This window comes from Ruegeria sp. R14_0 (assembly GCF_017743975.1).
Taxonomy (GTDB): domain Bacteria; phylum Pseudomonadota; class Alphaproteobacteria; order Rhodobacterales; family Rhodobacteraceae; genus Ruegeria.
This window is the reverse complement of the sequence record NZ_JAGHRC010000005.1, coordinates 113186-170856: the sequence shown is the minus strand read 5'-3', so window position 1 is coordinate 170856 and position 57671 is coordinate 113186. Positions and strand designations below refer to the sequence as shown.

Genomic DNA, 57671 nt, shown 5'->3' with positions numbered 1-57671 from the left:
AACATGGCTTTGACGTTGAGATCGAAACTGAAGTCCCAGTCTTTTTCGCTGCACTGAAGGATTGAGCCTCCCGCAACATAGCCCGCACAGTTAAATAGAACGTCCAGTTTCGGCAGGTCGGCCGCAGCGGCTGTCACAGCGTCATTGTCTGTTACGTCCAGTTTGAGCGGCTCGATACCCGCGATACCGCCCAATTCGGTTAGCGAAGCATCGTTGATGTCGCTGGCGATTACGCGTGCGCCTTCGGCCGCAAATAATTCGGCGGTTGCGCGGCCAATGCCTTGCCCGGCAGCTGTGATAAGGGCGGTTTTGCCTGCAAGCCGGTTCGATGGTTCGAATGTCGTCATTGGCGGCCTCACAATTTCTCGGGCAGAAGGTCGGTTGGGATGTCCTGATAACAAACCGGCCGCAGAAAGCGCCGGATTACCGCCGCAGTTGCGATGACAAAAGCTGCCATTCCTGCAAATCTCAGCATTGGACACTATGGGCTCAAAGTCTACTCTGCGGACAAAGCTGACTACCGTCACTTAGGGGTTGGCTGGCACAAACAAAATTTCGATTGCGGGAGCGCCTCTTGCATTTAGAAGTTTTAAGGCGGTTGCTCCAAAATGTTAGGGCTTTATGCTTGAACCATGGCCAAACGTATCCTGCTAGTTCTCAATAGGAAGTCCGCAGCAAGACCCGATCTGCGTTCTGCTGTCCGTCCATTAGAAAAAGAGCTTGGCATTAGGGTGTGTATTCCTTGGTCAGGAAAAGACTTGAAGAAGACGCTTCGAGAAGCCGTGGGCGACGGGGTAACTCGGATAATCGCTGGCGGTGGTGACGGCACTTTGAACTCGGTTGCGAGGGCTGTTTTGAAGTTGAAGGCAAAGTCGCCTGTCTCGCTAGGCCTTGTTCCCTTGGGGACAGCGAACGATTTCGCCCGGTCTTTTGGTGATAAGGGTTTGGACTTGGCAACATCTGTTCGAGTTGCTGCATCGGGAGACGCGCGGCCTATCGATGTCGGATACATAAACGGCAGACCGTTTGTAAATGTTGCAAGCGGCGGTTTTGGAGCGATGATCACCGCAACGACACCCAAGGAAATGAAGAAAAGGCTCGGCGGCCTCGCGTACACACTTTTCGGGCTTGCTCGTTTATCTGATGCGAAGTCCGTTCTGGCGAAAATCGCAATCGATAGTGGAGACTCGTACGACGTTTCCATTTCCGCGATCGCGATTGCGAACAGCCGCTATGCAGGTGGCGGTTTTGACGTGGCGCCCGCAGCGGAAGTGTCCGACGGGTTGCTCGATTTAAGCGTGCTTTCCGCAGAGCGTTTAATGCCAGAAAACCTGCCCTTTGGCAGACTGCCGGATATTTCGGATCCAAAGGATGGTGTTGTACAGCGCTCTCGCCTGAGATCTATGGTTCTGGAAACCTCCCAGCCGTTTCATATGAATTTGGACGGCGAGCCGATGATCGATCAACGCTTTGAGGTTTCAATCGAACCAAAAGCACTGAACTTCGTTTTTCCAAACGTTAAGTAGTGAGCGTTTATTCTTGAATCTCAACCTTCGTACGGTTTTTCGAATTTTGCGTGCGAGTCCGACGCGTATGTTAGCCAGTTTGGTCAGAACTAAACCGCCGTCCAGATTAGCGAACGTCTCTCGCGCTTAATTGTTCACGGCGTCAGTGTTGCTTATCTTCCCGTCACCGGACATCAGTATGGCGAATGGCTGAGTAGACGGGATGTTTGAAAGCACAATCATGATGCACACGGTGATCGGAACACTCATTAACGCGCCGGCAATGCCCCAGATCGCTGTCCAAAACGTGAGCGCCAAAATGACCATGAAAGGCGACAAATTCAGGCTTTTCCCAAGCAGCATTGGCTCCAGGATATTGCCGATAGAGAATTGAACTGCGCCACAACCAATCAGAACCACAAGAAAGGGCACGACTTCTTCAAACTGTACCAGTGCGACGATTGAAGGAAGCGCGACGCCGACTATAGAGCCGATTGTCGGGACAAAATTCAACAAAAACGCAAGAACGGCCCAGGTTTCAGAGAAGTCCAGGCCGACGGATGCCATTACGGCATAACTGCCCAAGCCAGTCAGTGCACTCACCAGCGTTTTGATGCCAACATATCTTTGAATGCTGTCCGACGTGCTCTCAAGAACACGACGAACTTTTTCAGCGGCTTCCCTGTCTTTGATTGCGAGCTTGATTTTGGCGCGCATTGGAACGCGTTCAACCAACATGAATGGCACATAGAGCAGCACCAGGAAAAAAGCGCTTAGGAACGCCCCAGCAGACCCGATCACTCCTGTCGCGAACCCAGCCAGGTTGATTTGTTCCAAAGCCTTTACCGCGGCTGCATAGTTGTCTTGCCCAACCAGTGATACCAGCTTTGCGACTATGCTGGAAAACCGTTCCTCATAGCGTGGAAACGCTTCCGAAACCTCGCCTGCTTGACTGGATAGTATCGACAACACAAGCGAAAGGCCGATTAACACAATTGAAATCGCGGCCAAATGCGCAAGCCACTTCGGGACGGTACTTCCAAATATCTTGAATCTGCTAATGCGATCCGCAGTCGCTGTGAGGAGAACGAACAAGAGGGCCGCAAAACACAGGGGGACCAGTACAGACGAAGCGAGGACTAACGACGCTATCGTCAAGAACACCAGCACGACCAACTGATACCAGAACGTGAGCCCTAAGAAGTTTGGAGCAGGATCTTTATGATGCATACCCTTTTTCATTTGTAGGCTCCCTACAGGACTGAGCGTTGTCCAGCCGCCTTCTGAAATGAAGGTATATTAGCTCGCGTTGAAAGTAACTTGGCAAAAGGTTCAGTTACTACTCTCGAGAACGAATAGTAGAGATTTTCCGGTGAAGACTTTCATATTTTTGCCGTGAACTTGCTGTCGATCTGAAATCTCCATCGCAAAGGTTATCAACGAAAGCTTGTTTCTTCAGCCACCCACTTAGATCGGGTATTTGACAGTCCGCTTTGGGCTCGAACCAGACCTTCGATGCGGCTGGCGCAAATGGCTGCTTTGGGTCGGGCGTATAGCCTTAGACTGGAGGTACGGCACGTACGGTGACCAACTGTCTGGCCGCCACCCTTTCGCGATGTATCATGTACAGCCCCGCACTGATGATGATGGCAATGCCAAGCAGGCTAAGCGTGTTCGGGAAATCATTGAAGACAAGATAGCCGAACAAAGTTGCGACCGGCAGCTCAAAATACTGCAGCGGTGCCAGCGTGACGGAAGGTGCAAAAGACAGCGCATAGGTCATCATGATGTGGCTCACCGTCGCGAAAAAGCCAGCGCCCAAAAGCCACAACAACGCGATATCTGTCGGCCAAACGGGATCAAATAAATCAGAGCCGGAATCTTGCGCAACAATTAGAGCTGGAATGCAAAACAGGCTGGCGATCAGGCCGGTGTGGAATTGCAGGGTCACAGGGTGCACCCGACGCGACAATCCCCGGGTCAAAAGAATGTACAAAGCGAAGGCAACTGCCGTGCCAAGTGGAATAATGGCAACCGCGCCGAAAGCTGCGAAACTGGGCTGGATGACGAACAACACCCCGACAAACCCCACAAGCGCCGCGCCAACGCGACGCGGGCCGACGTCTTCACCAAGATAAAACTTGCCGACCAACAAGACGATGAAAGGGGCAACGAATACGATTGCCAGCGCATCGGCAAGGGGCATCACCCGGATCGCGGCAATGAAGCAAAATGTTGCGAACACCAGCAGCAATGAGCGGAAAACCAGCACCATCACCTGACCTTTCGCCACGCGCAACGACAGTCCCATTATCCAGATGAAAGGCGCCATTAGCGCGCATTGCACCACAAACCGAGCAGCCGTAATCTGCCCAACCGGCACACTGGTCGACGCGAGTTTCGCAGACACATCCAGCAAAGGAGCGGTTAGGCAAAACCCCAGCATCAGCGCAACGCCGACAAGGGTGCGATCCGGTGATTGAGGTATGGGTTCAGCAGAGGTCATCGTATCATTTAGGGATGTCGCCAAACGCGTGTCTGTTCTCAATACGACGACAGGCAAAAGTTCCGCAATCCAAGAGTTCGAGTTGAATTGGATATAGCGCTCGCGTCGGATGTCTCCTCCGACGGGCCGCACAGCCGCATCAGGTGGCGTTGGCTGAAAGAAAGACAGAAAGAAGACCTAAGGCGAACCTCTTCATTGAACATGTCGATCCAAATTCAAGAAAAGCATCGTATTTTTGGTGATCCAGCGAACATACAATGGATCAGTACATGTACTGTTATGCCAGTTGGGCAAGGTTACTTCTATTTCCAGTGTAGAGCTTTAAAAGAGGTTGCAAGCCAGGATAACCGGGAACGGTTCGACGTCGGTCCATTGTCTTGTTCTTGCGGCCTGCCGAAGACGGCGGTTTTCTTCCTGCAGTGCTTCGATCCTTCAGTCGACCTCGCCAGCGCTCAAGGCAGTGTCTTGGTTTTGCTCTTGTAGCATGCCCTCAAGTGCTGAGCGTAGCATCTCGGTCAAGACGGCTTTGGCGTTCTCGGCGTTCAGCGAATCTTTAATCAGTGCGTCCACGTGTGTTTTCTCCATCTGCTCGAGGACGGTGAGCAACGCGGCTGCGCGCTTCACGGCGTCGAGCGGGAGGTCGGTTCGCAGCGACAGGCAAAGAAACTGGTTTGATAGTTTTTTTGGCAGGCGTTTTCGGAAATAGAAAATACGGCTGCGGCGCATGAGGTAGGGTCCCGCATGATAACGGGGTTTGCGCAACCGACTGCTGGGTCGATTTTTGGCTGGCTGTGTCATAGCATGTGTCACAGTTTCCGAATGCTGACACACATCGGATTTTCCGGAGGCTCTGTCGCCCCTTATTTTCCTGGATTTTCTGGAAAAGGTGGCTGGGGTGGTAGGATTCGAACCTACGATACACGGTACCAAAAACCGCTGCCTTACCACTTGGCTACACCCCAACGGTGAGGCGCTGTCTACGATTGTTGATCGGCGGGTTCAAGACCTTTCCTACAAAAAATGAGCGCCGTTTGAAAAAAAATACAAGGGGCGCATTTGGTGGTGTTAACGTGGCTTGTCTTCATTGACCTGCAGCCCGATCTTTCAAGGTGGAAGGCGCAGATATCAGGGTTTTTGAAATCGGAATATCAGTCAGGTCGACGGTGATCATTCGGCTCGAATTAGCCTGAGACCTGTCTTTTGTAGCGGCTTGTATCGCCATCAATCGGCCAGAGTGACTCAGGTCGGGAATCATAGGGGGAAAGGTCATGAAGTTTCTTCGCGCGCCGGATGATCGGTTTCAGGGGCTTTCGGATTATCCGTTTGCTCCGAACTATACGCAAGTTGACGACACAGAGGGTGGTCAACTGCGGGTGCATCATGTGGATGAGGGGCCGCAGAACGCAGATCCCATTTTGATGATGCATGGTGAACCCAGCTGGTCGTATCTCTATCGTCACATGATCGCGGGTTTCGTCGCGCAGGGACACCGTGCGGTCGCACCGGATTTGATTGGATTCGGGCGCTCGGACAAACCGACCGAGCGTGACGATTACACCTATGAAAGGCATGTGCGATGGATGGGTGAGTGGTTGCGCAAAACCGATCTGCGCAGGATCACTCTGGTCTGTCAGGACTGGGGTGGGCTGATCGGACTGCGGCTTTGGGCTGAGATGCCGGAACGCTTCGCACGTATCGTCGTGGCCAATACGGCGCTACCGACGGGTGACCAACCCATGGGTGAAGCGTTCGAGAATTGGCGTAAGTTCAGCCAGGAGGTACCCGTTTTCCCGGCTGGAGGTATTTTGAAGGGCGGAACTGTTTCGCCGATGTCCGAAGACGTGATCGCCGCTTATGACGCGCCGTTCCCGGACGAAAGCTACAAGGCAGGAGCGCGACAGTTTCCGATGCTGGTTCCGTCTTCGCCGGATGATCCATCGTCAGCGCCGAACCGCAAAGCGTGGGACGTGATCCGAGGGTTGCAGACCCCTGTCCTGACGGCATTTGGGGCAGATGACAAGGTCATGGCCGGAATTGACAAAGTGTTTCAGAAGTTGTGCCCAGGTGCTGCCGGTCAGCCGCACGTAATACTGCCGAATGCGGCGCATTTTCTTCAGGAAGACGTCGGTCCGCAATTGGTCGAGCGGACCTGCGATTTTATCGCGCGTACGTCCTGATCTGCAGGGCTACTCGCGGATCTCGGCAGGGTCCACGCCCCAAAGGTTGGATTTCTGGGCCCAGCCGCGGTACCCACCGGCTGAAATCTGGCACCAGTCGATCGAGCAGGTGCCAAGGCGTGCAACAACACCAGATTCGAATTGGGCGCTGATTGGCGCCTGCGGGTCGGGGCTGGTGTGGACGGTCAGCAACTCGGGTTCGACCAGCACGGTGCGCACCCCGGACAGAAGAGCGTAGTGCACCCATCCTCCGGCTCCGTCGCGATCCTGAACCCGACGCCAGTTCCCGTATTCGGCTGTGATCTGCAGCGGCATGCCCCGGCGTTTGAATACCCAGTCGATTCGATGTGTCAGGGACGGACCCCGGCGCACGTTGCCCTCGGCTGCCTTCATCGAGACATAGCGCGGCAGGGGCAGGTTGGTCACCGGGCCACGACTGTCCTGCGCGCTGGCGGCTATCGCACCGAACACGGTCAGAAAAAGGGTGAATGCCGCCGGAACAAGGCGAATTACGGGTAGAAAACCACTCACTTACTGTCTGCTCTTGTGCCTGTTGTTCTTGGTGCGAAAAAAGGTCGACTCAATGCCTATGGGGTTCTTGTGCCCCGCCTTATCCTGCGCCACGATGCCATGGCGTGCGAAGGTTTGCAAAGCAGTGGGAGGGCAGAGGTGCCAAGAGAACGTCTGAGTGTTGTCGTTACGCGACGGTTGCCCGAGGCGGTTGAAACCCGGTTGAGCGAATTGTTCGATGTGCAGTTGCGCGACACCGATACCCCTATGACCCGCGAAGAACTGGTTGAGGCGGTCAAGACCGCCGATGTTCTTGTGCCAACCGTGACCGATACGATCGATGGGGGCCTGCTGGGCCAGGCGGGCGAAAACCTGCGGCTGATCGCGAATTACGGGGCGGGTGTCGACAATATCGATGTCGCGACCGCGCGTCAGCGGGGCATTCTGGTGTCGAACACACCGGGTGTTCTGACTGATGACACGGCGGACATGACGATGGCGCTGATCCTGGCCGTGACGCGGCGCATTCCCGAGGGGCTGTCCGTCATGCAGCAGGGCGATTGGGCCGGTTGGGCGCCGAATGCCTTGTTGGGCGGGCGTATCGGCGGTCGGCGCTTGGGTATTCTGGGCATGGGCCGCATCGGTCAGGCCGTGGCGCGTCGCGCCAGCGCGTTTGGGATGCAGGTGCATTACCACAATCGCCGCAGGCTTCGCCCGGAAACGGAACAGGAATTGGAGGCGACCTATTGGGAAAGCCTTGACCAGATGGTGGCCCGGATGGATGTGATCTCGGTCCATTGTCCGTCGACGCCTTCGACCTTCCATCTGATGAATGCGCGGCGGCTCAAGTTGCTTAAGCCAACAGCTGTTATCGTGAATACGTCGCGCGGCGAAGTGATTGACGAGAACGCGCTGACCCGCCAGATCCGCTCGGGTGAGATCGCCGGGGCTGGTTTGGACGTTTACGAAAACGGAACGGATGTGAACCCAAGGTTGCGGCAGTTGCCCAATGTTGTGCTGCTGCCCCATATGGGGTCGGCTACGCTGGAGGGTCGGGTCGAAATGGGCGAGAAGGTCATTATCAATATCAAAACCTTCGAAGACGGCCACCGCCCTCCGGATCAGGTGGTTCCCGCAATGCTCTGATCAGGCTGTGCCCGCGTAGATCAGCGGGCTGTGCCGTTTTTACCCACGCATTTTTTCAGGAGGATACGATGAAACGAAGTCTGATTTCAGGAGTGTTGGTGTCAGCGATGGTTCTGGCCGGGCCGTCGGTTGCTCAGGAAACGGCGGATTCGGTTGCACCCGAAGGCGCGTCCGAAGGGCAGGCGCAAGGTCTGACCGAAGAAGTCGTAGCCGCGCTTGAGGCAAAGATGGCCGGGCAGCCGGTCACGTCTGAGAACTGGATGGTCGCCGCAGCAAACCCATTGGCCGTTGAAGCAGGTGCCAAGGTTTTGCGCGCCGGTGGCTCGGCAGCGGACGCTATGGTCGCTGTTCAGGTCGTGCTGGGGCTGGTTGAGCCTCAATCCTCGGGTCTTGGCGGCGGAGCGTTTCTGGTCTGGTATGACGCCGCAACGGGTGAATTGACCACGTTGGATGGACGCGAAACCGCGCCGCTAGAGGCAAACCACAGACTGTTTCATGACGAAAACGGCGAGCCACTGAAATTCTTTGACGCGGTCGTGGGTGGCTTGTCCGTTGGCACGCCCGGTACGCCCGCCCTGATGGAAGAAGCACATCGGCGTTGGGGGCGCAGCCCTTGGCCAGGCCTGTTTGCAGACGGCATTGCTCTGGCAGACGAGGGGTTCCTTGTTTCGCCGCGGCTGGCCAATCTGGTTCAGAACGATGCCGAAAGGTTATCGCGCTTTCCGGAAACTGCCGCGTATTTCCTGCCGGACGGCAAACCGCTTGAGCAGGGGCAACGCCTGATGAACCCGGCATATGCGGAAACGCTGCGGGTTCTGGCCAGCGAAGGGTCGGCAGGGTTTTACGGTGGAGAGATCGCTGCGGGTATCGTAAGTACCGTCCGCAACGCGCCGGGCAATCCGGGTGTTCTGTCGGGTATCGACCTGGCGCTGTATCAGGTGATTGAGCGTGAGCCGGTCTGCGCCACCTATCGCGCGTATGAGGTTTGTGGAATGGGCCCGCCTTCATCGGGTGCTCTGACCGTCGGCCAGATTCTGGGCATGCTGGACGGCTATGATCTTGCCGCAATGGGACCCGAGGATGCGAATTCTTGGCGTCTGATCGGCGATGCCTCGCGTTTGGCTTTTGCGGATCGCGGTCGCTATATGGCCGATCACGATTTTGTCCCAATGCCGACGCAGGGTCTGGTGGACCCTGCCTACCTGTCCGAGCGTGGCGCACTGCTGAGCGGCGAATCTGCCCTGATAGAAATTGCTCCGGGCAATCCCGAATTCGATCACGCGTCGAACTGGGCCGATGATGTCTCGATCGAGCTGCCCTCGACCTCGCATATCTCGATCGTGGACCAGTATGGCAATGTGCTGTCGATGACGACGACCATCGAAAACGGCTTTGGCTCGCGGCTGATGACCAACGGGTTCCTGCTGAACAACGAGTTGACGGATTTTTCCTTCAAAACTCATAGCAACGGCGTGCCGATTGCCAACAGGCTGGAACCGGGCAAGCGTCCACGCTCGTCCATGAGTCCGACGATCGTGATGCAGGACGGCGCGCCCGTTCTGGCCATCGGGTCACCGGGTGGCAGCCGCATCATCGGCTATGTGGCCAAGTCAATCATCGCCTGGGCGGATTGGGACATGGACGTGCAGCAGGCTCTGTCGTTGCCGCATCTGGTCAACCGTTTTGGAACCTATGACCTGGAACAGGGCACCGCGGCCGAAGGGTTCTCGGACACGCTGATTGGGCTAGGGTTCGAGGTCAATCCGCGGGATCTGACCTCTGGCCTGCATGCGATTGAAATCGGCGACATGCTGGTCGGCGGTGCTGATCCGCGCCGCGAAGGGATTGCGCTGGGCGAATAGTCCAGCGTTTCAAAGGAGAAAAACATGGTGCAGGCCGTCGCTTTGCCGCGAAACGAAGATGGGATTGCGGCGGCTGTCGGCATCCTGAAACAACAATTCGGTGACCGGGTGCAGACCGGGCAGGCCATCCGCGAACAGCACGGCCATACGACGACCTGGATTGAAAACCAGTCCCCTGATGCGGTGGTCTTTCCGAAATCGACAGACGAAGTGTCCGAAATCGTTAAAACCTGCGCGGCGCATAAAGTGCCGGTAATTGCCTTCGGCACGGGTACGTCGCTTGAGGGGCATGTCAACGCGCCCGCGGGTGGTATCTCGGTCGACCTGTCGCAGATGAACAAAGTGCTGGCCGTGAACCCGGGCGATCTGGACTGTGTCGTACAACCCGGCGTGACGCGCGAAGACCTGAACACGTATTTGCGCGATCAGGGTTTGTTCTTCCCGATTGATCCGGGCGCGAATGCCTCATTGGGCGGGATGGCCGCGACGCGGGCGTCCGGCACCAATGCAGTCCGTTATGGGACGATGAAGGACAATATCCTCAGCCTAGAAGCCGTGATGCCGGACGGGCAGATCATCCGAACCGGACAGCGTGCCAAGAAATCCTCGGCCGGGTACGACCTGACCCGTTTGCTGATCGGGGCCGAGGGGACTTTGGGCATAATCACCGAGCTTACCTTGCGCCTTCAGGGTATCCCCGAGGCAATCACCTCGGCCCGCTGTTCCTTTCCCACGGTGGATGCGGCCTGTCAGGCGGTTATGATGACGATCCAATATGGCGTCCCGGTGGCCCGGATCGAGTTGCTGGACGAGATGTCGGTTAGGGCCGCCAACGCCTATTCCGGTCTTAGCCTGCCGGAAACGCCGCTGCTGTTGCTGGAGTTTCACGGTTCGGAAAGCGGCGCGGTCGAACAGGCCGAGACCTTTGGTCAGATCGCCGAAGAGTTCGGCGGCAACGATTTCGCCGCGACCTCAACGACCGAAGAACGCAACAAGCTTTGGCAGGCGCGCCACGATATGTATTGGGCATGCCTGCAGTTGCGTCCGGGCGCGCGGGGTATTTCGACGGATGTCTGTGTCCCGATCTCTCGTCTGGCCGAATGCGTGACGGCAACGCAGGACAAGGCCCGCGAGCTTGGGCTGATGGCGCCGATGGTCGGCCATGTTGGCGATGGCAACTTTCACAGCCTACTGCTGATCGACATGGAAAACGCCGACGAGGTCACCAAAGCCGACGCGTTTGTCGGGTGGCTGAACGATCTTGCGATCTCGATGGAGGGGACCTGCACGGGTGAGCACGGAATCGGGCAAGGCAAGCGGCCTTACCTGTCCAAGGAACTTGGGCCGGCGGTCACCTATATGGCTGCTATCAAAAGGGCGTTGGACCCTGACAACATCATGAACCCAGGAAAGATACTACCGAACGCCTAGTATCGTTGCATTCTCGGGAATTCCGTCTCAAAGCCACAACTGCGCCCAATTCCCCCCGTATCAATCGCACAAAATGCATTGATTGATTTTGGGGTCAAAATGGACGCACTCAGGTTCATTGGTTTTGTATTGATTGTGGGGCTGGTTATCGCTGGCCTTGACTACTATCAGCAGGACAAGAAAACGGACGAAACGCTGTCGCTGAGCGGATATTTCGATACAGTCTCGGCGCGTTTCGCTCAGGGGCAAGAAGAGCGCAAACTGAAGCAGGCCGCGCAAGAGCGGCAAAATCAATGGGATGCAGGATCCAAATCCTATCTGCCCGAGCCTCCAGCCGGGTGGGAACGCTATGCGCTGACCGAGACCGAAAATGCCACTGTTTCCAAGGTTCTTTCCTCTTTCGGACCGACGCCTCTTGTCAGTTCGATCAGTGGTCCGGTCGAATTGGCCCTTCTCAACAAGGCCGGAAAAGAGGGCTTGCTGCGCAAGCTGGACGATACGGGGGCAGTCTATGCAAAAGATGATGAGCTTGTCTGGCTGGACATAACGCTCAAGCCGCAGGCCGCGCGCAACACGCTTGCCGGGCTCGCGCTTGGTGCACAGGACGCGTTTCTGAACGGAACGCAGGTCGAAAAAGGCTATGCCGTGATCGACGGTGTGGCCTTCATTGAGACAGCAGGAAATCTGGTGGATGGCGACGAGACGCCGGGGTTTCGCGCGTTCACCGGCCGCATCGGCTTTGATCAAGAGGTTGTCATCCGCCTGCATGCAGACGCCAGCGATGCCACAATTCGCGAGGTGCTTGAACTGGTCGACTATGCGAGCCTGAACCAGCTTTTACCGCATCCAGCTCTGGTCGTCGGCGCCGGGATCGAAGTCCCGTTGGATCGGCAGCCTGACATAGCAGATGAAATGCACAGCCTTTACGAAACGATGCAGGCCGCGCAATTGAAGCTGGGGCAGGAAAAACTGAAAAATCTGGATACCGTTTCTGTTTTGGCGAACACTCTGGCCAGTTCGGGCTTCCATTCCGAAGGGGTTCTGGACATCACTGACGGTGAGGTCTTCGAAAATCAGGAGCTGTCCCAACTGGCGTACATCCGCACACAGAACCTGCTGCTGACATCTGCGTTACGCGAAAAGGAAAGCGACGCGCTGAGCGCTGGCGGCATCGGTGGTTTTCTGAAGGGGCTTATGGGTAAAGCGTTCCAGACCGCGGGCAGCGCCGAGGCGCCTGCGCCTCAAGCCAAAGCGCCGAGCGCAGTCAAAGTTTCCAAGGGTGGCTTGGGGGCATCGTCCTGTGCGTCATTGGGCAGCAGCAAACGGTGCACAGTCGGAGGCAACTAAAGCCCGTCACAACAAAAACGACGATCTGCACCACGCGCGGGTCGTTTTTCTCATATCACTGGTCGGATGAATGTCGCGCCGGGGCCCTCAAATGCGCCATATGGTGTCAACTGAATTCAAGGGGAGACGCCCGGATATGAAAACCCAAGTCAAAGCACTGGTCGTTGGCGGCGGCGCCGTCGGAACCTCGATTGCCTATCATCTGGCCAAGGCAGGCTGGGATGATGTGATGTTGATCGAACGCGATGAACTGACATCCGGTTCCACATGGCATGCGGCGGGCCTGCTGCCACTGTTCAACATGTCCTATGCGACGACCCACATTCACAAGTACTCGGTCGATTTCTACAAGACGCTTGAGGAAGAAACCGGTCTGAACGCGGGTTTCGCTGTGGTCGGCAACCTGCGTATGGCGCAGACGCAGGAACGTATGGATGAATACATGCTATACGCATCCACAGCAGAAACCTGTGACGTCGCATATGAGTGGCTGACACCCGAGCAAATCAAAGAGCGCTGGCCTCTGATCGAGACCTCGGACCTGAAGGGCGCGATCTATCACACCGAGGACGGTTATATTAACCCCGCCGATGTGACGCAGGCGATGGCCAAGGGCGCGCGTCAACGCGGTGTCGATATTGTACGCAAGCTGCAGGCTGATGCCTTCCACTGGACCGGCACGCATTGGGAAGTCACCTGCACCAAGATGGTCGAAAAGGGCGGCAACCTGGTTGAGAGCGACGAGCAGGTGGTTATCACTGCTGAACACGTCGTCACCGCCTCAGGCAACCATGCGCAGCGAACCGCAAAGATGCTGGGCATCAAAATGCCCGCCATCCCGGTCGAGCACACGTTCATCGTCATGGACAAAGACCCCGAGTTGGTCAAATGGCGTGAGGCGGGTAATCCCGAGCACCCTGTTGTGCGCGATGCCGACAACGAGTCTTATGCGCGCGAAGAACGCGGCGGCTGGATTCTGGGTATCTACGAGCATGGCGCTCCGGCGCGGTTCGAACATGGTGTGCCGGACAGCTTCCGTGCCGACCTGTTCCCGTTGGATCTGGACCGGATCGCGGATCAATACATGGCGATGGCCGAGCGCGTGCCGTCCTGCGCCGAGTCCGGCCTGAAGGACGATTTCAACGGCCCGATCTGCTACACCCCCGATGGCAACCCGCTGGTTGGTCCGGCTCCGGGCCTGCGTAACATGTGGCTGGCTGAGGGATTTAGCTTCGGTATCACCGCCGCAGGCGGCACCGGCTATTATCTGGCGCAGATGATGGTCGATGGCGAAGCCGAGATCGACATGGCCTCGCTTGACCCCAAACGCTACAGCAGCAACTGGATGACCACCGAATTCGCGGCGCGCAAGAACGAAGAGTGCTATGAGCACGTCTACATCCTGCACCACCCGGATGAAGAGCGGGAAGCCTGCCGTCCGCTGCGCACCGTTCCGGCTTATGACCGTCAGAAAGCGCGCGGTGCTCAGTTTGGCTGGGTCAACGGTTGGGAACGTCCGAACTATTTCGGCCCTCTGGACGCGCCGGATAACTTCGACAAGGAAAGCCGTTCATTCCGCCGCGGTGGCTGGTGGCAATATGCTGTCGAAGAAGCCAAAGCGATCCGCGAAGGCGTTGGCCTGATCGACGCGTCGGCCTTTACCAAGCATGTTGTCAAAGGCCCTGGTGCGACCCAGTTCCTGGATTGGTTCACCTGCAACAAGCTGCCCAAGGTTGGGCGCATCAACCTGACCTACGCGCTGACTTCGCACGGCACTACCCGCACCGAATACACCATCGTCCGCAATGGCGAGAACAACTACTACATCGTTTCCGCCGGTGCCTGGACCGAGTACGACGCCGACTATCTGCGTAAGGCGGCCGAGGACAAGATGGAGGAGTTCGGTTACATCGAGATCCAGGACGTGACCACCCAGTGGGGCGTCTTCGCCATCGCCGGACCCAAGTCGCGCGATGTTCTGAAAGAGGTCATCAAGGACGCCGATCCGGAAACCGCGCTGTCCAACAAGCGCTTCCCGTGGCTGTCGGCGCGTCAGATCGAGTTGGGCATGTGCCCGGTCAACGCGATCCGCGTGGCCTATACCGGTGAGCTGGGTTGGGAACTGCACCACCCGATTGAGATGCAGAACTACCTGTTCGACCTGCTGGAAAAAGCCGGTGAGAAACATGGTATGAAGCTGGTCGGTGCCCGCGCGCAGAACTGGCTGCGTCAGGAGAAATCCTATCGCGCGTTTGGCACCGAACTGGGCCGCGACGCGACCCCGCTTGAAGCCGACCTGCCGCGTTTTGTTGACCTGTCCAAGGATTTCTACGGCAAGGCTAAGCTGGAAGAGACAGGCGTACGCGTGAAGTGCTGCACTCTGCTGATCGACGGACCGGACGATGCCGACCCGTGGGGCCGCGAGGCGCTGTACACGCCGGAGGGCGAGCGTGTGGGTCGACTGACCTCGGGCGGATACTCGGTCGCGTTCGAGAAATCCATCGGCATGGGCTATGTGAAGCCCGAACTGGCGGTCGAAGGCACCAAGCTGAAGGTCAAAATTCAGGACCAGCTATGGGATGCGGTCGTCACCTGCGACAGCCCCTACGATCCGAAAAACGAGGTCATCCGCAAGGACGGTTGATCCACCAAAAGCCCCGGAAAACTCCGGGGCTTTTCATTTAATGGGATCCTGTCGATCCTTGATCACGTCACAGGTTTTTGCGCGACAAGAGCAAGATTGTTCGCTGGCATCTCAACCCTCTCGACCACAATCAGGTTGGATCGCTGTAGCAAGGCGAGCATATCGGCATCATTCTTGTATCCGATCTCCGGGTCTTGCTGGGTCAGTGCTGCGTGAAAATTCTGATCACCGGTGCTGGTCAACTCACCTGCGCGTTTGAAAGGCCCGTAAAGAACAAGACGCCCGCCGGAACCCAGCGCCAGCGCGGCTTCTGAAACCAGCGTTTCAACTTCGAGCCAACTGATCAGATGCAGCAGGTTAATCAAGACGATCAGGTCGTAGGCGCCGTACTTTGAATGCCAACCGGGTTGGGTCGCGTTCAATTCAACCGCGGGTGCTATGTTGTCGAAGCCTTCAGCATAGGCGTCTATCGAAGCGCGCCGGTCGGGCTCGATTTCGCTGGGCTGCCAGTGCAGGTCGGGCAGGCGATGCGCAAAGACAGCAACGTGTTGACCCGTGCCGCTGGCCAATTCCAGTGCGCGGCCTGTATGTGGCGCGACGCGTGCCAACAGATCACACAGAACCTCGGCGTTCCTGCTGGCTGCCGGGGCGACCATTTTTTGTCCCTCAGATGCTACGGCAACACTTGCATTCGGAGGTAGCTTACGAGTGGTCATGCGCAAAACCTTACTGGTTTCAGGGCCGCAACGTTGGTTGCATCCAGATCAGACTGAGACCCTGTCACTAGGTCCGCCACCAGTTGCGACGCAGCGGGCGCCGTTTGAAAACCATATCCGCCCTGGGCCGCAGACCAGATGAAACTGGGATCGGCAGGGTCGGGGCCCAGCACCAGGGTTCCGTCCGGTGAAAAACTGCGCAGCCCGGCCCAATTTGTCTCAACCCGCGTGACAGGCTCGGTCACCATCGCTTCGTACCGGGCCAGCCCTTCGGCCAGAACCATATCATCGGCATAGGCGTCGTGGGGAAAGCTGGGATCCGCTTCGCAGGGCGAAACCAGCAGCTTCCCGGCATCTGGTTTTGCGTACCAGCTTTCGCCCGCACCCAATATCAGAGGCCACCCCGTGAGGTCATGTCCGGCAGGGGCAGGAAGTCGTGCCATCGACCGGCGGCGCGGTTCGATACCGATGGGGGTTATCCCCGCCATCGTTGCAACCTTATCCACCCACGCCCCGGCGGCGTTCACCAGATTGTGGGCCTCATGGGTGTCCCCGGCCTGCACGATCCAATGTCCCTCTTTTTCGATAGCAGTTACCTTTCGGCGGGTCCTAACCGCGCCGCCATTCGCCCGGATGACACGTGCGAAATCCTGCAGCATTCGGTCTGTATCAATGTCGAAGGCCGCGGTGCTCACTGCCGCAAACCCCGCCGTATGCGGGTTAAGGATTGGCACCCGTGCCATTGCGTCCTTAAGCGATATTTCCTGCAGCCGAAGGTCTTTCCGGTCCTGTTGAAAGACCTCGCGTTGGTCATGGCCGCCAATCAGCATCAAACCACGAGGGGACAGATATCCGTTCGACACCAAATGGGCTTCGCTTGCTGCGTTCAGCGCCTTAACGGAAGGTGGGCCATAGCCCTTCTCGAACAAGGCTGCCGACCGGCCCGAGGTGTGATAGCCCAGTGCCTCTTCGGCCTCGAGAACAACGACATGGCCATGTTCGGACAGCCGCGCGCCTGTGCTTAACCCGGCGATGCCGCCGCCTATGACGAGGAAATCTATCATACTTTTCTGCGCCTCAGGGTTGAACCACTAGCGGCCGCTGTTTGATGCGCCGTCTTTCACAATTGGACCATTGCACGCGGTACACCGTTGGGAAAGAGGTGCAATTTCCGTAATGTAAACTTGATCCATGGAACTGGGCCTGCTTTTAGTGCGGCCTAATCGGAATCGGAGGCAGTCGTGACACCGGCAGAGTTACACCCATTGGCCACAGGCCATATCCCCTCGTACGTCACGCAGGCAGATGGAAGCGACTTTTTGCTGACCTTCATGTTTGTGTTTACGGTTCTGGTGATTGTGCTGATTGGCGTTGGCTACTTCACCTTGCATTCGATCCCCGAAAAGATCGCGCATGAATCCAATCACCCTCAGTTTCAGCTTGTCGGGATCTTGGCCCTGTTGGCGTTGTTTACTCATAACGGCTTGTTCTGGGTGGCTGCCATTCTGGTGGCCGGGTTCCAGTTCCCGGATGTAGCCGCACCGCTGCGCGCCATAGCTGATGCGATCCGATCATTGGGCAAACAAAGCGATGACGCGCCTGCACCACAACCGCAAGCCACCGCGCAGCAGGAGCAATAAGACATGCTGGAAACACTGATGTGCGCACTGGTCACGGTGCTGCCCGACTACCTGTTCCGGCGTTATGTTCAGGGTAAACGGATTGGGCATGAGATCACGCTGTTCACCATGTGGTACGAGCTGCGTTGGGGACTGACCACCTGCGCCATTCTTGCGCTGACCGTTATCACCACGCTGTTCTACTTCCACCCGGCCAGCAAAACCGCGGCGTCCTATTTCCGCACCGTAACGATCCTGCCGCAATTGGGCGGTCGCGTTTCCGAAGTCTACGTGACCAACAACCAGCAGGTTGTCGCAGGTCAGCCGATGTTCAGGATTGAGGACTTTACCCAAACCGCACAGGTCGAGGCCGCGCATGCTCAGATCGCGCAGGTCCAGGCGTCTTTGAAAGTTGCGGAAACCGATCTGGCCGAAGCTGAGGCCGGTATTGCCGGCGCGCGCGCCGCGCTGGACCAGTCGCTTGAAGATCTGGAGCGGAATACCACCCTGCGCGATGAAGGTTCCAGCGCAGTACGTCTGGCCGAGATCGACCGGCTGGAAAACCTTGTGGCCGAGCGTGAGGCCCAGCTGACTGCCTCACAATCCCGCCGCGCCGCTGTCGTGCAACAGATCGAAGAGTTGATCCCGGCGCAACTGGCCAGTGCGAACGCGCAGCTGGATGCCGCCCTGACCGAGCTGGACAAAACCGTGGTCAGTGCCGGGGTAACCGGGCGGGTCGAGCAGTTTGGCCTGCAGGTGGGTGACTATGTCAGCCCGCTGTTGCGGCCTGCGGGCATTCTGGTTCCGTCAAGTTCGGGCCATAACAGGTTCGAGGCGGCGTTCAATCAGATGGCGGCGCAGGTTATCAAACCGGGCATGATCGGAGAGCTGGGTTGCATGACCAAACCGTTCACCGTGATCCCGATGGTGGTGGTCGAGGTGCAGGACGTCATCCCCTCGGGCCAGATTCGCCCTACGGATGAGTTGCGTGATGTCCAAAGCAACACCAACCCGGGCTCGATACTTGTCTATATGGAACCTCTGTACAAAGGCATGACGGATGACATCCCTCCGGGCAGCAATTGTCTGGCGAATGTCTATACCGACAATCATGAACGGCTTGAGCATGAGGATCTGGGCTTCTGGCACGCAGCAGCCCTGCATGTGATCGACACAATCGGTGTCGTCCACGCGGCAGGCCTGCGTTTGCGTCTGATCCTGATGCCAGTGAATACGCTGGTTCTGACCGGACACTAAAAGATAGCTCAGCCCACAAAAAATGACCCCCAAACGGGGGTCATTCTTATTTTGCGCGGTTTAGTGTGAATCAGCCGAAGAAGTCGTTGACGGTTTCGACAAAGGCGAAGGCGTCTTCGCTATCTTCGAAATGCCAGACCTCTTTGCCGCCCACACCTTTGGGGCCAAGCGTCACTTCGGCTCCGTCCTCATTTACTTTGGTGACACGTGCGCCGCCGCTGTAGCTTTCGCTGACCGCGCCGTCTTTCTTGAGCGTCCCATCGAATTCGTCGCCGATAAACTCAATGAATGCGTCTTTTCCAACAAAGGTGGGTGACCCGCTGATACCTGCACCGCCGGATACCTTGTAGATAAACTCATCCTGAATCGGGCCTTCATGCGCTTCGACGCCTACTAGATCACGTACCGCGTCGATAAACTTCAAAGCCGCGGCTTGATCCTCGAATTCGTAACGTTCCTTACCGCCAACGCCCTTGCTGCCAAGATCGACAATGTTTTTGTCGGCGCCGATCAGTTTGATCTGCGACGCAGTGTAGTTTTGCGAGACCTTTCCATCCTTAAGAATGTCCCCGCCCATATCCATGGCCAGGTTTTCAATAACCTCGTCCAGAATTCCCGAACGATCTCCTCCTGGCCCCAGCGCTTCAAGCACGGCGTCACGAAAATCAATGGCGTCCTGAGGGTCCGTAAAGGCCCAGACCTCTTTTCCGCCTACGCCCTGACTGCCCAAATCCACGGATAGGCCATCCACTGAGATTTTTACCTGAGCAGGGTTCAGTGTGGTCGACCCTTCCCCGACATTTCCGTCTTTCGTCTTTGTGCCGCCAAACTGCTCACCAAGTTGGTCAACAAATGCGTCGGCCCACTTGAGATCTTTTTTCTCACCTGTGGGTTTGAACTTAATTTTCTGAATGTCATCGTCGCGTTGCGAGACAGTTATCGTGCGCAGGTAGTCACCGATTTGAACGCCGGACACTTGTTCCAGTTCGGTGGCCGTTGCTTTGCCCAACAGATCTTCGGCAAATTCCTTGAACTCGGCGGCCTCGGCTTGGGCATTTGCACCTGTGCCAAAATCTACCCGGAAACTTCCACCGACACCGCTTCCGCCAATTTTCACTTCAGTGCCGTCATCCTGAAGGTTAATCGAAGGGGACGTGCCGCCGGTGTCATAGGCGACTTGTCCGTTCTGGAAGTTTTCCAAAGCGTTGTCGCTAATTGTTCCATTGCTCTCGACAACAGTGTCGTCTTGCGCGTTTGGTTTGTTAATAGCTTTGGCTGCCTCAGCCAGGAACTGTGAAACGTTCTCAATGTCATGGCGGATCTCGCCATCAATTACGTATTGAATGAAACCGTCAGTCACCCAAACTTTGTAGAGTTTTCCGTTAATCTCACGTTCGAAAATTTCTGTAGTCGCCATCTTTACCCCCAAATTAGCTCGTGCATAACAAAGCAACTTAAAGAACATGAATTGGGGATGCTCAAGCGTATAAGCATCTAAATATCGGAATGTTCTAGCTATTGGATGACGTTGCCGAGCCGGTTAAATTCTGAGTTGCAAAGTACGCGTCATCTCTGGTGTTTTGGTAAATTTTTGGCGCGGAATCGTTTTCTGAGTGCCGCTTTTTTGAGCGCAACGCCGGAGCTTTGTGAGGTGCGATTCCCTGTCGAATTTTTGATTCGTAGAAAAGAAAAGACCCGCACCTAGGTGCGGGCCAAAAGCCAAAAGACTAGGCGAAAGCTTACTGTGGAATTTCGCCTTCCAGCCCCTCAACATAGAAGTTCATGCCCGCCAGCGTACCGTCATCAGCGGTTTCACCCTCGGCCAGCCAGTCGCTGCCGTCCTGCTTTTTCAGCGGGCCGGTGAAGGGGTGGTATTCACCCGCGGCCATGGCGGCTTTCAGCGCCAGTGCCTCTTCTTTGACATCGGCTGGAACGGCGTCAGTGATCTCGCCGATTGCCACCATGCCTTCGCGGATGCCATCCCATGTGTTGGCGGTTTCCCATGTGCCGTCCATGACAGCCTGGGTGCGGGCGATGTAGTAGGGGGCCCAATCGTCAATGATCGAGGACACGCGCGGGAAAGGCGCGTACTCGCTCATGTCCGAGGCCTGGCCAAAGGTGACAACGTTGCCTGCCTCTTGCGCAGCCGCCTGAGGCGCGGTCGAGTCGGTGTGTTGCAGGATGACGTCTGCGCCCTGTTCGATCAGAACGGTGGCGGCGTCAGCCTCTTTCGCCGGGTCAAACCAGGTGTAGGCCCAGACGATCTTGAATTCGACGTCCGGGTTCACCTTCTTGGCGTGGATATATGCGGAGTTGATGCCGCGGATCACTTCGGGGATCGGGTAGGACCCGATATAGCCGATGATGTTCGACTTGGTCATGTTGCCAGCGATATGGCCCTGCACAGCGCGGCCTTCGTAGAAACGCGCTGAATAAACCGACACGTTAGGAGCGGTCTTGTAGCCAGTTGCATGCTCGAACTTCACGTCCGGGAACTTCTTGGCCACGTTAATGGTCGGGTCCATGTAGCCAAACGAGGTGGTAAAGATCAGATCGGCCCCTTCCAGCGCCATCTGGGTCATCACGCGCTCGGCGTCCGGGCCTTCGGGAACGGATTCAACGAACACGGTTTCGACCTTGTCGCCAAAGTGTTCTTCCACGGCCAGGCGGCCTTTGTTGTGCTCATAGGTCCAGCCGCCGTCGCCCACGGGGCCGACATAGACGAACCCGACCTTGGTCTTGTCTTCGGCCATGGCCCCCGAGGCCAGACCCAACGCCATGGCGGCGCTTGCCAGAAGTGTTGTGAATTTCATGTGTTACTCCCCAAGTTGGTTCAATTGGCCCCTAGTGCGAGGCATGGAAGGTCCGGCCCAGTGAGGCAGGTGCGCTGCTCTTGTCGGCCGAAAGGATCACAAGCACAAGGATCGTGATGATGTAGGGCGACATTGCCAGATACTCGACTGGAATGGCAACGCCCGCTGCCTGCAAATTAAGCTGCAACACGGTGATACCGCCGAACAAATAGGCACCCAGCAGGGCTCGCCACGGTTTCCAGCTGGCGAACACCACCAGTGCCAGTGCGATCCAACCGACGCCGGCGGTCATCCCCTCGGTCCACTGCGGGACGCGGATCAGGCTGATATAAGCTCCGCCCAGTCCCGCGCAGGCACCGCCAAACAGGATCGCCATGATGCGGATTTTGATGACCTTGTAGCCAAGCGCGTGCGCCGCATCGTGGTTCTCGCCCACCGCGCGCAGGATCAGGCCAACCCGTGTGTATTTCAGTGTCGCCCAGACGGCGGCCGTCAGCGCGATCCCGACATAGAGGATCGGATCATGCTGGAACAGGATCGGCCCGATGACAGGAATGTCGCTGATCAGGGGGATGTGGATGTCGCCCATGCTGGGCGGTTTGACCCCGACATAGCTTTGGCCAAGCAAGGCGCTGAAGCCCAGGCCGAACAACGTCAAAGCAAGACCGCTGGCGACCTGGTTGGCCAGCGCCACCTGCGTCAGCAGCACGAAAAGCAGGGACAGCACCGCGCCGCCAATGGCCGCTGCGATAAAGCCCAGCCAGGGCGATCCGGTCTCGACCGAGATCGCAAAGCCGCTGATGGCGCCCACGATCATCATGCCCTCGACGCCGAGGTTCAGAACGCCTGCTTTCTCGACGACCAGCTCGCCGATCGCTGCCAGCAGCAGGGGGGTTGCAGCCACCATCAGCGAGGCGACCAGAAGGACGGGGTTAATCTCACCAAGGTCCATGTCACGCTACCTCGCTACGGGCCGCACGGATGCGGTAGTTTGTCAGAAGATCGAAAGCCAGCAGGAAGAACAGGAGCATGCCCTGAAACACCTGAATGGCAGCGGCGGGCAGACCCAGTTGCGACTGCGCGATTTCACCGCCGATATAGGTCAGCGCCATCAAGCCACCGGCAAGCAGGATGCCCACCGGGTGCAAGCGGCCCAGAAAGGCCACGATAATCGCTGTAAACCCATAGCCCACGTTGAAATCGATGCTGACCACGCCCGACGGTCCGGAAACCTCGAACATCCCCGCCAGACCGGCCAGAGCGCCGGACAGACCCAGACAGAACAGGATCAGGCGCGCCGGGTTCACACCAGCGAATTTCGCGGCCCGAGGGGCTTCACCCGTCAAACGGATGTGAAAGCCCAGCATATGCCGGTTCAACAGGACATAGGCAAAGATCACAGCAATCAGCGCTGTTACGACGCCCCAATGCATTCCCGACCCTGCGATCAGCTCGGCATTATGGGCACTCTCATAGGATTGCAGGTTGCGTGAGCCGGGAAAGCCGAACCCTTCGGGGTTCTTCAGCAGACCCAGAGAAACCGAGGCCAGCATCTGCTCGGCCACATAGACCAACATGAGCGAGACGAGAATCTCGTTCGTGCCAAAGCGCACCTTCAGAAAGGCCGGGATCATCGCCCATAGCCAGCCGCCAAACGCGCCAGCGATCACCATGATCGGGAAAATGTAGAACGCATCCAGCGGATAGAACGCCAGACCGGCCGCCGCACCAAAGATCGCGCCCATGATGTACTGGCCCTCGGCCCCGATATTCCAAATCCCGGCGCGAAACCCCAAAGACAGTCCAATAGCGATCAAAACCAGCGGCGCGCCTTTCACCAGCAATTGCGGGCGGTAATAAAAGGCGAACTCGCCAAACAGCGGTTCCCAGAAAATGGTGCCAATCGCCTCGACCGGGTTCTTTCCCAGAATGGCGAACAAGATGCCGCCAAACACCATCGTCGCCAACACCGCGACCACAGGAGTGGCATAGGACCACGCCTTGGACGGCTGAGGCCGTTTCTCCAACACAATCACCCGCTCATCCCCCTGCGTTCTTCATCTTTTTGAAAATACTCTCGCCGAAGGCGACACAACGCATCACACATGCGCCACCTCCATCCCGTGCGCGCCACCCATCATCAGGCCGATCTCATCAACGGTCAGGCCCGTGGTTTCGCGCGGGGCGCTTAGGCGACCTTCGTTCAGGGCAGCAAAACTGTCCGAGATTTCCATCAGCTCATCCAGATCCTGGCTGATACAGATCACTGCCGTTCCCTTGGCGGCCAGATCCAGAATGGCCTGCCGGATCGACGCCGCCGCCGCCGCATCCACCCCCCATGTCGGTTGGTTCACCACCAGCACGTCAGGGTTTTGCAACACTTCGCGTCCAATCACGAATTTCTGCAGATTTCCGCCCGATAGCGAACGCGCCGCGTTTTCGGGACCGGGCGTACGTACGTCAAAAGCGCTGATGATCTTCTCGGCAAAGCTCTTGGTCTCGGCCCACTTCAGGAAGCCGTTGTTTTCAAGCCCTTCCCGGACCGATCCGGTCAGCAAGGCGTTTTCAGTTAGGCTCATGTCCGGCGCAGCCGCATGGCCCAGTCTTTCTTCGGGCGCGGTCAGAACGCCCAACTTGCGACGCGCCGTCGGCCCCAGTTTGCCGATCGCCTGGCCGTTGAACTTGATCGCGTCAGCGGCTGTGGTGATCTCGCCTGACAGCACGCCCAGCAGCTCGTCCTGCCCGTTGCCGGCGACGCCCCCGACGCCCAGAACCTCGCCTTTGCGAACCGTCATGTGAATGTTCTTCAGCGCCGTCCCGAATTCCGAGGGCGAGGGCACCGACAACCCACTGACATCCAGCGCAACCTCACCAAAGTCACGCCCCGAACGTTCGGGCGTTTGCAGGGTCGAGCCCACCATCATCTCGGCCATGTCCCGTGCCGAGGTCTCGGACGGAACGCATTCGCCCACATTCTTGCCCAACCGCAGGATCGTGGCATGGTCACACAAGGTGCGTATCTCTTCCAGCTTGTGCGAGATATAGAGGATCGACGTGCCCTCGGACCGCAATTTATTGAGCGTTTCAAATAGGATATCGACCTCTTGCGGTGTCAGAACCGAAGTCGGCTCGTCCATGATCAAAAGCTTGGGGTCCTGCAACAGACAACGGATGATCTCGACGCGCTGACGCTCGCCCGCAGACAGGTCACCAACGGTCCGGTAGGGATCCAAAGGCAGCCCGTACGTCTCGGACACTTCGCGGATACGCGAGGCCAGATCACCCATCGGAGGGGGGTTCTCCATCCCCAGCGCGATGTTTTCGGCTACGTTCAGCGCATCGAACAGCGAGAAATGCTGGAACACCATCGCAATCCCATCGGCTCGCGCCGCGCGTGGTTCGGGCGGGGCAAAGGGTTGGCCACGCAGCAGCATCGTACCGCTGTCGGGTTTGACCAACCCATAGATCATCTTGACCAACGTGGACTTGCCCGCGCCGTTTTCGCCCAGCAGGGCATGAACTTCGCCCTCACCGATGTCAAAGGACACTTGGTCGTTGGCCACGACGCCGGGATAGGCTTTGGTCAGCCCTTGTAAGCTCAGAAGTGGAGTGGTCACGCGCTCAGGTCCTTTTTTCTTTCGTTCTGCCGGGCAGGGCGCAGGATTTGCGCCGCGACACCAACTGCGATCATCTGCGGGTGTTTGCCCAACGCAGGGTCCCCGATCGGACAGGTGATCCGGCCAATCTGCTCTGGCGTATGCCCCAAAGCGGCCAACCGGGACCGGAATCGCGCCCATTTCGTAGCTGAGCCGATCAGGCCAGCAAAGCGGAAATCATGCAAAAGCAGCCTGTTGCACAGTTCCAGATCCAGATTGTGTGAATAAGTAAGCACTAGATGCTCTGCATCGCGTGGTGCGTGGCGGACCAGTTCGGCCGGCTTGGCCGCCGGAACCGGGGTCACACCGCTGGGGATGACATCCGGAAACCGCTCGGGCCCGGTATCGACCCATGTGATTGCAAGATCGGGCAGCGGAGACAGGACATCGACCAGAGCCCGGCCGACGTGACCTGCGCCCCAGATCCAAAGGTTGCGCGTGGGTTCGTGCACCGGCTCGACCATCCATCCATCAATCAGCTGCGGGTCGGGTTTGACACCCTGACCGCGGGCTTGCGCCAGCAAACGTTTGACCGACAGGGGCATGTCGCCGCCCGAGGCCGAGCGTGCGATGATTGTGTCGTTCAGCTGTTCAACGGCCTTAACGTCATAGACTTCGCTCAGCAGGGTAACGGCCCCGCCACAGCACTGGCCCATGTCCGGGCCAAGCGCATGGTGTGTCTGGCGTATGGATGCCGCCTGCGATCGCGCTGCCTCAGCCGCCTGAAACTCTAGCGTTCCGCCGCCGATGGTGCCGGATTGCCCGTTCTCCCAAACAAGCATCGCGGCGCCGACCTCGCGCGGGGATGACCCCTTGATCGCGGCGATGACCACCCGGATCACACGCCCGTGGATTTTGACCGCCTCCCTCAAAGCCTCTCGATCAAACCCCATCAGATGCCTCCCTTCATCCTTTGGACGCCGCGCCAGACCTGTTCGGCGGTGGCGGGCGCATCCAACGCTGGGTAATCTTCACCACAGGCTGCCACCGCATTCGACAGGGCAAGCCAGGCAGAGATACCCAGCATGAAGGGCGGCTCTCCGACCGCCTTCGAGCGATAGATCGTATCCTCGCGATTTTCTGCATCCCAGAGCGCGACGTTGAAAACGTCCGGTCGATCCGAACAGGCCGGGATCTTGTAGGTCGACGGCGCATGGGTGCGCAGGTTGCCCTTGCCGTCCCAGACCAGCTCTTCGGTTGTCAGCCAGCCTGCGCCCTGCACATAGCCGCCTTCAACCTGCCCGATATCCAGTGCCGGGTTTAGCGACGCACCCGCGTCATGCAGGATGTCGGTGCGCAGAATGCGGTTTTCGCCGGTCAGGGTATCGACGGCCACCTCGGTGACCGACGCGCCGTAGGCAAAGTAAAAGAACGGGCGGCCACGACCTTTGATCCGGTCCCACTCGATCTTCGGCGTTTTGTAAAAGCCTGTCGCCGAAAGGCTGATGCGGCCCTGGTAGGCCAGCGCGGCGGCTTCGGCGAAGGTATAGCGTTCCTCTCCGACCGAGACGTAACCGTCCGAGAAGGTGACTGTCGAAGGATCGGCCTGATGCCGCTCGGCCAGATAGTCGGCCATCCGGTCCCGGATCGTGTCGCAGGCGGCTTTCACGGCCATGCCGTTCAGGTCACTGCCCGACGATGCGGCGGTCGCCGAGGTGTTGGGCACTTTGGCCGTATCCGTGGCGGTGATCTTGACCATCTCCAGCGGAATACCAAAGCGCGATGCGGCGACTTGTGCGACCTTCTGGAACAGGCCCTGACCCATCTCGGTCCCGCCGTGATTCAGGTGGACCGAGCCGTCCTGATACACATGCACCAACGCGCCTGCCTGATTCAGGTGGGTCAGAGTGAAAGAAATCCCAAACTTGACCGGAGAGAAGGCTATGCCCTTTTTGATGACGTCGTGCTCGGCGTTCCATTTCTGGATCGCATCCTTGCGCGCGGCATAGTCGCTGGATTTCAGCAGCGCTTCGGTCATGCCGTGCAGTTCAAAGTCGCTGACCTCCATCCCGTAGGGCGTGGTATTGCCGCCGGCGGGCAGCGGGCGAACAGGCGCGTCGCCCATTTCCACCGCGCCCCGGCTGGTCAGGTCTTCGTGCGGGTCGGGGTGACCCAGTGGTTTCTCTGCTGGCTGCGTCTCGGCGACTGTATGTGCCGGTTCGTAGTAGTTCCGGCAACGCAGTTCCACCGGGTCCAAACCCAGCTCATACGCGGCGTGGTCCATCACGCGTTCGATCCCAACCATCCCCTGAGGCCCGCCGAACCCGCGATAAGCGGTGGCGGATTGAGTGTTGGTCTTGAGCCGATGGCTTTCGATCCGCGCATTGGGCAGCAGATAGGCGTTGTCCGAATGCAGCATTGCGCGGTCGGCAACGGGCAAGGACAGATCCTGCGCCCAGCCGCAGATCGCATAGTGGTGGAAGGACACGCCCTGAATGTGCCCGTTCTCATCGAAGCCGGCCTTGTACGCGATGCGGAAGGCATGGCGCTTGCCGGTGATGATCATGTCATCGTCGCGGTCATAGCGCATCTTGCATGCTTTGCCGGTCGCCCGCGCGGCCACGGCGCAGGCAACAGCCAGCGCGTTGCCCTGGCTTTCCTTGCCACCAAACCCTCCGCCCATCCGGCGGGTTTCGACCCGGACGGCGTGCATGGGAACGCCCAATGCATCGGCCACTTTGTGCTGAATCTCGGTCGGGTGCTGGGTTGAGCTGTGCACCAGCATATCCGCACCCTCATTTGGCACGGCCAGAGCGGCTTGGCCTTCCAGATAGAAATGCTCTTGCCCGCCAATCTCGAAGGTGCCCTGGATTACATGGGTTGAACGCGCGATGGCCGCGTCCGCATCGCCTTTCGCGTAGATGCGTGGGCCGTCCTCGAACCGGCTGTCGGCGGCCAGCGCTTCTTCGACCGTCAGGATTGGGGTTTCCTCGGCATAGTCGATCTTGCCTAATCGCGCCGCCTTTCGGGCGGCCAGATGACTTGTGGCGACGACCAGAAACACCGGTTGGCCGATGTAGTGAACGGTGCCGTCCGACAGCAGCGGTTCGTCATGGATCGAAGGGGAGACATCGTTGGCAAAGGGCAGATCCTCGGCCGTCATTACCATAACCACCCCATCGGCGGCTTTTGCAGCCGACAGGTCCATCGCGGTGATCTTACCTTTGGCGATTGGGCTCAGACCAAAGGCAAGATGCAGGCTGCCCTTGGGCGTCGGGATGTCATCCACATAGCGCGCTGAACCGGAGACATGCAGAGGTGCCGCGTCATGGGGGAGGGGTCTGGTCACGCTCATGCCGACAACTCCAGAACGTTGGTCACCTCGCCCTGATCTTCCAGGAAGTAACGTTCGAGCATCGCTTTGGCGGTTTCCAAACGGTAGTCGGCCGAGGCCCGCATGTCCGTGAGTGGTGAATAGTCGTCGGCAAAGGCTGGCAGCGCGGCATCAATCGTCTCGCGCGTCCAGGGTTTGCCAACCAGTGCGGCCTCAACGTTAGTTGCCCGTTTGGGGATGCCAGCCATGCCGCCGAACGCGATGCGCGCTTCGGTGACCGCGCCGTCGGCAACGGTTAGATTGAAACACCCGCAGACGGCAGAGATATCCTGATCGAAGCGTTTGCTGAGTTTGTAGACTTTCAACCGATCGGCTTGGCGCGCAAAGCTGACCGCCTCAACGAATTCGCCGGGCGCGCGGTCTTGCTTGCCGTAGTCGATGAAGAACTCGTCCAGCGGGATCGACCGGCGCGTGTCACCTTTGCGCAAATGTAACGTAGCGCCGAGAGCAAGCAGGGCAGGCGGGTTGTCTCCGATTGGGGACCCATTGGCGATGTTGCCGCCCACAGTTGCCGCGTGGCGGACTTGAACGCTGGCATAGCGGCGGATCATCTCAGCATAGGACGCGTGCAGATCGGCCAGCGCCTCGCCCATGCGGTTCATATCGACCATGGCACCGAAGCGAACTTCGTCGTCGGTGATCGCAATCTCTTTCAGATCATCGCAGCGGTTCAGAAAAATCACAGGGTCCGGGTCGCGCAGTTGCTTGGTCACCCACAGGCCGACATCGGTTGCGCCAGCGATCAGAGTGGCGTTCGGGTTTTCAGCATAGACTTTGGCTAATTCGTCGGACGAACCCGGCAGCGTCGGTGAGGACGCCCGTGTCGCAACCGGCTTGTCCTTTACCCAAACAGGAACCGGTTGTTCCTCTGCCGCTTCAGCCGCCCGAATGATCGGGGCGTAACCGGTGCAGCGGCACAGGTTCCCGGCAAGCTGCGTGTCATGATCCGTCGCGCCATTGGCGTGGCTTGCAACCATCGACATGACAAATCCGGGGGTGCAGAAACCACATTGCGAGCCGTGCAGGTCCACCATCGCCTGCTGCACAGGATGCGCCTCGCCATCCGGGCCACTGGCACCTTCAACCGTGCGGACCGCTTTGCCATGCAACTGGGGCAGGAACAGGATGCATGAGTTCAGCGCCTTATGGCCGCCCTCATCCGTCACCATGACGGTGCAGGCCCCGCAATCGCCCTCGTTGCAGCCTTCCTTGGTGCCGGTCAGGCCGCGATCCTCGCGCAGCCAGTCCAGCAGGGTCGCTGTCGGATCGACATCCGACAGTTCCACTGTCTCTCCGTTCAGAAGAAACGTGATATTCATTCGAGAAACCCGTCGCCTTACCCGGTTGCGCCCCTGTGGCCCTCCTTCGATGCGACGTAGAAAGAGTGGCGGGCGAAGTGCTTGCCGTCAGATGTTAGAAACAGGGCAGCTTGTCTGGCAAGAAAAACTGCCTATTTGATACACCATAGCGCGCTGACGACGCGTGATAGTCATCCGCGTGTAATCTACAGGCGTTTGAAACTACAGAGATTTTTCCATTTGATTGCTGGTGATCTTCGAAGCACCTTCTGAAAAAGCCGAATAATCAAAGCTTATCTTTTAGGCATCCCGAAGCTGCGGTTCCTGCTTTTGCCCCGCGCCCGGCTGAGATAGCGTGGCGTTTATGAGCAGTACTCCTCGATTCATTCACCTCCGTGTTCACACCGAATATTCTCTGTTGGAAGGCGCTGTACGGCTGAAAAAGCTGCCGGGCCTCTGTGAAAAGATGGAGATGCCCGCCGTCGCCGTGACCGATACGAACAGCATGTTCTCGGCTTTGGAATTCTCGGTCACCGCCAGCGGCGCTGGGGTCCAGCCGATTATGGGCTGTCAGGTTGATCTGGCCTATGTACAGGCGCAGCCCGGCGAAAAGCCCAAAGCGCCCGCGCCGCTGGTGCTGCTGGCGCAGTCCGAGGTCGGGTACGAGAACCTGATGAAGCTCAGCTCGTGCCTCTATGTGGACAAGGGCGGACAGTTGCCGCAGGTGACTTTGGACGAGCTCGCGGAACGCTCCGATGGGTTGATTTGCCTCTCCGGTGGCCCGGATGGTCCGCTTGGGATGCTGCTGCAGCAAGGTCAACGTCCTGCGGCCGAGGCCTTGGTGGATCGCTTGGCGGCGATGTTCCCGGATCGGCTGTACATCGAACTTCAGCGCCATCCGGGCGAAGGTGGCCAACCCGAGGCAGAACGCCTGACCGAGCGTGGTCATGTCGAAATTGCCTATGCCAAGAACCTGCCGTTGGTTGCCACCAATGACGTCTATTTCCCGACGACCGATATGTATGAGGCGCATGATGCGCTGATCTGTATCTCGGAAGGGGCCTATGTTGATCAACAGGACGGCCGCCGTCGCCTGACCGCGCAGCACTATTTCAAGTCGCAGCAAGAGATGGCGACCCTGTTCGCCGACCTGCCCGAGGCGATTGAGAACACGGTCGAGATCGCCAAACGCTGCGCTTTCATGGCGTATCGTCGCGATCCGATCCTGCCGAAATTCGCCGATGACGAGGTCGCGGAACTGCGCCGTATTGCCAATGATGGCTTGCAGAAACGTCTGGCGGTGATCCCACATGCCGTGACGCCCGAGGAATATCAGGAGCGGCTGGATTTCGAACTGGGCATTATCGAAGGCATGGGCTTTCCGGGCTACTTCCTGATCGTTGCTGATTTTATTCAATGGTCCAAGGATCACGATATCCCGGTCGGGCCCGGGCGCGGCTCGGGTGCGGGGTCTTTGGTGGCCTATGCGCTGACGATCACCGACCTTGATCCGCTGCGCTATTCGCTGCTGTTCGAACGGTTCCTGAACCCGGAACGGGTCTCGATGCCCGATTTCGACATCGACTTTTGCATGGATCGCCGGGAAGAGGTGATCCGGTATGTGCAGCAGAAATACGGCCGTGACAAGGTGGGGCAGATCATCACATTTGGTGCTTTGTTGTCGAAGGCAGCCGTGCGCGACATCGGGCGGGTGTTGCAAATGCCGTATGGGCAGGTGGATCGCTTGTCCAAGATGATCCCGGTTGAGGGCGTCAAACCGGTTTCGATTGAAAAAGCCTTGAAAGACGAACCACGCTTGCGGGAAGAGGCGCGCAATGAGGAGGTTGTCGACCGCTTGCTGACATACGGTCAGCAGGTCGAAGGGCTGCTGCGAAACGCTTCGACACACGCGGCGGGTGTTGTGATCGGGGATCGGCCATTGGACGCGCTGGTGCCTCTGTATCAGGACCCGCGTTCGGATATGCCTGCGACCCAGTTCAACATGAAATGGGTGGAACAGGCGGGCCTGGTGAAGTTCGACTTTCTGGGTCTAAAAACGCTGACCGTGATCCAGAACGCCATGGACATCATCTTCAAGTCTGGGCGACCTTTGCACGTCGCGGCGGACGGCACCGAGCTCTACGAACCCGCTGAAGGCGCCGAGAACCAGATCAACGCGATCCCGCTGGATGATGAGGCGACATACAAGCTCTACTCGGCGGCCAAGACCGTGGCGGTGTTCCAGGTGGAATCCTCGGGCATGATGGATGCGCTCAAGCGGATGAAGCCGACCTGTATTGAGGATATCGTTGCGCTTGTGGCGCTGTATCGTCCGGGTCCGATGGAAAACATCCCGACCTATTGCGAGGTCAAGAACGGGCTGCGCAAGATCGAATCCGTCCATCCGCTGATCGACCATATCCTTGAGGAAACGCAGGGCATCATCGTCTATCAGGAACAGGTGATGCAGATCGCACAGGTGATGGCCGGGTACAGCCTTGGTGGTGCGGACCTGCTGCGTCGTGCGATGGGTAAGAAGATCAAAGAGGCGATGGATGCCGAACGGCCCAAGTTCGAAAAAGGCGCGGGCGAGAATGGCGTGGATGCCAAAAAAGCCAGCGAGGTTTTCGATCTGCTGGAAAAATTCGCCAACTACGGTTTCAACAAATCCCACGCCGCTGCCTATGCGGTTGTTAGCTATCAGACAGGCTGGCTGAAAGCGAACCACCCGGTCGAGTTTATGGCCGGCGTCATGAACTGCGATATCCACCTGACCGACAAGCTGGCGATCTATTTCGAAGAGGTCCGTAAAGGGTTGGAACTGCCCTATGTGCCGCCCTGCGTGAACCGCTCACTGGCGGCATTCGACGTGGTCGACGGGCATCTGGTTTACGCTCTGGGCGCGCTCAAGAATGTCGGTGTCGAGGCGATGAACCTTGTGGTCGAAGGTCGTGCGGATAAGCCCTTCGTCAACTTGTTCGATTTCGCCCGCCGCGTCGATCTAAAGAAGGTCGGGAAGCGCCCGCTTGAGATGATGGCACGGGCCGGGGCCTTTGATCAGCTTGATAAGAACCGCCGCCGTGTCTTCGAAAGCCTAGATCAGTTGGTGCAGTATTCGGCGGCGATCCACGATCAGAAGAACTCGAACCAGGTGTCGCTGTTTGGCGAGGCGGGCGACGACCTGCCCGAACCCCGCCTGTCGCCGACGCCCGATTGGCTGCCGGCAGAGCGCCTGAGCGAAGAGTTCAAGGCCATCGGCTTTTACCTGTCAGGCCACCCGCTGGATGACTACATGCCCGCGTTGAAGCGCAAGCAGGTTCTGACGCTGGATGAGGTGACTGAAAAAGCGCGCTCGGGTCCGTTGATTGCCAAAATGGCAGGTGTCGTTGCCGGACGGCAGGAACGTAAATCCGCGCGCGGCAACCGGTTCGCCTTTGCCCAGCTGTCCGATCCCACGGGTGCCTACGAAGTGACGCTGTTCTCGGAAACGCTGGAGAAAAGCCGAGAGTTTCTGGAAACCGGCGCGCAGGTGGTTCTGACCGCCGAAGCGACAATGGAGGCCGATCAGCTGAAACTGTTGGGCCGCTCTGTCGGGCCGGTGGATTCGGTGGTGGCCGAAGCAGGCGCAACCGGTCTGCGCATTTTCGTTGATCAGCCTCAAGTCCTGCCGACCGTCGCCAAAGTGCTGGAAGACGCCGCCGGTGCCGCCAAAAGCGCATCAAAAGGGCCGATCCATCTGTGCCTGCTGGATCCGGGCCTGCCGGGCGATGTCGAGATGGATCTGGGGCAGGAGTTCCCGATCAACCCGCAGATCAAAGGGGCAATCAAATCGCTGGACGGCGTTATGTCGGTCGAGGAAATCTGACACAGCGTTTTGTTGCCACAGGCAAATCACGCCGCTAGGCTGATCCCATATCCATTTGAAGACTGTCATAGGAGGGTTCCGATATGACACACTCTGGTATTGGTTTCAGAGCATTCACATTGGCCGTTGTCGCCTCGGTGGCGATGGCGTCGGCCGGGCTGGCGGATGACAAGAAGAAAAAGAAGACCATCGAAGGCGCGCTGATCGGCGCGGGCGTTGGCGCATTGGTCGGTGACGGCAAGGGCGCTGCAATTGGCGGTGTGGCCGGTGCCATCATCGGACATAACTGGAAGTGATTGTGATGCGGTTTTTTAAACTCAGAATGTTTGCTTGCGCTGCAATTCTGGCGGCCCCGGGTGTAGCCTTGGCAGATGACGCGGCCGAACAGATGGTGCAGGAAGCACTGCCCCTGATGCACTATACCTGCGCCTCAATCGCGGAAGAGGCGGATGGAGACGAAGAATTTGTCGTGACTGTTGTCGGAAAGATGACGGCCCTGTCGCTTTACAATCGTCAGATTAATATCGAGGATCATGCGGCCACCGATGAGGAAAAGGCCCAACTGCGAGAGGCATTCGTTGCCGCGCTGTCAGAAGGGTGCGCTGCGGACAAGGATGCCCTTTTGGGCGGAGTGGTGGACAACGCAGTGAAAACGACGCTGGGGCTGTGACCCGTCAATAATGCGGCGGGCGCTCGTCGCCCAGAACGATCCCGCCCGAGCCCTCCTGCTCGCGTTCACCTTCGCGGCGCATCAGCATCTCAACCCGCCGGGTCAGGCGATCAATCTCGTCCTGTTGGCGGGTGACGACCGCGTTCAGCTCTTCGACCGTGCGGGTCAGATGGGCGATCTGTTCTTCCAGATGCTGCATTGGAATCTCCTGTCTGAGGCCGGTCATAGCGACCCCCTTGGTCCAATGCCAGCGAAACCGCGCCTTGCCCCGATGCGGGCCATGGGATAGACCGCGCGCGGAACATGACCCGTGAAGGACGCCCCCGATGGCCAAGCCCAAGAAACAGCCCCGCCCCAAGGCAATTACGCCCAAAGGGTTCCGCGACTATTTCGGCCAGGAAGTCACGCAGCGCACCGAGATGCTGCGGGCTATTGCGGACGTCTATCATCGGTATGGGTTTGATGCTTTGGAAAGCAGCGCGGTGGAAACCGTCGAAGCGCTGGGCAAATTTCTGCCCGATGTGGATCGCCCGAACGAAGGCGTGTTCGCGTGGCAGGAAGTCGATGAGAACGACAAGGGCGACTGGATGGCCTTGCGCTATGACCTGACTGCGCCTTTGGCCCGGGTCTATGCGCAGCACCGCAACGATCTGCCGACGCCCTATCGCCGCTATGCGATGGGTCCGGTCTGGCGCAACGAAAAGCCCGGGCCGGGTCGCTATCGCCAGTTTTATCAATGTGATGCAGATACGGTGGGTACGGCCTCGATGGCCGCGGATGCCGAGATTTGTGCGATGCTTTCGGACACGCTGGAGACCGTCGGCATTCCGCGCGGTGATTATCTGGTGCGGGTCAACAACCGCAAGGTTCTGAACGGCGTGCTCGAGGCGATGGGTCTGGGCGAAGACGTAGCCGCCCGCGACAACGTTCTGCGCACCATCGACAAGTTCGATAAGGTGGGCGAGCAGGGCGTGCGCGAATTGCTGACCAAAGGCCGTCTGGATGCCTCGGGTGCGTTCATCGACGGAGTTGGCCTGAGCGATGATCAAGCTGAACCGGTGATTGCTTTCCTCACCTCCAAGGCAGTCGACACCGCTGGGACCTTGGCCAACCTGCGCGCTGCTGTGGGTGACAGCAAGATCGGTGCGGATGGGATTGCCGAGCTAGAACAGATCGGCGCGCTGCTGGATGCGGGCGGCTATGGCGCGGACCGGATCGAGATTGATCCGTCGGTTGTACGTGGCCTTGGTTACTACACCGGCCCGGTTTATGAGGCCGAACTGACCTTTGAGATTTTCGACGAAAAGGGCCGCAAGCGGCAGTTCGGTTCGGTCTCGGGTGGCGGTCGTTACGACGATCTGGTCAAACGGTTCACGGGACAGGAAGTGCCTGCGACGGGAATCTCCATCGGAGTCGACCGTCTGCTGGCCGCTCTGCGCGAAAAGGGTCGGATTGCTGCACAGTCAACCGGCCCAGTGGTCGTCACGGTCATGGATCGCGATCGAATGGCCGACTATCAGGCGATGGTGGCCGAACTGCGCAACGCCGGTATCCGGGCCGAGGTTTATCTGGGCAATCCCAAGAATTTTGGCAACCAGCTGAAGTATGCGGACAAGCGGAACTCTCCGATTGCGGTCATTGAAGGTGGCGATGAAAAGGCCAACGGCATTGTCCAGATCAAAGACCTGATCCTTGGTGCCAAGATCGCCGAAAGCGCCACGCTGGAGGAATGGAAAGAACGCCCCAGCCAGTTCGAAGTGCCGCGCGGTGATCTGGTCGCCAAGGTGCGCGAAATTCTGGACAGTCAGGACTGAGCTATGGCCAACCGTTCCCAGATAAAGGCCCGCGCCGCGATGATACGCGTCCGGTTCGAGGCCGCAGGTGCTCAGGTCGTTGACCCGCCGCTGCTGCAACCAGCGGAAACGCTGCAGGACCTCTATGGTGAGGATATCCGTGCCCGTGCCTACGTAACCTCGGACGCGCTGCGCGGTGAGCAGATGCTGCGCCCGGACTTCACGATGCCGGTCGTGCAGATGCACATGAGTGAGGGGGCCGAGCCTGCGCGATACACCTATTCAGGTGAAGTTTTCCGCCGGCAAGAGCACGACCCGGATCGCTCGAACGAGTATATCCAAGTAGGGTACGAAGTCTTTGACCGCAACGACCCCGCCGGGGCCGATGCCGAGGTATTCTCGCTGTTTGCCTTGCAACTGCGCGGGCTGCCCTTGCGCGCGGCAACCGGTGATATCGGGATTTTGACCGCGGCGGTGCAGGGCCTGCGCACAACGGACCGTCGCAAGGCGGCATTGATGCGGCACCTGTGGCGCCCGCGTCGCTTCCGCATTCTGTTGGATCGCTTTGCAGGCCGCAAACCTGAACCGGAACATCGGACCAAACTGCTGGATTCGGCCGATCCGATGGGTTTCGAAGTGCCGATGATCGGCAAGCGGCGTGCTGCCGAGATCGAAGCGCGGATTGAAGCCCTGCGTGCAGACCGGGATACTCCGCCGATTTCAGACAACGAACTGGCAGGGCTGGAGTCGCTGTTGGGTGTCCGGGAAACCATGCCCTTTGCGCTTGAGCAATTGCGCGATGTGGCAGTCGATCTGCCGCAGATCACACCGGCGCTGGATCGGCTCGAGGCCCGGATTGCTGCGTTGCAGGCGCGCGGGGTCGATGTTGAGACACTTGATTTCGAAGCCGCCTATGGTCGCACGTCGATGGAGTATTACGACGGGTTCGTCTTTGGGTTCTACGCCGAGGGCCGCCCCGATCTGCCACCGATTGCCACGGGTGGGCGCTATGATGCGCTGACGCGGCAACTGGGTAATGGCGCGGAAATCCCTGCTGTGGGTGGCGTATTGCGCCCGGACCTGATGCTCGAGATTGAGGAGGCCGCGCAATGAGCCTGAAACTTGGCGTGCCCTCAAAGGGCCGGTTGATGGACAAGACCTTCTCGTGGTTCGAAAAGCGCGGCATCACCCTGTCGCGCAGCGGATCGGATCGAGAATATGCAGGCAAGGTCGATGGGATCGACGGAGTTTCGCTGATCCTGTTGTCGGCGGGCGAGATCCCGCGCGAACTGGCCGCCGGACGCATTCATCTGGGCGTCACCGGAACCGATCTGGTGCACGAAAAACTACCCCGGTGGGAGCAGCAGGTCGAAGAAGTCTCTCCGCTTGGCTTCGGTAAAGCGGATCTGATTATCGCGACGCCGGCCTGCTGGGTTGATGTCGAGACGTTGGACGATCTGGATGCGGCCGCGGCCGCGTTTCGAAAGACGCATGGGCATCGTTTGCGGATCGCGACCAAGTACCACCGTCTGGTACGCGAATTTCTGACCGATGCTGGCGTGGCGGATTACACCCTGGTCGATAGCCAGGGTGCGACCGAAGGAACCGTCGTAAACGAAACCGCTGAGGCGATTGCCGATATCACCTCGACCGGTGAGACGCTACGCGCCAACCACCTCAAGATCCTGTCGGACGGTCTGATCCTGCAGTCGCAAGCCACGCTTTGGCGCAGCCGTGTCGCCTCTTACGGCGACCAGGAAAAAGCGGTGCTATCTGATCTGCTGGACCGGCTGCGCTAACTACAGCACACCGATTTCGGCTAGCGCACGGTTTAGGTCGTCGGGCAGGGCATCGTCTTGGTCGCGGGTTTTTGGCAGGTCGGCGGGCGTATCCTCGGGTTTAAGGTAGCGCCAACCCTGGAACGGACGTTTCAGGGCGTTCTGGGTGCGATGTACCTCGGGGTCGAGCACGATTGCGCAGCGGCGGATGCCGTCTTCGCCGCGCACTTCGTCTAGACGCAAGATTCGTTGACGGCACTGTATCACGCCCTTGACCACCCAATAGATTGATCCGCCGTTCAAAATCTCGGCCTCGCGCTTGGGCCACATACGGGTGACGTGGCGGGGCAGGCCGTCGTCGAACCGCTGTCGGTAACTGTTTTGCCACGCGATTAGAGTGTCGATGCTTTCCGAACCGACCGAGAGTTTTATGAGGTTTACGTACTTATCCACAGCTTTCCCACAGAGTCGTCCCACGCACCATCTTTATATTGTAGACTGATGCTGGCCGTCATCAAGGTGTTGTGGTGTGCGTGCGAATTGGGATAGTCTGGATACCTCTTTCAGAACAGGGAATCACCAATGAGCCGCTTTGCCGCCCCCATCGCCGAGCAGATCTGGGACATGAAATACCGTTTCAAACAGGCGGATGGCACGCCCATCGACCAAACGGTCGAGGACAGCTGGCGGCGTATCGCCCGCGATCTGGCACGGGTCGAGAAGGATCCGGCGCATTGGGAAGAAAAGTTCTATGAGGCGCTGGAGGATTTCAAATACCTGCCCGCCGGACGCATCACCGCAGGCGCGGGTACAGCGCGTCAGGTGACCCTGTTCAACTGCTTTGTCATGGGCACCGTGCCCGACAGCATGGGTGGCATCTTTGACATGCTGAAAGAGGCCGCTCTGACCATGCAGCAGGGTGGGGGGATCGGTTATGATTTCTCGACCATTCGTCCGCGTGGTGCCGATGTGAAAGGCGTGGCTGCGGATGCCTCGGGACCGCTGAGCTTTATGGACGTGTGGGACGCAATGTGCCGGACGATCATGTCCGCTGGCTCGCGCCGCGGCGCGATGATGGCAACCATGCGCTGCGATCACCCTGACATCGAACACTTCATCACCGCCAAGTCCGACCCGGCGCGCCTGCGCATGTTCAACATGTCTGTGCTGGTGACCGACCCGTTCATGGAGGCCGTCAAGGCCGATGGCCCGTGGGATCTGGTGTTCGGCGACAAGGTTTATCACACCGTTCAGGCGCGTGACCTCTGGAACAAGATCATGCAGGCGACCTATGACTATGCCGAACCGGGCGTCATCTTCATCGACCGAATTAATCAGGCTAACAACCTCAACTATGTTGAGACGATCGCCGCGACCAATCCCTGTGGTGAGCAGCCGCTGCCACCCTACGGCGCGTGCCTGCTGGGCTCGATCAACCTGGCGCGCTTGGTGGCTGAGCCGTTCGAGGGCGCAGCGCATCTAGATGAAGCAGCCTTGCAGGAGTTGGTCGCAACCGCCGTTCGTATGATGGACAACGTCGTGGATGCGTCGAAATTCCCGCTGCCCGAACAAGCGGCCGAGGCTCAGGCCAAGCGCCGCATTGGGCTGGGCGTTACCGGGTTGGCGGATGCTCTGCTGATGTTGGGCTTGCGCTATGGCTCTGACGAGGCGGCGCGTCAGACCGAACGCTGGTTGCACGCGATCGCCCGCGCCGCGTACCTTGCGTCGGTCGACTTGGCGAAGGAAAAAGGAGCCTTCCCGCTGTTCGACGCTGACAAGTATCTGGCCAGCGGCACGATGCTGCAGATGGATGACGATGTGCGCGATGCAATCCGGGAGCACGGTATTCGCAATGCACTTCTGACGTCGATTGCACCTACAGGGACAATTTCGCTGTACGCGGGCAACGTGTCTTCGGGAATCGAGCCGGTCTTTGCCTATGCATATACGCGCAAGGTTCTGCAGAAAGACGGCTCGCGCACCGAGGAAGAGGTCGTGGACTACGCGGTGCAGATGTGGCGCGACAAGTTCGGAGACAAGGAACTGCCGGACTATTTTGTAAACGCGCAGACTCTGTCGCCGTCCGATCACGTCAAGATGCAGGCAGCGGCGCAGAAATGGATCGACAGCTCGATTTCGAAAACGATCAACTGCCCTGAGGATATTGGGTTTGACGCGTTCAAGGACGTCTACATGCAGGCTTGGGATCAGGGCTGCAAAGGCTGTACTACGTATCGTCCGAACGATGTGACGGGGTCTGTCCTGACGGTTTCGGAAAGCGAAGACAAAGTTCCAGGCGAAAGCGCCACTGCCCCGCATGAGGTCGACGGTGGCGACGTGATCTATATGTCCGAACCGCTGGATCGGCCTCAGGCATTGGAGGGATCGACCTACAAGCTGAAATGGCCGGACAGCGAGCATGCGATCTATCTGACGATCAACGACATTGTCATCGGAGGGCGCCGTCGCCCGTTCGAAGTGTTCATCAACTCGAAGAACATGGAGCATTATGCCTGGACGCTGGCGCTCACCAGGATGATCTCGGCCGTGTTCCGGCGCGGCGGGGACGTGTCCTTTGTGGTGGAAGAGCTTAAGGCCGTGTTCGACCCCCGTGGCGGTGCATGGGTACAGGGCAAGTACATCCCGTCGATCCTGGCCGCCATTGGCGGTGTAATCGAGCAGCACATGATCAATATCGGCTTTCTTGAGGGTGAAGGCATGGGCCTGAAATCCGACCCTCAGGCGCAAGTGGTCAACATGGACGCCCCACGGGGCAAGGCATGCCCATCCTGTGGTCAGTATGACATGGTAATGATCGAGGGCTGCATGACCTGCCGCAGTTGTGGGCACTCCAAGTGCGGCTGACTGCCCGACCACGCCTTGTTTTGCTGCAGCAGCGTTGGTGATCGGTGACGCTAAATCCCCTATCGTTTCGTCAAGCCTGTTTCATGCAGGCTTGACGGCATGCGCAAGGGGGCGATCTGTTTGGAAGATGTATTGTGAAGGTCCTCATTCATCAGGGGTTCCACAAAACTGGCACAACGACCCTGCAAAAGACGCTTGAGAAAAACCAGGACACTCTGAGGGATCAGGTAAACATCCTGTTGCCGAACGATCTACAGGGGGTCAGTCTGGCCGCTCGCCGTTATGCGATTGTTCCGAAAGAGAGGACGTTGCAGAACTTCGGCCTGAGAATGCGTCAAGCGCTTTTGCCTTTCGATGGTGCGGGGGACAAACCTCTGCTGATCAGCAACGAAGAGTTGTCGGGGTTGATCCCAGGGCGAAAGGGCGTGTGGACCTACGCGCAAACGCATGTGCTAAGCAGGGTTCTGCTGAACGAAGTCTTACGTTTGACGGGTGGGACGGATCGCATCATTTTTTTGTTTACGACCAGAACCGCGGAGGAATGGATCAAAAGCACCTATTGGCAGAACTTGCGCAGCCACAGAATTCGCGAAGATCTGGAGCAATATGGCCAGCAGCTGCAACGCGGCGCGGATCTTGAGGCGGTGGTAGCTCGGGTGACGGACGCCGTTTCGCCACAGGCCGAGGTTCAGGCAATCAACGTCTCGGCGCATGGCGCAAGGGATATGCCGCTGCTTAAGGCGCTTTCCACGGTGAACGTGCGATCAGACCACCTCAGGTGGATAGAGGATCGGAACGTCCAGCCCGAAGGGAGCGCGGAGTATTTTCTGAAATTGAACAGATCAGACATGAGCGATGCGGATGTTTCCGCTGCCAAGCGCGCCTATCTGAGTGGTTTGAAACGGTGACACTGGTTTCGGGTGGATCTTTGAAACATGCAATTTGAAGCCACCCAGACTATTGCGATGTCGAAGAATCGTTTGGCGTTATCATATTGATATCAGTGCTTTAGACTTCCGTTTTTTGATCAAGGATGCAAATTGGAGCTGTGTGATATTGCGGAGTTCTTGTTAAGGTTGTTTTTGGGCAAAACTGAAGTCTCATCATGATCTGACATAGCGGCAACAATTTCGTGATTGCTGCATTTACGTCTCTTTTACGCCAGATTCTGACCTGATAACACGGTGCCAGTGAGCAGTGATGTGTTGAAAGGTATGGGCGGTTGTAATGAGAGCCGGTTTTAACGGTCGTGTAGCGATTTCGTGGATGCAAACAGAGTTGGATGGGCTTGAGGCTGCGCCTCGGTCCTTTTTGAAAGTCGGCGCCGCTTGGTCGTGGCGTGGGCAGGCCGTATCTCTTCTTGAGGTCCACCAAGAGCTCGAGGTTTCGGGCAGTTCGAATGATCATTCTTCAAAGTTCGTGAACAAACTCGCGCCCTCGCCAGAGTCGCAGGGATCTGCGATGGGCACTGTTGTTCTGACCAATGGTGCGCAAGAATTTACAGCCTCGCTGTTCGTGGTGACGGGTGAGGCGGATCCGGTTCTTGTGTTCGACAACGGTTACCCGGCACGGGATCAGGAGTTCTGGGTCAGTGCCTTTACCGAGTACGAAGACAAGAGCACGTCTGTGCGCTCGGATCGCACGGTGGTTGCGTTTCCAATGCGGTCACCCGCGGTTGAGGGCTGGTCTGGACCTGTGAAGCGTGCAAACACGGCGGCCGACTAAGCCGTCACGCGAAATACCCTCAACCTCAGACAAAAACTCTTCGACCTTGTGTTGACTCTGCCCGCTTGGCGGATATAAGCGCGGCTTCATTGGTGTTGGTGGCCCCCGCAAGGGGATGCCTGTCATGGGGGAAACCTCAAGAGGACAACGCCCTTCATAGTGGCCCGCAGGGCCTCGACCTAAACGAAGGAGATCAGCCGTGACCAAACGCACGTCTGCCAAGTACAAAATCGACCGCCGGATGGGCGAAAACATCTGGGGTCGTCCGAAATCCCCGGTCAACCGTCGTGAATACGGCCCCGGCCAGCACGGTCAGCGCCGCAAGGGCAAGCTGTCCGACTTTGGTCTGCAGCTGCGCGCCAAGCAGAAGCTGAAAGGCTACTACGGCGACCTGACCGAAAAGCAGTTCCGCCGCATCTACGCCGAAGCCGAGCGTGTCAAAGGCGACACCGGTGAAAACCTGATCGGCCTGCTGGAACGCCGCCTGGACGCTGTTGTGTACCGCGCCAAGTTCGTTGCGACCGTTTTTGCAGCACGTCAGTTCGTGAACCACGGCCACGTCAAAGTGAACGGCAAGCGGGTCAACATCCCCAGCTACCGCGTCAAAGAAGGCGACGTGATCGAAGTGCGCGACAAGTCCAAGCAACTGGCTGTTGTTCTGGAAGCTGCTGCCCTGGCCGAGCGTGATGTTCCTGACTACATCGACGCGGACCACTCGAAAATGACCGCGACTTTCGTTCGCGCACCGGGCCTGAGCGATGTGCCTTACCCGGTCATGATGGAACCGAACCTGGTCGTCGAATTCTACGCGAAGAACTAATCTTCGCCGATATAGCATTCGGAAAGGCCGCGCATTTAGCGCGGCCTTTTTTGTTCAGGCAGCGCTGTGTGTACCTATATCCTGTCGTGGAGGCACACCGAACTTGCGCGAATACTCTCGGCTGAATTGCGTTGGGCTTTCATACCCGACCTCAAAAGCTGCCTGCGAAACGCTGAGCGTCGCGTGAGACAGAAGCCTGCGCGCTTCGAGCAGCCTGAGTTCCTTTTGGTATTGCAATGGCGATTTGGCAGTCACCGATTTGAAATGGGCATGAAAGGTCGAAACGCTCATCCCGGCGGTCTGTGCAAGGTCCGGCACAGAAAGCGACGTCTTGAAATCCGAACGAATAACTTCGATGACCCGCGCGATCCTGCTGGCGGCACTGTCGCGCCACAGCATTTGCCGCAACATCCCCCCATGATCCGCTTGCAGCAGCCGATAGTGAATCTCTCGACTGATCAACGGTGCCAATACTTGCGCATCCATTGCGTTTTGGCTGGCGTGAAACAGGCGGGCCATTGCGTCGACCAGGTCAGGAGTCGCCTTGGAAACAGCGAGGCTCTGGGCGGTTTCGACGTCAGCGGCGTTGGTTTCGTTGTAGACGCTCCGCAGAACGGACAAATCCAATGAGAAAACCAGACCCACATAGGGCGTCTCGCGGCTCGCCTCGGTGACGGACGCCATCACTGGAACCGAGTGGCTGACAATCAGAGAGTCACCTGCTCCGAAGTGTACCAGGCGATCCCCTATGCGCGTTTCTTTCTGTCCTTGTAGAACTAGGCAGACAATTGGCTCGTAGACCAGCGCCTGAAAGGATTTGCGCTTGACGTCGTGGACCAGCCCGAACCCGTCCAATGCTGTTGGGTAGAACTGCGCGTCTTCGGGTTCTCCACGCACTGCGCAGCAGATTTCGGAAATCAGATCAGCCTGTGTCATGTCACACATAGCATAATTCGCAGGCCCTATCGCAGCCAGAGAAAATCCCGGCGGTCAGAGAATTAGGCAGAAGTTGCGGAGAATCTGGCAGGCACGGCTTGGCGCAAGCGCCTATCTGTTTGTCAGGCTCATTTCAGCGGAGAAGGATCATGCCTCAGACAATCCTCATTACCGGCGCATCGTCGGGTATCGGAAAAGTCACAGCGGAATTGTTTCACAAGCAGGGTTGGAATGTCATTGCGACCATGCGCAGCCCTGAGAAGGAAACCGAGCTGACGCAGCTTGAGGACGTTCTGGTGACGCGCTTGGACGTGACCGATGAGGACTCGATCACTGCGGCTGTCCAAGAAGGGATCGCGCGATTTGGTCAGATAGACGCGCTTCTGAACAATGCGGGTTATGGTGCATATGGACCGCTCGAGGCCTTTCCGATGGACCGCATTCGTCGTCAATTCGACACCAACGTGATCGGTTTGCTGGCCGTGACCAAAGCCGTGCTGCCACATATGCGGGCCAATGGATCAGGCTGCATCGTTAACATCTCGTCCATTGGTGGACAGATCACCTTCCCGCTCGGGGCGCTTTACCACGGGACCAAATTCGCAGTCGAAGGGATATCGGAATCGCTGCACTACGAACTGGCTGCGGCTGGTATCAAGGTCAAAATCGTCGAACCCGGGCTGATCGCCACGGACTTCGGCGGTCGATCCTTTGATTTCGTGAACGACGAAAGCATGACCGAATATCAGCCCGTGGTTCAGGCCTTGTTCAGCACTTGGGGGTCTGAAGAAATGGCCTCGCGTACCTCGCCGCCCAGCCTCGTTGCTGATGTCATCCTGAATGCAGTCACGGATGGCACCGACATATTGCGCTATCGGGCGGGTGAGGATGCTGTTGAGTTCCTCGACAATCGCAAGGCACTGGATGATGCTGCGTTCATCGGTGGCATGAAAACGATGCTGGGGCTGTCCTGAGCTTAAATCGGCAGCGGTCGCCCTTCGGCGATCGCTTCCATCGCGAAATACGAGGTTACGCTGTCCAGTTCGACTTTCTCGATCAGGCGTTGATAGACCTTGTCATATGACGCCATATCCTCGGTCACGACTTTCAACTGATAGTCATAGTCGCCGCCGATCCTGTGAAAATCCACGACCTCGGGGATTGTCAGGACATGGCTGCGGAAAGCCTGCAACCATTCTGCGGAATGGTGCCGTGTCCGAAGCATTACAAACACCACAAGGCTAAGCCCCAGCTTCTCGCGCGCGATCCGCGCGGTTGATCCCGTGATGACGCCGTTTTCGTTCAGTGCTTTCAGGCGTCGCCAGCAGGCGTTTTGAGACAAGCCAACCCGGTCGGCCAGTTCGCGTTGGGAAAGTGTGGCGTCCGTCTGAAGCTCGCGCAGGATACGCTTGTCAATTTGATCTAATTTTTCTGTCATATTGCATCATATGACACAAAAAATCAGAAATCCATCCAAAGAAAGGTGAAGTTTTCGCGTCTCACCTCAATCATATTTGATAGTGCAATACGGAGCCTTACAGATGACCTTGTCCAAATTTCGCGCAGCACTCCAATCCACCACTCGCAATTCAAGCCTGCGCGACGGGCTGATCGGAGAGAATGTTCTGATCCCAGGTCTGAACGGGGACGTGCCGCTGGTCTACGCGGATTACGTCGCTTCGGGTCGTGCCATGCGGCAGGTAGAGGATTTTGTCGCCCATGAGGTGCTGCCTCTCTATGCCAACAGCCATACCGAGGCCTCCTATTGCGGGTCATACATGACCCGTCTGCGTCGCGAAGCGCGCGCAGAAATTGCCCGCATTGTTGGCGCGAGGGGCGACGATGCCGTGATCTTCACGGGGTCCGGTGCCACTGCGGGTCTTAACCGGCTGGTCAGTCTGATGGGAGTAGAGGGGGCTGACCGGCCGGTTGTCTTGATTGGGCCGTATGAGCATCATTCCAATATTTTGCCCTGGCGCGAAAGCAAGGCGCAGGTGATCGAAATCCCCGAGGCACCCGAGGGTGGCGTCGATATGGATGCTTTGCGGCAGGTGTTGCGGGACAATGCAGATTCGGATCTGATTATCGGATCGTTCTCGGCGGCGTCCAACGTGACCGGTATCATCACTGACCCGGACCCAATCACGCGCTTGCTTAAATCTCACGGCGCGGTTTCGATTTGGGATTATGCTGGCGGAGGACCATACCTGCCGATGGATATGGGGCCAGAGGATTCACGCAAGGATGCCATCGTGGTGTCTCCGCACAAGTTTCCGGGCGGGCCGGGTGCGTCGGGTGTTCTGATCGTGAACCAGAACGCGGTGCGCCGGACTTGCCCCAGCTGGCCGGGCGGCGGCACTGTCAGCTTTGTTTCGCCTTGGCGGCATGATTACAGCGAAGACCTTGCGACCCGCGAAGAAGCCGGAACGCCGAACGTGATTGGTGACATCCGCGCCGCCCTGGCCTTTATCGTCAAGGATGTCGTCGGCACGGATGAGATCGCCAAGCGCGAGGCGCAATTCAACAAGATGGCGCTGGACGGGTGGGGTGACAATCCGAACCTGACCTTACTGGGCACCGATAATCCGCACCGCTTGCCGATTTTCTCGTTTCTTGTTCGGGATAACTCGGGCCAGCCAGTGCATCAGCAACTGTTCACCCGGATGCTCAGTGACATCTACGGCATTCAGGCGCGTGGCGGGTGTGCCTGTGCGGGTCCGTACGCGCATCGCTTGCTGGGGATCGACCAAGAGACTTCCACCGAATTGCATGCCGCTTTGTCTGCGGGCGAGGAAATGAAGAAACCGGGTTGGGTCCGTCTGAACTTCTCGTATCTGATGAGTGAAGAGACAGTTCAATTCATCATCGACAGCGTCAATGACCTGTCCCGCCGGACCGAGGAATACGCGCCGTATTACAATGCCGACCCGGCAACGGCCCGCTTCAAGGCGGCGTGACGGAATTGCCGCTTTTCTCAACCCGTTGAGACAGGTATGAGGGGCTCCAACAACGGAGCCTCTTATGAACAAGATCACCCCGCAACCCGGCATTATGGACATCGCGCTCTATCAGGGCGGCCAGTCACATGTGGCCGGGGTCAAGCATGTGATCAAGCTGAGCTCGAACGAAAACCCGTTTGGCCCCAGCCCCAAGGCCATTGAGGCGGTGCGCGAAAGCGCCGCAACATTGCATCGCTATCCCAGCACCGACCACGCCAGCCTGCGCGCCGCGATTGGAGATCGGCACGGTCTTGAACCGGCGCGGATCATCTGCGGCGTCGGCAGTGACGAGGTGCTGCAATTCATCGCTCAGGCCTATGCAGGACCGGGGGATGAGGTGGTTTATACCGAGCACGGGTTTTCGATGTACCCGATTATCGCCCGCATGGCCGGTGCGACGCCTGTTATGGTGGCCGAACGTGACCGCCACGTTGATGTCGACAACATACTAGGGGCCGTAAACGGACAAACTCGCATCGTGTTTGTGACCAACCCGGGCAACCCAACCTCAACCATGATCCCCGAAGCGGAACTGGTGCGGCTGGCCGAGGCACTGCCGCAGACCTGTCTGATGGTAATCGACGGAGCCTATGCCGAGTTTGTCGATGGGTTCGACGGCGGCGCATCGCTGGTGGACCGGTTCGAGAACATGATCATGACGCGGACATTTTCCAAGGTTTACGGCCTGGGCGGAATGCGCGTCGGCTGGGGCTATGCGGCTCAGCCGATCATCGACGTGCTGAACCGGGTGAGGCAGCCGTTTAACCTGTCTTTGACGGCACTGGCGGCCGCAGAAGCTGCGGTGAAGGACGTGGAATTCCTGACTCACTGTCAGGCTGAGAACGCGCGCCTACGTGTCTGGCTTTCGGAAGAACTGGCCAAGATCGGGGTGCATTCGGATGCGTCCTGTACCAACTTCATCCTCGCCCGCTTCGCCGATCAGGCCGAGGCCGAGGCCTGTGATGATTACCTCAAAACCCAAGGTTTGATCGTGCGTCGCGTGGCGGGTTACAACCTGCCGAATGCCTTGCGGATCACTGTGGGCGATGAAGAAGCCTGTCGCCGTGTCGTGACGGCCATCACCGCGTTCAAAGGGGGCGCCGCATGAGCCAAGTTTACGACCGTGTTGCCCTGATCGGTTTGGGCCTGATCGCTTCGTCCATGTTCTGGGCGATCAAACGCGCGGGGCTTGCGGGCGAAGTGACCGGTTATGCCCGGTCGGAAGCAACCCGCGATACGGCCCGCCGTATCGGCCTGTGTGACCGCGTATGCGACACGGCGCAAGAGGCGGTTGAGGGAGCCGATCTAGTGGTTCTGTGCGTGCCTGTCGGTGCCATGGGGGAAGTGGCGGCCGATATCGCTCCAGTTCTGAAACCAGGTGCAACGGTGACGGATGTGGGATCGGTCAAGCGCCACGTGATCGAGGCGGTCTCACCTAACATCGCCGATGGCGTGCACTTCATCCCCGCACACCCGCTGGCGGGAACCGAACACTCAGGCCCAGAGTCGGGTTTTGCCGAGCTGTTCGATAATCGTTGGTGTCTGTTGGTTCCGGTTGAGGGCTCGGATATGGATGCGATCGCTCGGCTTCGCGCGCTTTGGGAAGGCATGGGCTCGAATGTGGATGAGATGGATGCGGATCACCACGACCTGGTTCTGGCCGTAACCTCGCACGCACCGCACCTGATCGCCTACACGATGGTCGGTGTTGCCGACGATTTGCGTCGGGTCACCGATACCGAGGTGATCAAGTATTCGGCGGCGGGTTTCCGGGATTTCACGCGTATCGCAGCTTCGGACCCGACCATGTGGCGCGATGTGTTCCTGACCAACAAGGATGCGACGCTCGAGATCCTCGGGCGTTTCACCGAAGAATTGTTCGCCTTGCAGCGTGCGATCCGCACCGGAGACGGTGAGCAGTTGTTCGACTATTTCACCCGCACGCGTGCGATCCGCCGTGGCATTATTGACGCAGGTCAGGATACCGATGCGCCCGACTTTGGGCGGGGGAAAGCAAACCCATGATACAGCGCTTGAGAGCCATCTTGATCGGAATTGCGGCGGCTTATGCCACCTCCGTTCAGGCTGGCGTTCTCGAGCAGTCGTTGATCCCCGTGGCCCGGCCGGACGCAGCGCTGGCACCGCGGCAACTGGCCTTTAGCAGCGCAATACCGCAATTGCCCACCTCGAACATCCGGCCCGAACTGCGTCCGGTTTCTGCTCAGGTTTTGGCGGTTGCAGCAAGGCCGTCTGACTTGCCCTTGCTCGGGCCGGACACGTCATTAATGCCTTACCTGCGCCCCAAAGCTCTTGAGCAGGAGGCGTTCTTCAAAAAACGCAGGCTGCGCAAAGGGTCGGTGTGCGGCGACATCAATATTCAGGGCAAGGCCGTCGGTCGAGTGCCCGGAAGGATCAAAGCCTGCGGCATCAAGGATGCCGTGCAGATCACATCGGTGTCGGGTGTGGCGCTGAGCCGCCCGTCGACAATGGACTGTGGTACGGCGATTGCGCTGAACAAGTGGGTCGACAAAACTGTAAAGCCAACGTTCAAACGGCGCGGGCCGGTGGTAGAGCTGCAGGTTGCCGCACACTATGCGTGCCGGACGCGCAACAACAAAAAGGGCGCGCGGATTTCCGAACATGGCAAAGGCCGTGCGATCGATATATCCGCATTCAAGATGGCGGATGGTGAGGTCGTGACCGTTCTGAACGGGTGGCGCAAGAACCCGTCCAAACGTCAACTGACCAAGATCTGGCGCGGGGCTTGCGGGCCGTTCGGAACCGTGTTGGGTCCAAACTCAGATCGGTATCACCGGGACCACTTCCATCTGGATACGGCCCGCCATCGCCGCGGGCCATACTGCCGCTAACGCAGGATCAAACGTGGTGCGGGTCCCAAGGGCAGCGGGCCGAGCGCGACGAACCCATCCCGGAAGTTCAATTGCAGGTCCAGCGCATTTGGATTGCCCCCAAGGCCTGCCATAAAGTTCAGCGCGCGCGTGACCGGGTCGACGGCCTGATCGGGCAGGGCCCCTGCAGCGTTGGCCATGGCGATCATATCACGCCAGTTTTCGGCTTTGATCGCGATCTCTCCGGTTGGAATACCCTGATGGTCTACATCCAGTTCGCCCGCCGCGAACAGACGCAAGGCACCCCATTTCATCTCGGCCAGGTTCAGGTCGATCTTGACCGGCTGCGGCCTGCTCTGCTCCAGGGCCGAGCGATCCCAGGGCTTGTTGAACGTGGCTATCATATCCAGCTCAAGCGTTTCGAACGCCTGCGGCAGGGTGGTCGCCGACCGCATCAAAGCGCGCAGGTCGTCGCCGGGGGTAAAGCCGTCAATCCGGGCCTTTACGGAATAGGCCACGGGGATTGGGGTCTGCTCCATCACCAGCGCCAGTGTATCGCCTCCGGCCTGGGGTTGGGCATCATCGGTGATTGACCATGCTCCGGCGGTCAGAGCCATCTTTTCCAGCACCAGTGCCACGCCCGGCTGCAGCTGTAGTTCGGCCTGCAGGTCGCTGGCCTCAATTGTGGCCGTCTGATCGTAGTAGGACAGGCGTTGGGGTGTGTCGGCAAAGCGCAGTACCTGCCGACCGGGCCAGATTGCCGGACTTTGGAATTCGATCCAATCGGCGCTCCAGGCGGTACCATTGACCGGGTCCGCCAGCGCCGGATTATTCAGGCGCGTGACATGGCGAAAGGGGTACCCAGCCGTTGAGACATCCGAAAAGTCCGCTTGCCAGCCGATGTCCTGCTGCTTGTCGAACCACGTTGTGATTGCATTGCGCAACCCGTACCCAGCGACGAACCAATAGGCGCTCCAGACAACCGTTACGAAAATGACGACTCGTATAAGACCGCGCATGGCAGTTGGCCCTTTTTCCCGCGTTGAATTTGATGTTTATAGGCCCAAACGGGCAAGGACCAGAGCTATGACGATGTGGGTTTTTGGATATGGATCACTGTTGTGGAATCCGGGCTTTCCGGTGGCGCGCAGCGAACACGCCACTTTGCACGGCTATGCGCGGTCTTTTTGCATGAGCTCAATCCATCATCGCGGGACCGAGGATCACCCCGGTCTGGTTCTGGCACTGGACGAACAGGCCGACGCGAACTGCAAGGGGCTGGCTCTTGCGGTTGAGGCGGGTCACGAAGACCGCACCCTGCACGAATTGCGCGAGCGTGAGCTGATTTCCTCGGCCTATGTCGAGAAGATGTTGGATGTGCAGTTGGTCAGTGGAGAAGTCGTCAACGCGGTCACGTATGTGATTGATGCTGATCACGTCCAATACTGCGGTGGTATGCCGCTGGAAGAGCAGGCACAGATCATCGCGCATGCGGTGGGCGGGCGCGGACCAAATACGGAATATCTGTATAACACCGCTGAACATCTGGCCGAGATCGACCTGCGCGATCCCGATCTTGAGTGGTTGGCGCAACGGGTGCGTGCCATTACCTCATAAACTCTTGGCGTCGTCGGCGGAATTTGGCTAGATTCAAGCCAGAGCAGGCAAAAACCAGGATACACGCGCATGGCGCAGGCACATCAGGGCGCGAGACCCCATTTCTCGCATCCCATCCGTCAGATTGTGATGATGTTGGTCGCAATTGCCTTGGCGGGTTTGGGCGTGTTCATGGCGCTGCCATATGTGTTGCCGGTATTTGAGGCTAACCCATACCTGAACGGGTTCATCATTCTGGTGTTCATAATCGGTGTGTTCGCCTGTTTTTATCAGGTCACGCAGCTGATTGGCTCGGTCCGCTGGATCGAAGCATTTGTAGGTGGCGTCGTGCGCGAAGACGCCCGCACACCGCAACTATTGGCGCCTCTGGCGTCGCTGCTGCGCGAGCGGGGCGCAAGGTCGCAGATCAGTTCCAGTTCGACACGGTCGATTCTGGACTCGGTTGCGGAACGCGTCGAGGAAGAGCGCGAAATCACCCGCTATATCACCAACGTCCTGATCTATCTTGGTCTTTTGGGAACGTTCTTTGGTCTGGCGACCACGGTTCCAGCCATTGTCGACACAATCCGCAGCCTGAACCCGCAAGAGGGCGAGGAAGGGCTGGCCGTGTTCAACCGCCTGATGGTGGGGCTCGAGTCCCAACTGCAGGGCATGGGCGTGGCGTTCGGATCGTCCCTGTTGGGGCTGGCCGGCTCTCTGATCGTTGGCCTGCTAGAACTTTTTGCGGGCCACGGACAAAACCGGTTCTATCGCGAGCTTGAGGAATGGTTGTCCTCAATTACGCGCGTGGGCTTTGCGTCGGCGGAAGAGGGCGGGGCAGAGATTGCGGTTTTGACGCCAGTTCTGGATGCCATGTCTGAGCAGATGGATGCTCTTCAGGATCTGTTTTCCGCGCAAGAGGCCGATCGCGCGACGGTTTCCGTCAAGTTGGGTCAGCTGGTCGACGCTATCGGCGAGATGAACGTGCGCCAGTCCGAAACAGAAGGCGTAACCGCCGCGCTGGAACGTGTGGCGCTTGGGCAGGATGCGCTGTTGGATCATATGCGCGAACAGGGCACGGGCGACGGCATTGATGCCGAAAGCCGGATGCGGCTGCGCTCGATGGACGTTCAGTTGCTGCGTATTCTCGAAGAAATCTCGGCCGGTCGTCAGGAAAGCATGAGCGAGCTGCGCAAGGACATCGAATTGCTGGTCAAAGCCCTGACATTACCCAGAGGCGCCGTACGCACCGCTCCGGAAGGAGAGTAACTCATGGCCCTGTCCCGCCGTACAGGTCAACGTTTCCAAGGCTCGGTCTGGCCGGGCTTTGTGGACGCGATCACCGGATTGCTGATGGTTCTGACCTTTGTTCTGACCATCTTCATGGTGGTTCAGTTCGTACTGCGCGAGACGATTTCCGGGCAAGAAGACGAGTTGACAGCGCTGTCGGATGAGGTTGCCGCACTGGTCGGTGCCTTGGGCCTTGAAGAGCGTGAAAACAACCGGTTGCAAGCGCGTCTCGGGGCGTTGAATGCGACTCTGTCGCAGACCGAGGATACTTTGGCACGTGCTGAGGTGGATCTGGCCTTGTCACAAGCCCGCATCACCGATTTCGAAGCGCAGGTGGCGGCGCTTCTGGCGGATCAGAACCGCGCGCGCAGCGCGATCTCGACGCTTGAGGCACAGCGCGAAGCGCTGTTGGACGAACAGCAGGCGCTGAACCTTGCGCTGGCACAAAGTCGGGCTGAGATTGACGAACAAGCCGAAGCGGCCCGTTTGGCGGCCGCACGCCGCGAGGCACTGGAAGCACTGGTTGCTGATTTGGAGCAAAGCGACGCGGCGCAGGCAAGCCGGATCGGCGAATTGGAAGATCAGCTCAGTGCGGAAGAGGCGGCAAGACTGGCCGAGGCCGCAGCCGCCGAGAACTTGCGCAACCGCCTGCAGGACGCTGATGCCGAGCTAACTGCAATGACCCTGGCGCTGGAGGCCCAGCGTAAAGAAGCCGAAGATACGCTGACCCTTTTGGCTGCAGCGCAGGCCGCTAGGGCCGAACTGGAACGCCAGTTTGGGGCCTTGGACACCGACGAACTGCAAGCGCAACTGCAGGCGGCCCTTGCCGCGCAAACCGAAGCTCAGGCTGAGGCGCAAACACAACGCTCGCTGGCGGAAGAGCGCGCGACTCTTTTGGCCGTGGCTCGCGAAGCAATCTCGGCCGAGCAGGCGATTTCCGCAAAGGCGCAGCGCGAAACAGCCTTGCTGAACCAACAGATGGCGGCGCTGCGTCAGCAGCTTGGTGGGTTGCAAGCTATCCTGGATGACTATGAAGAGCGCAACGCAGCTGCGGACATCCGCATTCAAAGCCTTGGGCAGGACTTGAACGCCGCCCTCGCCCGCGCGGCCTCGGAAGAGCGTCGCAGACGTTTGCTGGAAGAGGCCGAACGCGCCCGGCTGGAAGCCGAGGCCGAGGCCTTGTCTGGTCAGAACCAGGAACTGGCAGCCCAAGCCGAAGATCTGCAACGCTATCGTTCAGAGTTCTTTGGTCGTTTGCGCGATGTACTGGGCGACGAAGAGGGGGTTCGCATCGAAGGCGACCGGTTCGTGTTCTCGTCCGAGGTTCTGTTCGACACCGGTTCCGCAGTCCTGTCACCGGTGGGGCAGCAAGAGGTTGCTAAAGTCGCTGCGATCCTTCGCAGTGTGGCTGCCGAAATCCCCGAAGGCTTGAACTGGGTGATCCGGGTCGATGGCCATACGGATAACGTGCCGCTGGCCGGATCAGGCCGGTATCGTGATAATTGGGAGCTGAGCCAGGGACGTGCTTTGTCGGTTGTGCGCTATATGGTTGACGCACTGGGTATCCCGCCAAATCGACTGGCTGCGAACGGGTTCGGTGAGTTCCAGCCGGTCAACCCGGCCGACACGCCGGAGGCCCGCGCGCAGAACCGGCGGATCGAGCTGAAACTCACCGAAAGATAAAATTTCACTCGTTAAACATACAGATCAGCGGCGCCCAAACCGAAAGCTGTTATCCGGCGTGCCCGCGAAACAGCGTGGGATAACCGGATAGTCTTCGGTCAAAAAGTAAGCATATGTTCCCGATGGATATTCGGGCGAAACAGTAAAGGCTCCGTTACACGCATCCAGGTTTCCGGAACCTGCAACATAGGCATAGTCTTCGTTGAACGTGCCATCATGCTTTCCGCCCGGCGCATCGCCGCCCGGCCGGTTGCCCGCTTTCAGCCGGTACGACGATGTCATTTGTTCGACTTTGCCATCCACGACGCCAGTCATTGCGTAGATCGGAAAACCGTCCGCTGCATACCCGATCAACGGAGAGTGACGGTTTGGCGCATAGTCCAGCAGTTCGATCAAACCGGTGGGTATGCCGTGGTAATGGTACTTTCCGTTGGGCTGCACATGGGCAAAATTCTCATCCAATCCCAAGGTCACCGCACCTCCAAGAGCATTATAGGACCAGCCCGAGTTCGGATCACCGTGCCAGAATTCGGCGGCCAGCGGGTCGAACACCACGCCGTTCAAAGACACGCCAAAGTTCCAGCCCAATTCAAGTGGCGTGACTGTACCGGCGGAGTTGGGGTTGGGCGATATTTTCAAGCTGACATTCTGCTGCGAAATGCTGTGTGGATTGCCTCGGTTGGGAAAACGTCCAACAAGGTGGTCGGGAATCCCATTGGCCGTCACTCTCAGACTGTTGCGGCTCTCTGATATCTCGGTCCGGCTCGTTCCGGGATCAACCGTTGCGGGCTGCAAACGCAGGGGCTGGGTTTGGGTTTCGTCATGGTATCGAAATCTGTGCTGCGCGGTGGCGATGGCGGCTATGGTCGACAGAGCGAACGCAGCACTCCAAATGGCAACAGTTTTGGTCATCAAAATCCCTTTCGCATTTCAACCTGTAGAATTGAAACGGGTGGCGCAGGGCATTCCGTCGAAAAAACACAATTGCAACCTTGGGGCAGAACGAATTCATGTCGAAATGCAGCTGACCCATCGGTTTTTTCGCTGCCGTAAGGTGAAACACACGCGCAGAATTCCTATATCCTACCTAAGGTTGATCGGAGTTGGGTGTGACAGACAAAACAGCAGAGATTCAAATCACGATGAACGCGGCTTTGAACGCCCCGCATCAACGTGTGACTCTGTGTCAAACCCGGCAAGGCCTTCGGTTTTGGCTAAAACGTGTTGAGCGTTTTGCGCCGCATCTCTGGCTGGTCAAAGGCAAACCTGAACAGGCCTTTGATCGAGATCGACAGTCCCATCGATATCTCTGGAACCGCGGTGCGGCTGTTCCAAGGATTCTGGCCGAGGGCGCGGACTTTATCGCCGTTGAGGATGCTGGTTGCAGCCTAACCAAGTTGTGTGACGACGCAGATGTGGCGACGACTGACAAGCTGAAAGCCATTCGTGCTGCTGGACACGCTCTGGCGCGTTTGCACGCGATGGGCCTGGCGCATGGGCGGCCGGCTTTTCGGGATATGTGCTGGGACGGACGTCAGATTCGCTTCATAGACTTTGAGTATTTCTCGCCGTCCAATGCCGGGCGGCTGCGCAAAGCACGCGACGTAGGGATTGCGATCCTGTCAGCGCTTTCTCAGGGTCTTGAGGGGCCGCGTTATGCGCAGTGCATCCTGTCGACATACCTGTCGGTGCAGGACAGCCTGCCACAGGCTTTGCCAGTGCCGTGTCCGGTGTCAAACAGCCAGCCCCGTATCCGGAAGTGACTTTTTGCGTTGGGGCAAGCCTTCCTATGCCTGATCCAATTGAGCGTAAGCCCTAAAAGTAAAAACCCGCCCTGAAAGGCGGGTTTTCTGTTCGAAGTGCGCTGACTATCAGTCCGCTGTCAGCAACGGCGGCTTGTCGCCCGGAATGCGCGGCTGATCGGGGCCGAGAATTTCCAGGTTCAATTCGCCTTTCTTCACCGATACCCGGACCACGCCACCCTTAGCCAGCTTGCCGAAAAGTAGCTCTTCGGCCAGCGGTTTCTTGATGTGTTCCTGAATCACACGGCCAAGCGGACGTGCCCCCATCTTGTCGTCATAGCCCTTGTCAGCCAGCCATTCGGCGGCTTTCTTGGTCAAGTCGATGGTCACGTTGCGATCAAGCAACTGGGCTTCCAGCTGAAGAACGAACTTCTCGACCACTTGCAGGATAACCTCTTTCGGAAGCGGCGCGAACGAGATCACGGCGTCCAGACGGTTGCGGAACTCTGGCGTGAAGGTCCGCTCGATGGCGGCAGTGTCTTCGCCCTCGCGCCGGTCGCGGCCAAAGCCGATGGCGGCCTTTGCCTGTTCCTGTGCGCCCGCGTTCGACGTCATGATCAACACCACGTTGCGGAAGTTCACCGTGCGGCCGTTGTGATCCGTCAGCTCGCCGTGGTCCATGACCTGCAGCAGGATGTTGAACACGTCCGGGTGCGCCTTTTCGATCTCGTCCAGCAGCAGCACGCAATGCGGATGCTGGTCGACGCCGTCGGTCAGCAGGCCGCCCTGGTCGAACCCGACATAGCCCGGAGGCGCACCGATCAGACGGGAAACCGCGTGTTTCTCCATGTATTCCGACATATCAAAGCGCAGCAATTCCACGCCCAGCGTATCCGCCAGTTGTTTTGCCACCTCGGTCTTGCCCACACCGGTCGGGCCGGCGAACAGGTAGTTGCCGATGGGCTTTTCGGGCTCACGCAGACCGGCGCGGGCCAGTTTGATGGCGCTGGACAGCGCGACAATCGCGTCATCCTGACCAAACACCACCCGTTTCAGCGAGGCTTCGAGGTCTTTCAGAACCTCGGCATCGTCCTTGGTGACGTTCTTGGGCGGAATGCGCGCGATCTTTGCGACAACCGCTTCGATCTCTTTGACGCCAATGGTCTTGCGGCGCTTGCTTTCCGCGACCAGATGCTGCGCGGCACCGGCCTCATCGATCACGTCGATGGCCTTGTCGGG

At 58.4% G+C, this 57671-nt stretch carries 50 protein-coding genes and 1 tRNA gene (2 of these 51 running past the window's edge); 28 read left to right on the top strand and 23 right to left on the bottom strand.

Annotated elements, in window-relative coordinates; all coding sequences use genetic code 11:
- Nucleotides 1-347, bottom strand: partial view of an SDR family oxidoreductase gene (locus J7416_RS15535; RefSeq protein ID WP_209226070.1) — the start only. 409 nt of this gene lie to the left of the window's left edge; only the first 347 of its 756 coding nucleotides appear in the window; its start codon is at nt 345-347; its stop codon lies off the left edge, out of view.
- A 285-nt stretch (nt 348-632) separates the two neighbouring features.
- On the opposite strand from J7416_RS15535, the gene J7416_RS15530 reads away from it, so the two are divergent.
- Complete coding sequence (locus J7416_RS15530; RefSeq protein WP_209226069.1) at nt 633-1526, top strand: YegS/Rv2252/BmrU family lipid kinase; 894 nt, start codon at nt 633-635, stop codon at nt 1524-1526.
- A 126-nt stretch (nt 1527-1652) separates the two neighbouring features.
- Here the strand turns inward: J7416_RS15530 and J7416_RS15525 are convergent, their stop codons facing one another.
- From J7416_RS15525 to J7416_RS15510, 4 genes are all read right to left on the bottom strand, one after another.
- Nucleotides 1653-2747, bottom strand: a complete 1095-nt coding sequence (locus tag J7416_RS15525) for an AI-2E family transporter (protein WP_209226067.1) — start codon at nt 2745-2747, stop codon at nt 1653-1655.
- 316 nt (nt 2748-3063) lie between these two features.
- A complete protein-coding gene (locus tag J7416_RS15520; protein ID WP_348540281.1) occupies nt 3064-4011 on the bottom strand; it encodes a DMT family transporter in 948 nt (315 codons plus the stop codon).
- A 432-nt stretch (nt 4012-4443) separates the two neighbouring features.
- On the bottom strand, nt 4444-4737 hold the full coding sequence (locus tag J7416_RS15515; protein WP_209226066.1) for a DUF6538 domain-containing protein: 294 nt from the start codon (nt 4735-4737) through the stop codon (nt 4444-4446).
- 161 nt (nt 4738-4898) lie between these two features.
- Nucleotides 4899-4973, bottom strand: a tRNA-Gln gene (locus J7416_RS15510).
- Nucleotides 4974-5279: 306 nt separating this feature from the next.
- On the opposite strand from J7416_RS15510, the gene J7416_RS15505 reads away from it, so the two are divergent.
- On the top strand, nt 5280-6188 hold the full coding sequence (locus J7416_RS15505) for a haloalkane dehalogenase (protein ID WP_209226065.1): 909 nt from the start codon (nt 5280-5282) through the stop codon (nt 6186-6188).
- 9 nt (nt 6189-6197) lie between these two features.
- On the opposite strand, the gene J7416_RS15500 is transcribed toward J7416_RS15505, so the two are convergent.
- Nucleotides 6198-6665, bottom strand: a complete 468-nt coding sequence (locus tag J7416_RS15500; protein WP_247744327.1) for an SH3 domain-containing protein — start codon at nt 6663-6665, stop codon at nt 6198-6200.
- Between the two features lie 192 nt (nt 6666-6857).
- Here J7416_RS15500 and J7416_RS15495 point away from each other — a divergent pair, with 192 nt between their 5' ends.
- From J7416_RS15495 to J7416_RS15475, 5 genes are all read left to right on the top strand, one after another.
- On the top strand, nt 6858-7844 hold the full coding sequence (locus tag J7416_RS15495; protein WP_209226064.1) for a D-glycerate dehydrogenase: 987 nt from the start codon (nt 6858-6860) through the stop codon (nt 7842-7844).
- A gap of 68 nt (nt 7845-7912) precedes the next feature.
- Nucleotides 7913-9706, top strand: a complete 1794-nt coding sequence (gene ggt / locus J7416_RS15490) for a gamma-glutamyltransferase (RefSeq protein ID WP_209226062.1) — start codon at nt 7913-7915, stop codon at nt 9704-9706.
- A gap of 24 nt (nt 9707-9730) precedes the next feature.
- Nucleotides 9731-11137, top strand: coding sequence for an FAD-linked oxidase C-terminal domain-containing protein (locus tag J7416_RS15485; protein WP_209226061.1), 1407 nt, complete (start codon nt 9731-9733; stop codon nt 11135-11137).
- Nucleotides 11138-11236: 99 nt separating this feature from the next.
- On the top strand, nt 11237-12484 hold the full coding sequence (locus tag J7416_RS15480; protein ID WP_209226060.1) for a hypothetical protein: 1248 nt from the start codon (nt 11237-11239) through the stop codon (nt 12482-12484).
- 136 nt (nt 12485-12620) lie between these two features.
- On the top strand, nt 12621-15128 hold the full coding sequence (locus J7416_RS15475; protein WP_209226059.1) for an FAD-dependent oxidoreductase: 2508 nt from the start codon (nt 12621-12623) through the stop codon (nt 15126-15128).
- Nucleotides 15129-15190: 62 nt separating this feature from the next.
- Here J7416_RS15475 and J7416_RS15470 read toward each other — a convergent pair whose 3' ends face one another.
- Nucleotides 15191-15844, bottom strand: a complete 654-nt coding sequence (locus J7416_RS15470; protein WP_209226057.1) for a DUF938 domain-containing protein — start codon at nt 15842-15844, stop codon at nt 15191-15193.
- Nucleotides 15841-16908 carry an FAD-dependent oxidoreductase gene (locus J7416_RS15465; RefSeq protein WP_209226056.1) on the bottom strand — a complete coding sequence of 356 codons (1068 nt, stop codon included), beginning with the start codon at nt 16906-16908 and terminating at the stop codon, nt 15841-15843. The genes J7416_RS15470 and J7416_RS15465 overlap by 4 nt, the downstream gene beginning before the upstream one ends.
- Before the next feature lie 177 nt (nt 16909-17085).
- Here J7416_RS15465 and J7416_RS15460 point away from each other — a divergent pair, with 177 nt between their 5' ends.
- Together J7416_RS15460 and J7416_RS15455 are read left to right on the top strand one after the other, a co-directional pair.
- Nucleotides 17086-17484, top strand: a complete 399-nt coding sequence (locus J7416_RS15460) for a hypothetical protein (protein WP_209226055.1) — start codon at nt 17086-17088, stop codon at nt 17482-17484.
- Nucleotides 17485-17487: 3 nt separating this feature from the next.
- Nucleotides 17488-18720, top strand: a complete 1233-nt coding sequence (locus J7416_RS15455; RefSeq protein ID WP_209226054.1) for a biotin/lipoyl-binding protein — start codon at nt 17488-17490, stop codon at nt 18718-18720.
- 70 nt (nt 18721-18790) lie between these two features.
- Here J7416_RS15455 and J7416_RS15450 read toward each other — a convergent pair whose 3' ends face one another.
- From J7416_RS15450 to xdhA, 8 genes are all read right to left on the bottom strand, one after another.
- Nucleotides 18791-20137, bottom strand: coding sequence for a hypothetical protein (locus tag J7416_RS15450; RefSeq protein ID WP_209226052.1), 1347 nt, complete (start codon nt 20135-20137; stop codon nt 18791-18793).
- 322 nt (nt 20138-20459) lie between these two features.
- On the bottom strand, nt 20460-21533 hold the full coding sequence (locus tag J7416_RS15445) for a BMP family ABC transporter substrate-binding protein (protein WP_209226051.1): 1074 nt from the start codon (nt 21531-21533) through the stop codon (nt 20460-20462).
- A gap of 31 nt (nt 21534-21564) precedes the next feature.
- Nucleotides 21565-22485, bottom strand: a complete 921-nt coding sequence (locus tag J7416_RS15440; RefSeq protein WP_209226050.1) for an ABC transporter permease — start codon at nt 22483-22485, stop codon at nt 21565-21567.
- A gap of 1 nt (nt 22486) precedes the next feature.
- On the bottom strand, nt 22487-23569 hold the full coding sequence (locus J7416_RS15435; RefSeq protein ID WP_170466836.1) for an ABC transporter permease: 1083 nt from the start codon (nt 23567-23569) through the stop codon (nt 22487-22489).
- Nucleotides 23570-23632: 63 nt separating this feature from the next.
- Entirely contained in the window at nt 23633-25150 is a 1518-nt protein-coding gene (locus tag J7416_RS15430; protein WP_209226048.1) for an ABC transporter ATP-binding protein, read from the bottom strand.
- Nucleotides 25147-26082, bottom strand: coding sequence for a xanthine dehydrogenase accessory protein XdhC (gene xdhC / locus J7416_RS15425; protein WP_209226046.1), 936 nt, complete (start codon nt 26080-26082; stop codon nt 25147-25149). Before xdhC ends, J7416_RS15430 begins: the two co-directional genes overlap by 4 nt.
- On the bottom strand, nt 26082-28484 hold the full coding sequence (xdhB, locus tag J7416_RS15420; RefSeq protein WP_209226044.1) for a xanthine dehydrogenase molybdopterin binding subunit: 2403 nt from the start codon (nt 28482-28484) through the stop codon (nt 26082-26084). The genes xdhC and xdhB overlap by 1 nt, the downstream gene beginning before the upstream one ends.
- Nucleotides 28481-29842 carry a xanthine dehydrogenase small subunit gene (xdhA, locus tag J7416_RS15415; RefSeq protein ID WP_209226042.1) on the bottom strand — a complete coding sequence of 454 codons (1362 nt, stop codon included), beginning with the start codon at nt 29840-29842 and terminating at the stop codon, nt 28481-28483. Before xdhA ends, xdhB begins: the two co-directional genes overlap by 4 nt.
- Nucleotides 29843-30185: 343 nt before the next feature.
- On the opposite strand from xdhA, the gene dnaE reads away from it, so the two are divergent.
- The 3 genes from dnaE (at nt 30186) to J7416_RS15400 (ending at nt 34356) form a co-directional block, all read left to right on the top strand.
- Entirely contained in the window at nt 30186-33686 is a 3501-nt protein-coding gene (dnaE, locus tag J7416_RS15410; RefSeq protein ID WP_209226040.1) for a DNA polymerase III subunit alpha, read from the top strand.
- Between the two features lie 83 nt (nt 33687-33769).
- Entirely contained in the window at nt 33770-33982 is a 213-nt protein-coding gene (locus J7416_RS15405; RefSeq protein WP_209226038.1) for a YMGG-like glycine zipper-containing protein, read from the top strand.
- A 5-nt stretch (nt 33983-33987) separates the two neighbouring features.
- Nucleotides 33988-34356 carry a hypothetical protein gene (locus J7416_RS15400; protein ID WP_247744314.1) on the top strand — a complete coding sequence of 123 codons (369 nt, stop codon included), beginning with the start codon at nt 33988-33990 and terminating at the stop codon, nt 34354-34356.
- Nucleotides 34357-34360: 4 nt separating this feature from the next.
- Here J7416_RS15400 and J7416_RS15395 read toward each other — a convergent pair whose 3' ends face one another.
- Nucleotides 34361-34555 carry a SlyX family protein gene (locus J7416_RS15395; protein WP_209226257.1) on the bottom strand — a complete coding sequence of 65 codons (195 nt, stop codon included), beginning with the start codon at nt 34553-34555 and terminating at the stop codon, nt 34361-34363.
- Between the two features lie 127 nt (nt 34556-34682).
- Here J7416_RS15395 and hisS point away from each other — a divergent pair, with 127 nt between their 5' ends.
- The 3 genes from hisS to hisG are packed head-to-tail and all read left to right on the top strand — an operon-like array spanning nt 34683 to nt 37948.
- The gene (gene hisS, locus J7416_RS15390) at nt 34683-36170 is read left to right on the top strand and encodes a histidine--tRNA ligase (RefSeq protein ID WP_209226036.1); all 1488 of its coding nucleotides are present in this window, start codon (nt 34683-34685) and stop codon (nt 36168-36170) included.
- A 3-nt stretch (nt 36171-36173) separates the two neighbouring features.
- Nucleotides 36174-37262, top strand: a complete 1089-nt coding sequence (locus J7416_RS15385) for an ATP phosphoribosyltransferase regulatory subunit (protein WP_209226035.1) — start codon at nt 36174-36176, stop codon at nt 37260-37262.
- On the top strand, nt 37259-37948 hold the full coding sequence (gene hisG, locus J7416_RS15380) for an ATP phosphoribosyltransferase (RefSeq protein ID WP_209226033.1): 690 nt from the start codon (nt 37259-37261) through the stop codon (nt 37946-37948). The genes J7416_RS15385 and hisG overlap by 4 nt, the downstream gene beginning before the upstream one ends.
- On the opposite strand, the gene J7416_RS15375 is transcribed toward hisG, so the two are convergent.
- The gene (locus tag J7416_RS15375; RefSeq protein WP_209226031.1) at nt 37949-38380 is read right to left on the bottom strand and encodes a DUF1489 domain-containing protein; all 432 of its coding nucleotides are present in this window, start codon (nt 38378-38380) and stop codon (nt 37949-37951) included.
- 129 nt (nt 38381-38509) lie between these two features.
- Between J7416_RS15375 and J7416_RS15370 the strand changes: the two genes are divergently transcribed.
- The 4 genes from J7416_RS15370 (at nt 38510) to rpsD (ending at nt 43337) form a co-directional block, all read left to right on the top strand.
- A complete protein-coding gene (locus J7416_RS15370) occupies nt 38510-40792 on the top strand; it encodes an adenosylcobalamin-dependent ribonucleoside-diphosphate reductase (RefSeq protein ID WP_209226029.1) in 2283 nt (760 codons plus the stop codon).
- 134 nt (nt 40793-40926) lie between these two features.
- Complete coding sequence (locus tag J7416_RS15365) at nt 40927-41700, top strand: hypothetical protein (RefSeq protein ID WP_209226027.1); 774 nt, start codon at nt 40927-40929, stop codon at nt 41698-41700.
- A 319-nt stretch (nt 41701-42019) separates the two neighbouring features.
- Nucleotides 42020-42517, top strand: coding sequence for a hypothetical protein (locus J7416_RS15360; protein ID WP_209226025.1), 498 nt, complete (start codon nt 42020-42022; stop codon nt 42515-42517).
- Between the two features lie 199 nt (nt 42518-42716).
- Nucleotides 42717-43337: a 30S ribosomal protein S4 gene (gene rpsD, locus J7416_RS15355; RefSeq protein ID WP_209226023.1), complete on the top strand. Its 621-nt coding sequence runs from the start codon at nt 42717-42719 to the stop codon at nt 43335-43337.
- 54 nt (nt 43338-43391) lie between these two features.
- Here rpsD and J7416_RS15350 read toward each other — a convergent pair whose 3' ends face one another.
- Nucleotides 43392-44273, bottom strand: coding sequence for an AraC family transcriptional regulator (locus J7416_RS15350; protein ID WP_209226022.1), 882 nt, complete (start codon nt 44271-44273; stop codon nt 43392-43394).
- A gap of 149 nt (nt 44274-44422) precedes the next feature.
- Between J7416_RS15350 and J7416_RS15345 the strand changes: the two genes are divergently transcribed.
- On the top strand, nt 44423-45247 hold the full coding sequence (locus tag J7416_RS15345) for an SDR family oxidoreductase (RefSeq protein WP_209226020.1): 825 nt from the start codon (nt 44423-44425) through the stop codon (nt 45245-45247).
- A gap of 2 nt (nt 45248-45249) precedes the next feature.
- On the opposite strand, the gene J7416_RS15340 is transcribed toward J7416_RS15345, so the two are convergent.
- Nucleotides 45250-45711, bottom strand: a complete 462-nt coding sequence (locus J7416_RS15340) for an Lrp/AsnC family transcriptional regulator (protein WP_209226018.1) — start codon at nt 45709-45711, stop codon at nt 45250-45252.
- A gap of 103 nt (nt 45712-45814) precedes the next feature.
- Between J7416_RS15340 and J7416_RS15335 the strand changes: the two genes are divergently transcribed.
- The 4 genes from J7416_RS15335 (at nt 45815) to J7416_RS15320 (ending at nt 50142) form a co-directional block, all read left to right on the top strand.
- Nucleotides 45815-47230: an aminotransferase class V-fold PLP-dependent enzyme gene (locus J7416_RS15335; RefSeq protein WP_209226016.1), complete on the top strand. Its 1416-nt coding sequence runs from the start codon at nt 45815-45817 to the stop codon at nt 47228-47230.
- A 64-nt stretch (nt 47231-47294) separates the two neighbouring features.
- Nucleotides 47295-48380 carry a histidinol-phosphate transaminase gene (hisC, locus tag J7416_RS15330; protein WP_209226014.1) on the top strand — a complete coding sequence of 362 codons (1086 nt, stop codon included), beginning with the start codon at nt 47295-47297 and terminating at the stop codon, nt 48378-48380.
- Entirely contained in the window at nt 48377-49297 is a 921-nt protein-coding gene (locus J7416_RS15325) for a prephenate/arogenate dehydrogenase family protein (RefSeq protein ID WP_209226012.1), read from the top strand. Before hisC ends, J7416_RS15325 begins: the two co-directional genes overlap by 4 nt.
- Nucleotides 49294-50142, top strand: a complete 849-nt coding sequence (locus tag J7416_RS15320) for an extensin family protein (protein WP_209226010.1) — start codon at nt 49294-49296, stop codon at nt 50140-50142. Before J7416_RS15325 ends, J7416_RS15320 begins: the two co-directional genes overlap by 4 nt.
- Here the strand turns inward: J7416_RS15320 and J7416_RS15315 are convergent.
- Entirely contained in the window at nt 50139-51140 is a 1002-nt protein-coding gene (locus J7416_RS15315; protein WP_209226008.1) for a DUF2125 domain-containing protein, read from the bottom strand. The two genes, J7416_RS15320 and J7416_RS15315, sit on opposite strands and share 4 nt — an antisense overlap.
- 67 nt (nt 51141-51207) lie before the next feature.
- Between J7416_RS15315 and J7416_RS15310 the strand changes: the two genes are divergently transcribed.
- The 3 genes from J7416_RS15310 to J7416_RS15300 all read left to right on the top strand — a co-directional run bounded on the left by J7416_RS15310 (nt 51208) and on the right by J7416_RS15300 (nt 54690).
- Nucleotides 51208-51738, top strand: a complete 531-nt coding sequence (locus J7416_RS15310; protein WP_209226006.1) for a gamma-glutamylcyclotransferase — start codon at nt 51208-51210, stop codon at nt 51736-51738.
- A gap of 69 nt (nt 51739-51807) precedes the next feature.
- Nucleotides 51808-52986 carry a biopolymer transporter ExbB gene (locus tag J7416_RS15305; protein WP_170423154.1) on the top strand — a complete coding sequence of 393 codons (1179 nt, stop codon included), beginning with the start codon at nt 51808-51810 and terminating at the stop codon, nt 52984-52986.
- A 3-nt stretch (nt 52987-52989) separates the two neighbouring features.
- Nucleotides 52990-54690, top strand: coding sequence for a peptidoglycan -binding protein (locus tag J7416_RS15300; RefSeq protein WP_209226003.1), 1701 nt, complete (start codon nt 52990-52992; stop codon nt 54688-54690).
- A gap of 24 nt (nt 54691-54714) precedes the next feature.
- On the opposite strand, the gene J7416_RS15295 is transcribed toward J7416_RS15300, so the two are convergent.
- Complete coding sequence (locus tag J7416_RS15295; protein ID WP_209226002.1) at nt 54715-55602, bottom strand: YHYH protein; 888 nt, start codon at nt 55600-55602, stop codon at nt 54715-54717.
- A 197-nt stretch (nt 55603-55799) separates the two neighbouring features.
- Between J7416_RS15295 and J7416_RS15290 the strand changes: the two genes are divergently transcribed.
- Nucleotides 55800-56453 carry a hypothetical protein gene (locus J7416_RS15290; protein WP_209226000.1) on the top strand — a complete coding sequence of 218 codons (654 nt, stop codon included), beginning with the start codon at nt 55800-55802 and terminating at the stop codon, nt 56451-56453.
- 108 nt (nt 56454-56561) lie between these two features.
- On the opposite strand, the gene clpA is transcribed toward J7416_RS15290, so the two are convergent.
- Nucleotides 56562-57671: the end of an ATP-dependent Clp protease ATP-binding subunit ClpA gene (gene clpA, locus J7416_RS15285; RefSeq protein WP_209225998.1), read on the bottom strand. Its footprint extends 1215 nt past the window's final position; the window shows 1110 of its 2325 coding nt (coding positions 1216-2325); its start codon lies off the right edge, out of view; it ends in the stop codon at nt 56562-56564.

Excerpts from the sequence above, each read along its gene's own strand:
- J7416_RS15295 (WP_209226002.1), bottom strand. The coding sequence starts at position 55,602 with ATGACCAAAACTGTTGCCATTTGGAGTGCTGCGTTCGCTCTGTCGACC.
- J7416_RS15360 (WP_209226025.1), top strand. The coding sequence starts at position 42,020 with ATGAGAGCCGGTTTTAACGGTCGTGTAGCGATTTCGTGGATGCAAACA.
- J7416_RS15475 (WP_209226059.1), top strand. The coding sequence starts at position 12,621 with ATGAAAACCCAAGTCAAAGCACTGGTCGTTGGCGGCGGCGCCGTCGGA.
- J7416_RS15315 (WP_209226008.1), bottom strand. The coding sequence starts at position 51,140 with ATGCGCGGTCTTATACGAGTCGTCATTTTCGTAACGGTTGTCTGGAGC.
- J7416_RS15345 (WP_209226020.1), top strand. The coding sequence starts at position 44,423 with ATGCCTCAGACAATCCTCATTACCGGCGCATCGTCGGGTATCGGAAAA.
- J7416_RS15480 (WP_209226060.1), top strand. The coding sequence starts at position 11,237 with ATGGACGCACTCAGGTTCATTGGTTTTGTATTGATTGTGGGGCTGGTT.
- J7416_RS15440 (WP_209226050.1), bottom strand. The coding sequence starts at position 22,485 with ATGGACCTTGGTGAGATTAACCCCGTCCTTCTGGTCGCCTCGCTGATG.
- J7416_RS15445 (WP_209226051.1), bottom strand. The coding sequence starts at position 21,533 with ATGAAATTCACAACACTTCTGGCAAGCGCCGCCATGGCGTTGGGTCTG.
- J7416_RS15305 (WP_170423154.1), top strand. The coding sequence starts at position 51,808 with ATGGCGCAGGCACATCAGGGCGCGAGACCCCATTTCTCGCATCCCATC.
- hisC (WP_209226014.1), top strand. The coding sequence starts at position 47,295 with ATGAACAAGATCACCCCGCAACCCGGCATTATGGACATCGCGCTCTAT.
- J7416_RS15450 (WP_209226052.1), bottom strand. The coding sequence starts at position 20,137 with ATGGCGACTACAGAAATTTTCGAACGTGAGATTAACGGAAAACTCTAC.
- J7416_RS15465 (WP_209226056.1), bottom strand. The coding sequence starts at position 16,908 with ATGATAGATTTCCTCGTCATAGGCGGCGGCATCGCCGGGTTAAGCACA.
- J7416_RS15505 (WP_209226065.1), top strand. The coding sequence starts at position 5,280 with ATGAAGTTTCTTCGCGCGCCGGATGATCGGTTTCAGGGGCTTTCGGAT.
- ggt (WP_209226062.1), top strand. The coding sequence starts at position 7,913 with ATGAAACGAAGTCTGATTTCAGGAGTGTTGGTGTCAGCGATGGTTCTG.
- dnaE (WP_209226040.1), top strand. The coding sequence starts at position 30,186 with ATGAGCAGTACTCCTCGATTCATTCACCTCCGTGTTCACACCGAATAT.
- J7416_RS15310 (WP_209226006.1), top strand. The coding sequence starts at position 51,208 with ATGACGATGTGGGTTTTTGGATATGGATCACTGTTGTGGAATCCGGGC.
- J7416_RS15530 (WP_209226069.1), top strand. The coding sequence starts at position 633 with ATGGCCAAACGTATCCTGCTAGTTCTCAATAGGAAGTCCGCAGCAAGA.
- J7416_RS15385 (WP_209226035.1), top strand. The coding sequence starts at position 36,174 with ATGGCCAACCGTTCCCAGATAAAGGCCCGCGCCGCGATGATACGCGTC.
- J7416_RS15395 (WP_209226257.1), bottom strand. The coding sequence starts at position 34,555 with ATGCAGCATCTGGAAGAACAGATCGCCCATCTGACCCGCACGGTCGAA.
- J7416_RS15325 (WP_209226012.1), top strand. The coding sequence starts at position 48,377 with ATGAGCCAAGTTTACGACCGTGTTGCCCTGATCGGTTTGGGCCTGATC.
- J7416_RS15485 (WP_209226061.1), top strand. The coding sequence starts at position 9,731 with ATGGTGCAGGCCGTCGCTTTGCCGCGAAACGAAGATGGGATTGCGGCG.
- J7416_RS15335 (WP_209226016.1), top strand. The coding sequence starts at position 45,815 with ATGACCTTGTCCAAATTTCGCGCAGCACTCCAATCCACCACTCGCAAT.
- J7416_RS15405 (WP_209226038.1), top strand. The coding sequence starts at position 33,770 with ATGACACACTCTGGTATTGGTTTCAGAGCATTCACATTGGCCGTTGTC.
- J7416_RS15520 (WP_348540281.1), bottom strand. The coding sequence starts at position 4,011 with ATGACCTCTGCTGAACCCATACCTCAATCACCGGATCGCACCCTTGTC.
- J7416_RS15400 (WP_247744314.1), top strand. The coding sequence starts at position 33,988 with ATGCGGTTTTTTAAACTCAGAATGTTTGCTTGCGCTGCAATTCTGGCG.
- J7416_RS15370 (WP_209226029.1), top strand. The coding sequence starts at position 38,510 with ATGAGCCGCTTTGCCGCCCCCATCGCCGAGCAGATCTGGGACATGAAA.
- J7416_RS15455 (WP_209226054.1), top strand. The coding sequence starts at position 17,488 with ATGCTGGAAACACTGATGTGCGCACTGGTCACGGTGCTGCCCGACTAC.
- xdhA (WP_209226042.1), bottom strand. The coding sequence starts at position 29,842 with ATGAATATCACGTTTCTTCTGAACGGAGAGACAGTGGAACTGTCGGAT.
- xdhB (WP_209226044.1), bottom strand. The coding sequence starts at position 28,484 with ATGAGCGTGACCAGACCCCTCCCCCATGACGCGGCACCTCTGCATGTC.
- J7416_RS15470 (WP_209226057.1), bottom strand. The coding sequence starts at position 15,844 with ATGACCACTCGTAAGCTACCTCCGAATGCAAGTGTTGCCGTAGCATCT.
- J7416_RS15515 (WP_209226066.1), bottom strand. The coding sequence starts at position 4,737 with ATGCGCCGCAGCCGTATTTTCTATTTCCGAAAACGCCTGCCAAAAAAA.
- hisS (WP_209226036.1), top strand. The coding sequence starts at position 34,683 with ATGGCCAAGCCCAAGAAACAGCCCCGCCCCAAGGCAATTACGCCCAAA.
- xdhC (WP_209226046.1), bottom strand. The coding sequence starts at position 26,082 with ATGGGGTTTGATCGAGAGGCTTTGAGGGAGGCGGTCAAAATCCACGGG.
- J7416_RS15320 (WP_209226010.1), top strand. The coding sequence starts at position 49,294 with ATGATACAGCGCTTGAGAGCCATCTTGATCGGAATTGCGGCGGCTTAT.
- J7416_RS15350 (WP_209226022.1), bottom strand. The coding sequence starts at position 44,273 with ATGACACAGGCTGATCTGATTTCCGAAATCTGCTGCGCAGTGCGTGGA.
- J7416_RS15340 (WP_209226018.1), bottom strand. The coding sequence starts at position 45,711 with ATGACAGAAAAATTAGATCAAATTGACAAGCGTATCCTGCGCGAGCTT.
- J7416_RS15525 (WP_209226067.1), bottom strand. The coding sequence starts at position 2,747 with ATGAAAAAGGGTATGCATCATAAAGATCCTGCTCCAAACTTCTTAGGG.
- J7416_RS15300 (WP_209226003.1), top strand. The coding sequence starts at position 52,990 with ATGGCCCTGTCCCGCCGTACAGGTCAACGTTTCCAAGGCTCGGTCTGG.
- hisG (WP_209226033.1), top strand. The coding sequence starts at position 37,259 with ATGAGCCTGAAACTTGGCGTGCCCTCAAAGGGCCGGTTGATGGACAAG.